The organism is Arcticibacter svalbardensis MN12-7 (assembly GCF_000403135.1).
GTDB lineage: Bacteria > Bacteroidota > Bacteroidia > Sphingobacteriales > Sphingobacteriaceae > Arcticibacter > Arcticibacter svalbardensis.
The window spans coordinates 1-46,500 of sequence record NZ_AQPN01000127.1 but is presented as its reverse complement, the minus strand read 5'-3'; the positions used below and the strand labels follow the sequence as shown (position 1 = coordinate 46,500).

The 46,500-nt window shown below is 39.0% G+C and carries 45 protein-coding genes and 1 pseudogene; 37 read left to right on the top strand and 9 right to left on the bottom strand.

Annotated elements, in window-relative coordinates; all coding sequences use genetic code 11:
- Positions 1-298 (top strand): annotated as a pseudogene (locus ADIARSV_RS21960) (sensor histidine kinase); the annotation flags it as partial.
- Between the two features lies 1 nt (position 299).
- Positions 300-1,019, top strand: a complete 720-nt coding sequence (locus tag ADIARSV_RS17350) for a LytR/AlgR family response regulator transcription factor (RefSeq protein ID WP_016196947.1) — start codon at positions 300-302, stop codon at positions 1,017-1,019.
- On the opposite strand, the gene ADIARSV_RS17345 is transcribed toward ADIARSV_RS17350, so the two are convergent.
- From ADIARSV_RS17345 to metK, 3 genes are all read right to left on the bottom strand, one after another.
- A complete protein-coding gene (locus ADIARSV_RS17345; RefSeq protein WP_016196946.1) occupies positions 1,016-1,753 on the bottom strand; it encodes a lysophospholipid acyltransferase family protein in 738 nt (245 codons plus the stop codon). The genes ADIARSV_RS17350 and ADIARSV_RS17345 overlap by 4 nt on opposite strands.
- Positions 1,750-2,313, bottom strand: coding sequence for an NUDIX domain-containing protein (locus ADIARSV_RS17340; RefSeq protein ID WP_016196945.1), 564 nt, complete (start codon positions 2,311-2,313; stop codon positions 1,750-1,752). Before ADIARSV_RS17340 ends, ADIARSV_RS17345 begins: the two co-directional genes overlap by 4 nt.
- Positions 2,314-2,382: 69 nt before the next feature.
- Complete coding sequence (gene metK, locus ADIARSV_RS17335; RefSeq protein WP_016196944.1) at positions 2,383-3,636, bottom strand: methionine adenosyltransferase; 1,254 nt, start codon at positions 3,634-3,636, stop codon at positions 2,383-2,385.
- A 225-nt stretch (positions 3,637-3,861) separates the two neighbouring features.
- On the opposite strand from metK, the gene ADIARSV_RS17330 reads away from it, so the two are divergent.
- The 27 genes from ADIARSV_RS17330 (at position 3,862) to ADIARSV_RS17195 (ending at position 28,129) form a co-directional block, all read left to right on the top strand.
- On the top strand, positions 3,862-4,734 hold the full coding sequence (locus ADIARSV_RS17330; protein ID WP_016196943.1) for a diacylglycerol/lipid kinase family protein: 873 nt from the start codon (positions 3,862-3,864) through the stop codon (positions 4,732-4,734).
- Positions 4,735-4,739: 5 nt separating this feature from the next.
- Complete coding sequence (locus ADIARSV_RS17325) at positions 4,740-5,081, top strand: translation initiation factor (RefSeq protein ID WP_016196942.1); 342 nt, start codon at positions 4,740-4,742, stop codon at positions 5,079-5,081.
- A gap of 280 nt (positions 5,082-5,361) precedes the next feature.
- Positions 5,362-6,189, top strand: a complete 828-nt coding sequence (locus ADIARSV_RS17320; protein ID WP_040300508.1) for a MotA/TolQ/ExbB proton channel family protein — start codon at positions 5,362-5,364, stop codon at positions 6,187-6,189.
- A gap of 92 nt (positions 6,190-6,281) precedes the next feature.
- Positions 6,282-6,902 (top strand): ExbD/TolR family protein, encoded by a 621-nt coding sequence (locus ADIARSV_RS17315; RefSeq protein WP_016196940.1) that lies wholly within the window; start codon positions 6,282-6,284, stop codon positions 6,900-6,902.
- A gap of 21 nt (positions 6,903-6,923) precedes the next feature.
- On the top strand, positions 6,924-7,466 hold the full coding sequence (locus ADIARSV_RS17310) for an ExbD/TolR family protein (RefSeq protein WP_016196939.1): 543 nt from the start codon (positions 6,924-6,926) through the stop codon (positions 7,464-7,466).
- A gap of 49 nt (positions 7,467-7,515) precedes the next feature.
- Positions 7,516-8,346 (top strand): energy transducer TonB, encoded by an 831-nt coding sequence (locus ADIARSV_RS17305; protein ID WP_016196938.1) that lies wholly within the window; start codon positions 7,516-7,518, stop codon positions 8,344-8,346.
- Positions 8,347-8,585: 239 nt separating this feature from the next.
- On the top strand, positions 8,586-9,482 hold the full coding sequence (locus ADIARSV_RS17295) for a PstS family phosphate ABC transporter substrate-binding protein (RefSeq protein WP_016196937.1): 897 nt from the start codon (positions 8,586-8,588) through the stop codon (positions 9,480-9,482).
- Positions 9,483-9,489: 7 nt separating this feature from the next.
- Positions 9,490-11,151 (top strand): tetratricopeptide repeat protein, encoded by a 1,662-nt coding sequence (locus ADIARSV_RS17290; protein WP_016196936.1) that lies wholly within the window; start codon positions 9,490-9,492, stop codon positions 11,149-11,151.
- A gap of 54 nt (positions 11,152-11,205) precedes the next feature.
- Complete coding sequence (locus ADIARSV_RS17285; RefSeq protein WP_016196935.1) at positions 11,206-11,580, top strand: NADH-quinone oxidoreductase subunit A; 375 nt, start codon at positions 11,206-11,208, stop codon at positions 11,578-11,580.
- A 106-nt stretch (positions 11,581-11,686) separates the two neighbouring features.
- A complete protein-coding gene (locus tag ADIARSV_RS17280; RefSeq protein WP_016196934.1) occupies positions 11,687-12,229 on the top strand; it encodes an NADH-quinone oxidoreductase subunit B in 543 nt (180 codons plus the stop codon).
- Positions 12,229-12,726 carry an NADH-quinone oxidoreductase subunit C gene (locus ADIARSV_RS17275; protein ID WP_016196933.1) on the top strand — a complete coding sequence of 166 codons (498 nt, stop codon included), beginning with the start codon at positions 12,229-12,231 and terminating at the stop codon, positions 12,724-12,726. The genes ADIARSV_RS17280 and ADIARSV_RS17275 overlap by 1 nt, the downstream gene beginning before the upstream one ends.
- A gap of 2 nt (positions 12,727-12,728) precedes the next feature.
- Positions 12,729-13,937: an NADH-quinone oxidoreductase subunit D gene (locus ADIARSV_RS17270; protein ID WP_040300504.1), complete on the top strand. Its 1,209-nt coding sequence runs from the start codon at positions 12,729-12,731 to the stop codon at positions 13,935-13,937.
- The gene (locus ADIARSV_RS17265; RefSeq protein ID WP_016196931.1) at positions 13,930-14,469 is read left to right on the top strand and encodes an NADH-quinone oxidoreductase subunit NuoE family protein; all 540 of its coding nucleotides are present in this window, start codon (positions 13,930-13,932) and stop codon (positions 14,467-14,469) included. The genes ADIARSV_RS17270 and ADIARSV_RS17265 overlap by 8 nt, the downstream gene beginning before the upstream one ends.
- Positions 14,469-15,836 carry an NADH-quinone oxidoreductase subunit NuoF gene (gene nuoF / locus ADIARSV_RS17260; RefSeq protein WP_016196930.1) on the top strand — a complete coding sequence of 456 codons (1,368 nt, stop codon included), beginning with the start codon at positions 14,469-14,471 and terminating at the stop codon, positions 15,834-15,836. The genes ADIARSV_RS17265 and nuoF overlap by 1 nt, the downstream gene beginning before the upstream one ends.
- Positions 15,837-15,854: 18 nt before the next feature.
- Positions 15,855-16,859, top strand: a complete 1,005-nt coding sequence (locus ADIARSV_RS17255) for a 2Fe-2S iron-sulfur cluster-binding protein (protein WP_016196929.1) — start codon at positions 15,855-15,857, stop codon at positions 16,857-16,859.
- A complete protein-coding gene (gene nuoH, locus ADIARSV_RS17250; RefSeq protein WP_016196928.1) occupies positions 16,859-17,908 on the top strand; it encodes an NADH-quinone oxidoreductase subunit NuoH in 1,050 nt (349 codons plus the stop codon). The genes ADIARSV_RS17255 and nuoH overlap by 1 nt, the downstream gene beginning before the upstream one ends.
- Before the next feature lie 5 nt (positions 17,909-17,913).
- On the top strand, positions 17,914-18,411 hold the full coding sequence (locus tag ADIARSV_RS17245) for a NuoI/complex I 23 kDa subunit family protein (protein WP_016196927.1): 498 nt from the start codon (positions 17,914-17,916) through the stop codon (positions 18,409-18,411).
- Between the two features lie 54 nt (positions 18,412-18,465).
- A complete protein-coding gene (locus ADIARSV_RS17240) occupies positions 18,466-18,963 on the top strand; it encodes an NADH-quinone oxidoreductase subunit J family protein (RefSeq protein WP_016196926.1) in 498 nt (165 codons plus the stop codon).
- On the top strand, positions 18,963-19,292 hold the full coding sequence (nuoK, locus tag ADIARSV_RS17235; RefSeq protein WP_016196925.1) for an NADH-quinone oxidoreductase subunit NuoK: 330 nt from the start codon (positions 18,963-18,965) through the stop codon (positions 19,290-19,292). Before ADIARSV_RS17240 ends, nuoK begins: the two co-directional genes overlap by 1 nt.
- Positions 19,293-19,348: 56 nt before the next feature.
- The gene (gene nuoL / locus ADIARSV_RS17230) at positions 19,349-21,265 is read left to right on the top strand and encodes an NADH-quinone oxidoreductase subunit L (RefSeq protein WP_016196924.1); all 1,917 of its coding nucleotides are present in this window, start codon (positions 19,349-19,351) and stop codon (positions 21,263-21,265) included.
- Between the two features lie 23 nt (positions 21,266-21,288).
- Positions 21,289-22,767, top strand: coding sequence for a complex I subunit 4 family protein (locus tag ADIARSV_RS17225; RefSeq protein ID WP_016196923.1), 1,479 nt, complete (start codon positions 21,289-21,291; stop codon positions 22,765-22,767).
- A 30-nt stretch (positions 22,768-22,797) separates the two neighbouring features.
- Positions 22,798-24,177 (top strand): NADH-quinone oxidoreductase subunit N, encoded by a 1,380-nt coding sequence (locus ADIARSV_RS17220; protein ID WP_040300503.1) that lies wholly within the window; start codon positions 22,798-22,800, stop codon positions 24,175-24,177.
- A 32-nt stretch (positions 24,178-24,209) separates the two neighbouring features.
- Positions 24,210-24,875 (top strand): DedA family protein, encoded by a 666-nt coding sequence (locus tag ADIARSV_RS17215; RefSeq protein WP_016196921.1) that lies wholly within the window; start codon positions 24,210-24,212, stop codon positions 24,873-24,875.
- Complete coding sequence (locus ADIARSV_RS17210) at positions 24,868-25,413, top strand: inorganic diphosphatase (RefSeq protein ID WP_016196920.1); 546 nt, start codon at positions 24,868-24,870, stop codon at positions 25,411-25,413. Before ADIARSV_RS17215 ends, ADIARSV_RS17210 begins: the two co-directional genes overlap by 8 nt.
- Positions 25,414-25,419: 6 nt before the next feature.
- Entirely contained in the window at positions 25,420-26,745 is a 1,326-nt protein-coding gene (locus ADIARSV_RS17205) for a hemolysin family protein (protein WP_016196919.1), read from the top strand.
- Between the two features lie 8 nt (positions 26,746-26,753).
- Positions 26,754-27,452, top strand: a complete 699-nt coding sequence (locus ADIARSV_RS17200) for a 16S rRNA (uracil(1498)-N(3))-methyltransferase (protein WP_016196918.1) — start codon at positions 26,754-26,756, stop codon at positions 27,450-27,452.
- A 14-nt stretch (positions 27,453-27,466) separates the two neighbouring features.
- The gene (locus ADIARSV_RS17195; protein ID WP_016196917.1) at positions 27,467-28,129 is read left to right on the top strand and encodes a DUF4159 domain-containing protein; all 663 of its coding nucleotides are present in this window, start codon (positions 27,467-27,469) and stop codon (positions 28,127-28,129) included.
- Positions 28,130-28,191: 62 nt separating this feature from the next.
- Here ADIARSV_RS17195 and ADIARSV_RS17190 read toward each other — a convergent pair whose 3' ends face one another.
- The gene (locus tag ADIARSV_RS17190) at positions 28,192-29,754 is read right to left on the bottom strand and encodes an SUMF1/EgtB/PvdO family nonheme iron enzyme (RefSeq protein ID WP_016196916.1); all 1,563 of its coding nucleotides are present in this window, start codon (positions 29,752-29,754) and stop codon (positions 28,192-28,194) included.
- Between the two features lie 147 nt (positions 29,755-29,901).
- On the opposite strand from ADIARSV_RS17190, the gene porV reads away from it, so the two are divergent.
- Positions 29,902-31,062 (top strand): type IX secretion system outer membrane channel protein PorV, encoded by a 1,161-nt coding sequence (gene porV / locus ADIARSV_RS17185; protein WP_152439933.1) that lies wholly within the window; start codon positions 29,902-29,904, stop codon positions 31,060-31,062.
- Between the two features lie 51 nt (positions 31,063-31,113).
- Positions 31,114-31,611: a 2-C-methyl-D-erythritol 2,4-cyclodiphosphate synthase gene (gene ispF / locus ADIARSV_RS17180; protein ID WP_016196914.1), complete on the top strand. Its 498-nt coding sequence runs from the start codon at positions 31,114-31,116 to the stop codon at positions 31,609-31,611.
- On the opposite strand, the gene ADIARSV_RS21305 is transcribed toward ispF, so the two are convergent.
- Positions 31,600-31,755: a FeoB-associated Cys-rich membrane protein gene (locus ADIARSV_RS21305; protein ID WP_016196913.1), complete on the bottom strand. Its 156-nt coding sequence runs from the start codon at positions 31,753-31,755 to the stop codon at positions 31,600-31,602. The two genes, ispF and ADIARSV_RS21305, sit on opposite strands and share 12 nt — an antisense overlap.
- Positions 31,756-31,864: 109 nt before the next feature.
- Between ADIARSV_RS21305 and typA the strand changes: the two genes are divergently transcribed.
- Both typA and ADIARSV_RS17170 read left to right on the top strand, forming a co-directional pair.
- The gene (gene typA / locus ADIARSV_RS17175; RefSeq protein WP_016196912.1) at positions 31,865-33,670 is read left to right on the top strand and encodes a translational GTPase TypA; all 1,806 of its coding nucleotides are present in this window, start codon (positions 31,865-31,867) and stop codon (positions 33,668-33,670) included.
- A gap of 511 nt (positions 33,671-34,181) precedes the next feature.
- Positions 34,182-35,066 carry an FkbM family methyltransferase gene (locus ADIARSV_RS17170; protein WP_016196910.1) on the top strand — a complete coding sequence of 295 codons (885 nt, stop codon included), beginning with the start codon at positions 34,182-34,184 and terminating at the stop codon, positions 35,064-35,066.
- A gap of 61 nt (positions 35,067-35,127) precedes the next feature.
- Here the strand turns inward: ADIARSV_RS17170 and ADIARSV_RS17165 are convergent, their stop codons facing one another.
- Positions 35,128-36,621, bottom strand: coding sequence for a polysaccharide biosynthesis C-terminal domain-containing protein (locus ADIARSV_RS17165; protein ID WP_016196909.1), 1,494 nt, complete (start codon positions 36,619-36,621; stop codon positions 35,128-35,130).
- A 64-nt stretch (positions 36,622-36,685) separates the two neighbouring features.
- Between ADIARSV_RS17165 and ADIARSV_RS17160 the strand changes: the two genes are divergently transcribed.
- Genes ADIARSV_RS17160 through ADIARSV_RS17145 form a run of 4 tightly spaced genes read left to right on the top strand, consistent with a single transcriptional unit; the run spans position 36,686 to position 40,656 of the window.
- Positions 36,686-37,702: a glycosyltransferase gene (locus ADIARSV_RS17160; RefSeq protein WP_016196908.1), complete on the top strand. Its 1,017-nt coding sequence runs from the start codon at positions 36,686-36,688 to the stop codon at positions 37,700-37,702.
- Positions 37,703-37,717: 15 nt separating this feature from the next.
- Complete coding sequence (locus ADIARSV_RS17155; RefSeq protein ID WP_016196907.1) at positions 37,718-38,641, top strand: glycosyltransferase; 924 nt, start codon at positions 37,718-37,720, stop codon at positions 38,639-38,641.
- Positions 38,642-38,648: 7 nt separating this feature from the next.
- Complete coding sequence (locus tag ADIARSV_RS17150) at positions 38,649-39,899, top strand: glycosyltransferase (protein WP_016196906.1); 1,251 nt, start codon at positions 38,649-38,651, stop codon at positions 39,897-39,899.
- Positions 39,892-40,656, top strand: coding sequence for a glycosyltransferase family 2 protein (locus tag ADIARSV_RS17145; protein ID WP_040300501.1), 765 nt, complete (start codon positions 39,892-39,894; stop codon positions 40,654-40,656). The genes ADIARSV_RS17150 and ADIARSV_RS17145 overlap by 8 nt, the downstream gene beginning before the upstream one ends.
- Before the next feature lie 23 nt (positions 40,657-40,679).
- Here the strand turns inward: ADIARSV_RS17145 and ADIARSV_RS17140 are convergent, their stop codons facing one another.
- The 3 genes from ADIARSV_RS17140 to ADIARSV_RS17130 all read right to left on the bottom strand — a co-directional run.
- Positions 40,680-42,485, bottom strand: coding sequence for a serine hydrolase domain-containing protein (locus ADIARSV_RS17140; RefSeq protein ID WP_016196904.1), 1,806 nt, complete (start codon positions 42,483-42,485; stop codon positions 40,680-40,682).
- A 31-nt stretch (positions 42,486-42,516) separates the two neighbouring features.
- Positions 42,517-43,830 carry a RagB/SusD family nutrient uptake outer membrane protein gene (locus tag ADIARSV_RS17135; RefSeq protein ID WP_016196903.1) on the bottom strand — a complete coding sequence of 438 codons (1,314 nt, stop codon included), beginning with the start codon at positions 43,828-43,830 and terminating at the stop codon, positions 42,517-42,519.
- Between the two features lie 20 nt (positions 43,831-43,850).
- Positions 43,851-46,500 (bottom strand): SusC/RagA family TonB-linked outer membrane protein (locus tag ADIARSV_RS17130; RefSeq protein ID WP_040300499.1); only part of this gene is annotated, 2,650 nt, incomplete at its 5' end.

Below are 46,500 nucleotides of genomic sequence, written 5' to 3'. Positions count from 1 at the left end.
GGTGGAGGATCAAATGCAGATTATTCCATTGATATTGATCGCTTTTGTTGAAAATGCTTTTAAACATGGAATTGTATCAGATGCAGATCATCCGGTTAAAATTGATCTGCAGGTGCAGCATGATCTGATGATTTTCGAGGTATGGAATTTGAAAAGTGCTCAGAATAAAGATAATACAGGAGGTATTGGATTGAGTAACGTGAAGAGACGATTGGAATTGTTGTACGAAGGCCGTTATGAACTGCTGATAGATGAGACGATTTCTACCTACTATTGCAAATTAGCCTTACATTTATAATATGATACGCTGCCTCGTAGTTGACGATGAACCTTTGGCTCTTGATATATTGGTTGATTATATCGCGAAGGTTCCTGGTTTAAAATTAATTAAAGCGACGACCAGCGCATTTGAAGCACTGGCTCTGGCTCAGGAAGAGGAGATAGACCTCATTTTTCTGGATGTGCAAATGCCTGAGCTTACCGGAATCCAGTTTTTAAATATCATAAAGGGAAAGTGTAAGGTGATCCTGACGACGGCTTACTCGCAATATGCGCTTGATGGTTATGAATTAGATATAGCCGATTATCTATTAAAACCTATTGCCTTTGATCGTTTTTATAAGGCGGTATTAAAGGTGCAGCAGCAACAGAGTTTGCTGGCCCCAGTTGCAGCCGTCCCTGAAAAGCAGAGTAATGGAGTTCCTGATTTCATATTTGTGAAAACTGAACACCGGATTCAGAAAATCTACATCAATGAGATTCTTTATATTGAAGGGTTAAAGGATTATATCTCCATTTTTACGGCTTCCGAGCGGATTATTACGCTGCAGTATATGAAGAAAATGGAAGAAGTGCTGCCTTGTGCGGTTTTTGCCAGGGTGCATAAGTCCTATATTGTCGCTATCGATAAAATTGAAAGTATCGAAAGGGGTAGAATTCAGATCGGGGATAAGATCATTCCAATAGGGGATACCTATAGGGAGGCGTTTTTTAATAAGATTCAGGATCGGAATATTTAAGCTATAAATTCCCTGATCTGTTTTTCAGCTTGCTGGATCACTTCATCAGGAGAGAGTCCGGTGGCATCAACGGGTTTAAGTACGGTAAGTTTCATGTGTTCACCAAAACTCAGCGGGTACTTCCCGTAGCGGGTTAATTTCCAGGAGTTCTGAATGGCAATGGGCACTACTATTGCGTTTGGTACCCTTTTAAGGATCGTGGTAACCCCTCCAAGTATAAAAGGTTTCATAATACCATCTTTAGATCGTGTCCCTTCAGGGAAGATGGCTGCGGACCAATTGTTTTCCTTCATGCGCTTAGCCAGTTTCAATATTTCGGAAATAGATTGTTTGGGATCTTTGCGGTCGATATTTGCGGCACCACCATATTTTAGATTGAAGGAAATACTTGGAATGCCTTTGGTGAGTTCAATTTTGGAAACAAATTTGACGTGATATTTGCGTAAAAACCAGATCATGGGCGATACATCGTACATACTTTGATGATTGGCCACAAAAATTAGTGATCTGCCCAGGGGTAGATCGTATTCGTTTTTGAACTGAACCCGGCATCCTATTATGTAATAGGTACCTACTAGAAAGAAGTTCATGATATCTACGCAAAGTTTATGTCCGGCGTATCCTCCAATTTTAAGACTTAACCACTGGATGGGATGAAAGATGACGAGGAATAACCCAAACATCAGGTAATGCAAGGGGGATAAGATGTAGCCGAGGAGCTTTTTTACTATCATGCTAGTTTGTTTTCTAACATTAAGATCTTCACTTTAAGAATAGCGGCTATGCTCATTGAATCGGTAATTTCATTATCAAGCACCATTTGATAGGCTTGTTCAAAGGGGATTCGTTTGAGTTGAAGTTCTTCAGTTTCTTCAGGTTCTGCCTGGCCTGGTTGAAGTCCGCGGGCAAGATAGATGATTCCGAATTCATCAGATACAGAATTAGAAAGATGGATATGCTGCAATTCGGACCAGTTTGACGCCGTTAATCCGGTTTCTTCCAGTAATTCTCTTTTGGCAGATTCAAGCGGGTTGATGCCTAAGGGGCCACCACCTTCCGGGATTTCCCAGCTGTACTGATTCAGTGCAAAGCGAAACTGACCAACAAGCCAAATGTGAAGGTCTTCATCGAGGGCAATAATGCCTAGCGCGAAGTTTTTAAAATGTACTTTTCCATAAATACCATTCCCACCGGAGGGGTTGAGTACCTTATATTCGGTTACATTTATCCATGGGTTGGTGTAAATATCGTCTTGTGATAAGATTTTCCATGGATTCGTGTCTTCATTTATCATGCTGCAAAGTACTGAAAAAGGGGCTGTAATTGCAGCCCCTTTTTTTAAACATAGTTATTTGAGTTCTTCTTAAAGGCCGAAAGCTGCTTTCACCTGATCCTGGTAATCTAATTTTTCCCAGGTGAAGAGTTCTACCTCTACCGTTTTCTTTTCGCCATTGGCACCTTCAAAAACCTTGGTTACGATTTCATTCTCACGTCCCATGTGTCCATAAGCAGCAGTTTCAGAATAAATCGGGTTGCGAAGTTTGAGGCGTGTTTCAATTCCATAGGGAGTCATATCGAAAAGCGCAGTGATTTTATCGGCAATTTCACCATCTGTCAGGTTTACTTTAGCGGTATTATAGGTGTTTACGTAGATTCCCATTGGATCTTTAACCCCTATAGCATAGGAAACCTGTACAAGAATTTCATTACAAACACCTGCAGCTACCAGGTTTTTGGCAATATGACGCGTGGCATAGGCTGCTGAACGGTCAACTTTAGAAGGATCTTTTCCTGAGAAAGCACCACCACCATGGGCACCTTTTCCACCATAAGTATCCACAATGATCTTACGACCAGTTAGACCAGTGTCTCCATGCGGACCACCGATTACAAACTTGCCGGTAGGGTTAACGTGGTATTTTATTTCCCCGTTAAACAGTTGTTGCAGATTTGCAGGAAGCTGAGCCTTTATTCTTGGAATAAGGATAGCGATCACATCTTCTTTGATCTTGTCCTGCATTTCCTTTTCGGGAGCAAAATCATCATGTTGAGTGGAAATTACAATCGCTTCAATGCGGATAGGAACATGGTCATCACTGTATTCGATGGTAACCTGTGATTTTGCATCGGGACGCAAATAGGTAATATCTTTGTTTTCGCGACGTAAAACAGCGAGTTCAAGCAGCAGTTTATGAGCCAGATCAAGCGCTAAAGGCATGTAATTAGTGGTCTCACTGGTGGCGTAACCAAACATCATTCCCTGATCTCCGGCTCCTTGCTGTTGTTTTTCCTGTCGGTCTACTCCTTGATTGATATCGGCAGATTGTTCATGGATGGCAGATAATATGCCACATGAATTTGCTTCAAACATATATTCAGACTTGGTATAGCCGATTTTCCGGATTACATCACGGGTGATCTTTTGGACGTCAAGGTAAACTGTTGATTTTACTTCCCCGGCAAGTATAACCTGACCGGTTGTTACCAATGTTTCGCAGGCAACTTTAGATTCGGCATCCCAGGCTAGAAAGTTATCAATTAATGCGTCAGATATCTGATCGGCCACTTTATCAGGATGACCTTCAGAAACTGATTCGGACGTAAATAAATAGGGCATATTAAATAGTTTTAGAAATAAGAAATGCTAAAACGGAAAGGATGCAGCTAAGATTGCGCGAAGAAGTAAATAAACAGGTATTAGCGATTTTTTTACGTGGTTGCAATCTCATTCCTTTTCGGAACAAAGCAAATCAGTCCACTTAGCGTTGCAAATTTATAAGATTTTTTATATTATGAGAAATTAAAACCTAATTTAGCCCAAGAATATAAGAGGCATAACTGGTTGAAAAAGAATATACTATTTATCATAAATCCGATATCAGGAGGCAAAAACAAGCTTGACTTTCCTTTTTTAGTAAAGAAATACCTTGATAACCGTCTATATATAGCTGAGTTCGCTTATACAAACCGGCCAAAACATGCCTTTGAAATGACGATTGAAGCAGTTAAAAAAGGTGTTGAGGTGGTTGTGGCGGTAGGGGGAGATGGGACTATAAATGAGGTTGCTTCTGCAATTTTAGGAAGTAAAACTATTATGGGAATCATTCCTAGTGGCTCGGGCAATGGCCTTGCCCGATCTTTAGGTATTCCATTGAATAAAAAAATGGCTGTGCTGCAATTAAATAAATGGAATACCCGTTTAATAGATACGGCTTGTTTAAATGAATTTAAATTCTTCAATATGGCGGGTTTGGGTTTTGATGCCTATATTAGTCATAAGTTTGCTTCATTAAAGGGTAGGGGCTTTTCGGGATATGTAAAAACTGCTTTTTCCGAAGTGATCAATTATAAGCCAGACCGGTATAGAATAGACATAGATGGGAAAGAATATGTACGGGATGCCTTTATGATTAGTATTGCTAATTCAAGTCAGTATGGAAATAATGCGCATATTGCGCCAAAGGCATTGCTTGATGACGGACTTCTTGATATTTGTGTTATAAAACCTTTTCCTCTATATCTCTTTGTTTCAATGGGTTTGCGTATGTTTGCAAAAACTTCTGAAAAATCGAGGTATGTTGAAATAATAAAAGGGAAAACTATACGTATAAAGTCTGATAATAATGCAATGGCTCATATTGATGGGGAAGCAATAAATCTGGGAAAGGAAATCTTGATCACTGTGAACCCTTCATCTCTTTGTGTTTTATATTAGCAATAATGTCAAAAAAAAATAATATTAACGGAGTAGTTTATTCGACAGATCCAAGTTTTGAGTATGACTATGAAGTTACACCTGAAGCAGTAACTTTAGGTGCCGGGCATCAGGATTTACGGATTCAACTTGACAAAAAACAAAGAAATGGGAAAGCTGTTACATTAATAACCGGTTTTAAAGGGACGGTTAATGATCTTGAAACGTTAGGAAAGAAGTTAAAAACCAAATGTGGTGCCGGTGGGGCTGCAAAAAACGGAGAAATTATTGTACAGGGTGATTTTCGCGATAAAATCTTAGATTATTTAAAATCTGAGGGTTATGGAGTGAAAAAATCAGGAGGATAACGCATATTTGGTGTTAAGTGTGAATTTTTTAGTTCATTTAGCATCACTAATTTGTAATTTTAGAAAAAAATCGTTTTTATTGTATAATATTGTTAAAAATAAAGACGGATTAATTAAACAATGTCAGTTCAGTCAAAATAATGCTTTAGGGAGGATTTAACTTAAATGTAACTAGAATCACATTTTATTCGTTTTAAAACTTCTATTTTTGTTATCATAATTTTTAATAAATCGTAACTATTATATTTTAATTAACACTAAAAACTAAATTTCAAGAAGAATGGCAACCGCACCAAAACCAACAACTGCGAAGAAAGAAAGCTCTGGTTCAAGCATTTTTGCAAGTCTAACAATCGTTATCTGTATCGTTATTGGAATCCTAATTTGGAAGTTCGTTATGGGACATCCATCCAATTTTGACGGAGGAGATCCTGAATTAGGTCACCCACTACCCGGAAACTTTTTCGGTATGATTTACAAAGGAGGAGTTATTGTACCAATGCTTTTTGGTATGTTTTTAATGGTAATCGTATTTTCAATTGAGCGGTTCATCGTAATTTCAAAGGCTGCCGGATCAGGCAGTGTTGAACATTTTGTTAGAAAGATCCAATCTTTACTATCAGCTGGAAGCATTGACACAGCAATTGCTGAGTGTGACAAGCAAAAGGGTTCTGTAGCAAACGTGATTAAATCAGGTTTGAAAAAGTACAAAGAAGTAGAAACAGACCAGACAATGGATATTGAGCAAGCTTCATTAGCCATCCAAAAGGATATTGAAGAAGCAACTTCTCTTGAAATGCCAATGTTGGAACAAAACTTAACCATCATTGCTACCCTGGTATCTACAGGTACATTGGTAGGTTTGTTAGGAACAGTAACAGGTATGATCAAGTCTTTTGCTGCCCTAGCTACAGCAGGTGCTCCGGATCAGGCTGCATTAGCAAATGGTATTTCAGAAGCGCTTATCAATACTGCAACAGGTATTTCTGTATCCACAGTAGCGATCATTATGTACAACATCTTCACATCGAAGATCGATAAGTTAACTTATTCAATTGATGAAGCAGGTTTCTCAATTGTTCAGACTTACGCTAGTACACATAAATAATAATTGAAGAAATATTTCGGGTGGACTTATGGAATATCCGAAATATTTCATCAATAGGTAAAGAGATAAAGGAATCAATTTAAAGTAGAACGATGCCTAGAGTAAAAGTACCAAGAAAGAGTACCGCAATTGATATGACGGCAATGTGTGATATGGCTTCCCTGTTGTTAACATTTTTTATTTTAACAGCAACAGCTCGTCAACCAGAAGCCCTTATCGTTGATACTCCTTCGTCAACAGTAAAAATTAAAGTTCCAGAAGTGGACATTGCTACGATCACAATTGGAGATGGCAAAGTATTCTTTGGAGTTAAAGGAACTATGATCCGTGAGCGGGTGTTACAGAAAATGTCAGAACGTTATAAGGTTCCATTTACTCCAGCACAAATAAAAAGATTTTCCTTAATGGAAGGGTTCGGAGTTCCGATTAGTCAGTTAGCTCAGGTCATTGATTTGAAGAGTGAGGAAAGGAATAAACCAGGGCTTCAATCGGGAATTCCAATTGATTCTGTAAATGGAGCAGCTTCACAGTTACATGAATGGATATATCAATCCCGTGTTGCTACAAAAGAATTAAACGACAAGCAAATGCGTGTTTCCCTAAAAGGCGATTCCAAAGAGGCATATCCTACAATTAAGAAGGTGATTAATATTTTACAAAAACAGAAAGTGAACAAGTTTAGCTTGATTACTTCAATGGAAGCTCAAGACTAATAATTACAAACGTAGAATAATATGGCAGAATTAGATAGCGGCGGCGGGGGTAATCATAAAGGTGGTAAAGTAAGAAGTAAGAAACAGTCAACCCGGGTAGATATGACACCCATGGTGGATTTAATGTTCTTGTTGATTACCTTCTTTATGTTAACAACTACTCTTGCAAAGCCACAGGCAATGGACCTGGCAATGCCAGACAAGGACGATCTGAATAAGGAAGAGCAGTTAGACGTTGCGGATACCCGTACCATGACTGTTTTATTAGGAAGTGCAAATCGAATAGAGTGGTTTATTGGTATAGCTGGAAATTCATTGACTCCTCCAACAGTAGAGAATTTTGGCAAGAATGGTATTCGTAAAACGATTATCGATAAAGCTAAGGATATCAAAGCTGCTACAGGAAAGGATATGATTATCATTATAAAACCTAGTGATAAATCCAATTATAAAAATCTTGTAGATATTTTGGATGAAATGAAAATCACGAATACAAAGCAGTATGCTATTGTAGACATCAGTAATCCGGAGATAGATCTCTTAAAACGTGATAGCATTTATTAAAGTAAAACAAAATGGATAGGTTCCATTTTGGGAAGAAACAAATTTTAAAATGGCAAAATTAGATATTTTTAACCGTGAGTGGATTGATGTTATCTTTACTGATAGAAACCAGGCTTATGGTGCTTATCAGCTAAGAAAAAATAACAACAAGACCACAAACAAGGCGATGGTTATAGGAGCAGTGCTTTTTATACTGGTTATGTCAGCGCCTCTTATTGCCAAATTCATTAAAGGGATGGTTCCTGAAGAGGAAACCGACAGGATCATCCAGACGGAGGTTGTGTTAACACCGCCGCCCCCAGTAGATGAGCAAGCACCACCTCCCCCTCCCGCAGCGGAGCCGCCTAAGCCTAGGGTAGATCAGGTTCGTTTCCCGCCACCAGTAGTAGTTCCTGCAGATAAGGTAAGAGATGAAGAACCACCTACCGTAGATGAATTGAAAGTGGCTGATCCAGGTCAAAAAACTTTAGCAGGAGATCCAAATGCAGAAATCAGAATTGATGAGCCAGTTGGTACTGCTCCTCCAACAAAAGCAGCTGTTGTAGAAGATAATGCGGTATACGATTTTGCTAGTATTGAGCAAATGCCGGAATTCCCGGGTGGTATGCCTAAGTTTTATGGTTATGTAGGAAAAAATTACGTTTATCCTGCTGCTGCCAGAGAGCAAGGTGTTTCAGGCCGTATTACTATGAGCTTCGTTGTGGAGAAAGATGGTAGTTTAACTGATATTAAAGTTCTGAGAGATCTTGGAATGGGTACAGGTGAAGAAGCGGTAAGGCTATTGAAAAAGGCCCCCAAATGGAAACCAGGTATTCAAAATGGACGTCCGGTTCGTGTTCAGTATACATTACCGATCATGTTGAATCTGGAGGGACAATAAATGTTTAATAATGAAAATCAGCAAAAATCGCCCAAAAAGCGATTTTTGTTCATTTCAGGGTCAGTCATATTTGGTATGTTCATATTTGCATTCTATATGCTGTTTGGACTGGCTTTGATTTTTTGGAATGATATTCCATTGACATTGAATAAAACATATCGCGTTGCTTTAGGTTGTTTTTTAATACTTTACGCTATTTTTCGATTAATTAGAGTGATACAAACAAAGCGGGATAGGGTATGAGATATTGGTTTAGTGTATGTTTTCTGATTGCAATTTTTTTTAATTCATGTATTAATAAAGAGAAGGAAACTGAAACTTCAGGTACAGCTAAAATGCTTGTAGATGAAAGTTTGACTCCAATTATTGAGGATGAACTTGTTGTATTTGAAAATATATACAAGAATGCTAAAATAGATGCAAGCTACCAGACAGAAGGTAACCTGATAAAAAACCTTTTGGCGGACAGTGCACGTATTGCGATTATGGCCAGAACTTTAAGGCCTGATGAAGCAAAAATAATTCAAAACAGAAAATTACTTATTCATGTTAATCGTTTTGCTATTGATGCAATAGCCTTGGTTGCAAATAAGGCGTCCGTAGATACTTTAATTACAGTTCAAGAACTAATTGACATTTTGAATGGGAAATTTTCAAAGCGTCAGCTCGTATTTGATAACGCGAATTCAAGTACAGTTAGGTATTTAATGGAATTGGCTGGAATTAAACAATTACCTGAAAAAGGGGTTTATGCTTTAAATTCAAATCAGGAAGTAATTAAATATGTGCACAATAATTTAGGTTCAATTGGTGTTATAGGTTTTAACTGGATTAAGCAACCTCCGGTAGAGCTTGAAGGTACCGTAGCAGAATTAAAAATGATGAGGGTGAAGAATCTGCCTGGAAAACCAGGTTCGGATAAATACTACATACCGAATCAGGACAATCTTGCTCAGGAACAGTACCCACTAAGTAGAAATGTTTATATCATAAATTGCCAGGCTGGAGGAGGTCTTGGCCTGGGATTTGCTTCGTTTTTAGCTGGGGAAGTTGGGCAACGGGTTGTATTGAAATCTGGACTTATGCCAGATAGTATTCCAACGAGAGAAATATTAATCAGAAAAAATAAAGAATAAATAAACTATGAATATAATAAGAAGAGCAATTCAAGCGAGCCTGTTATTAGGAGTTGTGGGGACAACGGCTTTTGCGCAAAGTTTAGGCGATGCGAAAAAGGCGATTGATGCGGAACAGTATCAACAAGCTAAAACTATTCTTAAAAAGCTAATAGCATCTCAACCCACTAGTGGAGAGAATTATTTTTATTTAGGAAACGTGTATCTGAAAGATGATTATACTGATTCAGCAAAGGCCACTTTCAATAAGGGAGTAAGTTCAGATGCTGAATATGCATTGAATTATGTAGGATTAGGAACATTAGATCTTGGTGCGAAAAATCCTACTGCTGCCAAAGCTAAATTTGATAAGGCAATATCATTGGTTAAACGTAAGGATAACAGTCCTTATTTGTATATCGGAAAAGCCTATACTAATGCGGTACCAGCTGATTATGCAAGTGCATTGGCTAATTTAACCAAGGCTAAAGAAATCAATGAAAAAGATGCTGAAGTTTATTTAGCGATGGGCGATGCTTATCGTGGTGATAAGAAAAATAGTGAGGCTTTTGGAGCTTACCGTACCGCATATGATATGGATAAAACTCTTTTAAGAGCAGAAATTGAACAAGGAAAGCTGATCAAACAATCTAAAGCATTTCAGGAATCTGCTGATAAGTTTAAAAGTATCCTTGCTATTAACGCAAAATATGCACCAGCATATCGCGAATTAGCAGAAACTTATTATTTGTGGGCGAAATCTGAACCTCAGCAATACGATGCTCGAATTAAAGAAGCATTACAGTATTATACTAAATATTTGGATTTAACTGACCGTTCCTTAGAATCCAGAATGAGATATGCTGACTTTTTGGTTTTAGCAGGTGAGTATAAGTCGCTTGAAGCAGAAGCTCAGCAAATGATCCAAATGGATAAGGCTAATCCAAGGATCTATCGTTATTTGGGTTACTCCTTGTATGAGAACGGTAATTATGCCGGTAGCGTTCAGGCAATGAAGGATTTTATGAGCAAGGTTGATCCTGAGCGTATCATTGCAAATGATTATTTATACTTGGGTAAGGCACAATTAAAAGCAGGTGATTCTACAGGTGTTGTAAATTTAACAAAAGCTGTAGACATTGATTCTGCTTATGCTGAGCCAATTAGTGAATTGGCTAAAACTGAGTTTTCTGCAAGAAAATATGGTTTATCTGCTGAATTGTATGAGTTAGCTGTTAAAAATGCAGCTTCTAAAACTTATTTGTTTGACTATTTCTATTTAGGAATGGCAAACTATTTCGACTATGCAAGTAAAACACCTGCAGTGCAAAAGACAAGTAAGGAAGCTTTGGTAAGAGCAGATTCAGCATTTAGTTTAGTATCTCAAAAGTCTCCTAGTACTGCTGATGCTTATTTGTACCGTGCAAGAACGAACAGATTATTAGATGATGATCAGAATTCAAAAGGGTTAATGGTTCCTCATTTTGAAAAATACATTGAAATTATATTAGCTAAACCGGATGGACTTACTGATGTAAGAAACAAGAAAAACCTGGTAGAATCATATAATAACTTAGGTGCATATTTTTTAAAGACAGACCAGGCGAAATCTAAAGAGCTTTTTAATAAAGCTATCGCACTTGATCCAACTAATGAATATGCATTAAGCGTATTGAATACCTTAAAATAAAATAAAGAGCCTAATACAGGCTCTTTATTTATATTTGTCAAAACATTTAATTCTATGGAAGTTCAAAGTTTACCGGTAGATTACTTACCTATATTGTTTCAAATGCTAGTTGCATTAGGGTTTGTGGTCTTAACAATGACTATAACGCATTTGATTGGACCTAAGCGGAAGACCGCAGATAAATTAAGTCCTTTTGAAGCAGGTATAGAGGTTGTTGGAAATGCACGAACTCCGGTATCCATTAAGTATTTTCTAGTAGCAATTTTGTTTGTTTTATTTGATATCGAAGTGATTTTTATGTATCCATGGGCGGTTAACTTCCGTGAATTTGGTGTAGAGGGATTAATCGAGATGTTTATATTTATGGCAACATTGCTGTTGGGATATATCTATGTAATTAAGAAGAAAGCAATAGAATGGGGCGATTAGAATGTTTCTAAATAACCAAGCTGTTGCAACATGCAATTCTAAATTTGTAAATTTGGACTCATTTCAAACATATTGGAATGAGTTTTTTTAATTCAAAAGAAATAAGATGAGTGATATAAAATTAGCCGAAGCACCTGCGGGTATTGAAGGCTCCGGTTTTTTTGCAACTTCTTTTGATAAAGTGGTCGGCTTAGCTCGTGCAAATTCGTTATGGCCATTGCCTTTTGCAACATCTTGTTGTGGAATTGAATTTATGGCCACCATGGGAGCACATTATGATTTAGCAAGATTTGGATCAGAAAGGCCTTCTTTTTCTCCACGTCAGGCAGACATGTTGCTTGTTATGGGAACGATTGCGAAGAAAATGGCACCTGTTTTAAGACAGGTATATATACAGATGGCCGAACCCCGTTGGGTTATTGCTGTTGGTGCTTGTGCGACAAGTGGAGGAATCTTTGATAGTTATTCTGTACTTCAGGGAATAGATGAAGTGATTCCGGTAGATGTATATGTACCGGGATGTCCACCCCGACCGGAAGCTATATTAAGTGGTGTGCTTAAGCTTCAGGAGTTGGTACGTGATGAGCCAATGCGTCGCAGAAATTCAGCTGAATATAAGGAGTTACTTAATAAATACGGTATTCAGTAATGGAAAAGATAAGCAATACAGCTTTAATAGAACAGATATCGGCTAGGTTTGGTGAACAAACTTTTGAATTTAGCGAGCCAATAGGGTTGCTGACTTTTGAGACGAGTAAAGAGACGATTATTGATGTGCTGACTTTCCTAAAAACGGAACTTGGCTTCAATTTTCTTACTGATATAACAGGAATACATTTTCCGGAAGCAAAATTGCCTATAGGAGTGATTTATCATTTGCATAATTTCAGGAAAAATGTGCGTATCCGAATTAAGGTTTTCCTGGAAGATGAACATCCATCTATACCAACTGCGTTTGTTTTATGGAGAGGTGCGGATTGGATGGAGCGTGAGACGTATGATTTTTATGGGGTAAACTTTGAAGGGCATCCCGATCTGCGCCGTATATTAAATATGGATGACATGGTAGCTTTTCCAATGAGAAAGGAATTTCCGTTGGAAGATCCGAATCGTGTTGATAAAAAAGACTTTTTCTTCGGAAGATAAACATGAATGAACCCACTATAACACATGCATTAGATCGTAAAGAGACGACTACGCTAAATCTTGGTCCAACTCATCCGTCTACGCATGGGGTGTTCCAGAACGTTCTGGAAATGGACGGTGAGCGTATTATAAGTGGCGTTTCTACTATTGGCTATATTCACAGAGCATTTGAAAAAATTGCAGAGCACAGGCCTTATTATCAGATTACACCATTAACAGATCGAATGAATTACTGCTCTTCCCCTATAAATAATATGGGATGGCATATGACTGTAGAGAAGTTGTTGGGCATTCAGACCCCTAAAAGGGTTGATTACATGCGTGTAATTGTGATGGAGCTAGCCCGAATATCGGATCATTTGGTTTGTAATGGAATATTAGGAGTAGATACAGGAGCTTATTCAGGATTCTTGTACTTAATGGAACAGCGTGAGCATATCTATGAGATTTACGAGGAAATTTGTGGGGCACGCTTAACTACAAATATTGGCCGAATAGGTGGATTTGAACGCGACTTTAATGATATAGCTTTTGCTAAAATTAAGAAATTTATCAAAAATTATGTTCCGGTTCTAAAAGAGTTTGAGGTTCTTTTTACAAGGAGCCGCATTTTTATGGATCGTACGGTTGGTGTTGCTGCTGTCGATGCGCAAACTGCATTAGATTATAGCTGGACGGGACCAATTTTACGGGCATGTGGTGTTGATTATGATGTTCGTGCAAATGAGCCATATTCTTCTTATGAAGACTTTGACTTTGATGTTCCTGTTGGGGAAACAGGTGATGTGTACGATCGGTACATGGTTCGTAATGAAGAAATGTACCAGAGTATACGCATTATTGAACAAGCTTTAGAAAAGATTGAAAAGGAACCTAAAGGTATATTTCATGCCGATGTTCCTGATATTTACCTTCCTCCAAAAGAAGAAGTATATAACAACATGGAAGCCCTTATTTATCATTTTAAGATAGTAATGGGTGAGATTGATAGTCCAAAAACGGAAGTTTATCATTGTGTTGAAGGAGGTAATGGCGAACTTGGTTTTTATCTGGTAAATGATGGGGGACGAACTCCATATAGATTGCATTTCAGAAGACCTAGTTTTATAAATTACCAGATGTATGCTCCGATGAGCAGTGGAATGTTGCTTTCGGATGCTATAATTAATTTAAGTAGTTTAAATGTAATTGCGGGAGAACTAGATGCTTAAAATATCTGAAACAGATGAAATTATTTTTACTCCTGAGCTATTAGTAAAGTTCAACGAGATTTTGTTACGCTATCCGGAAGATAGACAAAAGTCAGCCTTATTGCCCATACTTCATCTTGTACAGGCAGAATATGGTTGGGTGAGTAGTCCGTTGATGGATAAAGTGGCAGACTTTTTACAGCTTAAACCTATCGAGGTGTATGAAGTGGCTACCTTTTATAGTATGTTTTTTCTTAAACCTCCCGGCAAGTATATGCTGGAAGTTTGCCGTACGGGACCTTGTTGTCTGGTTGGTGCAGAAAAAATCATGAAACATATAGAGGAAAAGCTGAATGTAAAAGAGGGGGAAGTGACGGCGGATGGTTTATTTAGTTGGCGTGGTGTAGAGTGTCTTGCCGCATGTGGTATGGGACCTGTGCTTCAAATTGCTCCTGAATATACGTTTTATGAGAATTTGACAGCTGCATCGGTTGATGAGCTGATTGATCGGTTACGTCTGACAACTGCTGAAAAGGCACAAATTATATTATAATGGGACGGAAATTATTACTTGAAAATATAAACGTTCCTGGAATTAACTCTTTTGAAGTTTATCGCAAACATGGTGGTTACCGTGCTGTAGAAAAAGCTTTAAAAACAATGTCTACTGAGGATGTTGTGGAAGAAGTGAAAAAGTCTGGACTTAGAGGACGAGGAGGAGCGGGATTTCCTACAGGAATGAAATGGAGTTTCCTTGCCAAACCGGAAGGAAAGCCACGATACCTGGTGTGTAATGCTGATGAGTCGGAACCTGGTACATTCAAGGACCGTTATCTGATGACGCATATTCCTCATCTGTTAATTGAGGGGATGATAGTCGCCAGTTATGCATTAGGTGCAAAGACATCATATATCTATGTAAGGGGCGAAATGATGCCTCAGATCAGGATCCTTGAACGCGCAATTGCTGAAGCAAAGGCTGAAGGTTTCCTTGGAAAGAATATATTGGGAACGGGTTATGATCTGGAACTATATGTACAACCTGGTGGTGGTGCCTATATTTGTGGTGAAGAAACTGCGCTTATTGAATCCCTTGAAGGGAAGAGAGGCAATCCAAGGATTAAACCTCCATTTCCTGCTATTTCGGGATTGTATAATTGCCCCACTGTAGTAAATAATGTGGAATCTATAGCTGCAGTAGTTCCGATAATTAATGATGGAGCTGAAGAGTATGCTAAGTTAGGAATTGGAAGAAGTACAGGAACGAAGCTAATATCTGCTTCTGGAAATATTAAAAATCCGGGAGTTTATGAAATTGAACTCGGTGTTCCTGTAGAGGAGTTTATTTATTCGGATGAATATTGTGGTGGAATGGCAAATGGGAAGCGACTAAAAGCGGTTGTAGCTGGAGGTTCTTCTGTTCCTATTCTTCCTGCTAACCTGATTCTGAAATTAACTACTGGTGAAAATAGACTGATGTCTTATGAATCCTTAGCTGAAGGGGCATTTGCTTCCGGTACCATGATGGGATCGGGTGGTTTTGTCGTTTTTGATGAAGATCAATGTATCGTAAGAAATACCTGGAACTTTTCCCGGTTTTATCATCATGAAAGCTGTGGTCAGTGTTCTCCTTGTCGTGAGGGAACGGGATGGATGGAAAAGGTACTTCACCGTCTTGAATATGGTCATGGTAAATTAAGTGATCTTGATTTGCTGGTAGATGTAGCGAAAAAAATAGAAGGAAATACAATTTGCCCATTGGGTGATGCTGCTGCCTGGCCTGTTGCCAGTGCAATTCGTCATTTCAGAGATGAGTTCGAATGGCATGTATCACATGCAGAAGAAGCGATGGGAAGAAATTACGGCTTGGCACATTACGCAGATCCTTTGCCAAAGGCTGAAACAATTGCTGCTAATTAATATAAATGGTCCTTTAACATGGCTGAAAGAGTTAAAGTAACAATAGATGGTATAAGTATTGAAGTGGATGCAGGAACAACTATCCTGAATGCTGCAAGACTTATTGGCGGAGATATTGTTCCTCCGGCAATGTGCTATTATTCGAAATTAGAAGGTAGTGGTGGTAAATGCCGTACCTGTTTGGTTAAAGTGAGTAAAGGTTCGGATAAAGATCCGCGCCCTATGCCTAAACTTATTGCTTCATGCCGTACGGGTGTGATGGATGGTATGGAGGTGCAAAATATCACCTCTCCTGAAGTTGTGGAAGCGAGAAAGGGTATTGTAGAAATGCTGCTGCTTAATCATCCGCTGGACTGCCCGATATGTGATCAGGCTGGAGAATGTAAACTTCAGGATTTGGGCTATGAACATGGTAGTGAGGGTACCCGCTATGAGTTTGAGCGTAGAACTTTTGAAAAAATAGATATAGGTGATAAGATTCAGCTTCATATGACACGCTGTATTTTATGTTACCGTTGTGTTTATGTGGCTGATCAGATTACTGATCATCGTGAGCATGGAATTCTCGGTAGAGGAGACGCATCTGAAATATCAACTTATATTGAAAAAGCGATTGATAATGACTTTTCAGGGAATGTGATTGACGTCTGCCCTGTTGGAGCACTTACTGATAAAACATTCCGCTTTAAAAATAGGGTTTGGTTTACAAAACCTGTGGATGCGCATTGCGACTGCGATAAATGTTCAGGAAAAGTGACTTTATGGTATAAGGGTGAAGAGGTTCTTCGTGTTACAGCGCGTAAGGACGTAAATGGTGAAGTGGAATCTTTTATTTGTAATACCTGCCGTTTTGAAAGGAAAAATACAAGTGAATGGACAATTGAAGGACCTAGAAAGATTTCGCATCATTCGGTGATTTCTTCTAATCACTATGAATTAGCGAATCCGCCTGCAGTAATCAGAAAGAATCCTGCTTTGAAAGAGGCGAATATTGAAGAATTTGAAAGAGTAACAAGACATTAATGGAATTAACATTTGTTATAGAAAAGGTAGTTTTAGTATCAGTAATATTTCTGATTACTTTAGGTATTGCAGCGTATTCTACGTTGGCCGAAAGAAAAATTGCCGGTTATATTCAAGGTCGAGTGGGTCCGCATAGGGCCGGTCCTTTTGGTGTATTCCAGCCTTTGGCTGATGGAGGTAAGATGTTCTTTAAGGAAGAAATTATCCCTTCGCAGTCAAATCCATTTCTTTTTATTGCAGCACCTTGCCTGGCCCTTCTTACTGCCAGTATTGGGAGTGCGGTTATTCCATGGGGACAAGATGTTACGATAGGTGATCGTGTGATACAGCTTCAGGTTGCCAATATAAATGTTGGCATATTATATATATTCGGTGTGGTATCTCTGGGTGTTTATGGAATTATGATTGCCGGTTGGTCTTCTAATAATAAATATTCTCTGATGGGATCTGTCCGTGCAGCTTCTCAGAATATAAGTTATGAAATTGCAATGGGATTATCATTGATCGCGCTTCTAATGGTAACCCAGACTTTATCCTTGAGGGAGATTGCGGAGCAACAAAACGGATTTTGGCAAAACGGATGGTTTTCATGGAACTTCTTTTGTCAGCCTATCGGATTTCTGATATTTTTGGTTTGCTCTTTTGCTGAGTGTAACAGAACACCATTTGATTTACCTGAAAGTGAAAATGAACTAGTTGCCGGATACCATACAGAGTATTCTGGATTTAAGCTGGGAGCATTCCTGTTTTCTGAATATATCAACATGTTTGTATCTTCTGCTGTGATGTCTACTTTATATTTTGGCGGCTATAATTTCCCATTTATGAATGATCTGGGGCTGTCAGCCAATATCATTGCTGTATTAGGTGTTCTTTTCCTTTTTGCTAAAATATTCTTTTTCATCTTCTTTTTTATGTGGATTCGCTGGACGGTTCCACGGTTTAGATATGACCAGCTGATGAATCTGGGATGGAAGGTTTTGATTCCACTTTCCATAGCAAACATTGTTGTAACTGGAATTTGGATTACGGTTAAAGATTTATTATAAAATTTATGGAGTCCTTAAGTAATAGAAAAAAAGTACTAGAACAGAAGCCAATGAGCTTTGGGGAGAAGATTTATCTGCCATCCATAGCAAAAGGTCTGGCTATTACATTCAAGCATATTTTCAAGAAGAGGGAAACTATTTTTTATCCTGAGGAGCTTAGACCGATGTCAGAAAACTGGCGTGGTTTGCATTCTCTTAAAAGAGATGAGAATGGTAAGGAAAGGTGTACTGCTTGTGGATTGTGTGCTTTGGCATGTCCGGCTGAAGCAATTACCATGGAAGCTGCTGAACGTAAGAAGGGTGAAGAGAATCTTTATAGAGAAGAAAAGTATGCCGCTGTTTATGAAATAAACATGTTGCGTTGTATTTTTTGTGGATTATGTGAGGAAGCTTGTCCTAAAGAAGCGATCTATCTGGATGGTCCATTTTTGGAGGCCGATTATCTGAGAAAGGATTTTATCTTCGGGAAAGATAAGCTCGTTGAGGAACCATTGAAACCATAAAATATTATAACTTTGATTCTATAACTGTAAATTAAAGTAAAATCCACTGAGTTAATGAACTTATTCTATTTCGTTGCTTTTCTATCTATCTTTTTTTCACTACTGGTTATTTTTTCTAAAAACCCAGTGTATAGTGTGCTGTATCTGATTGTGACTTTTTTCACCTTTTCCATACATTATATCTTACTTAATGCACAATTTCTGGCTATTGTAAATTTCATTGTCTATATGGGAGCTATATTAGTCTTATTCCTATATGTGCTTATGCTTTTAAATTTAAACAAGGAATCTGAACCGATGAAATCTAACCTGTTAAAGGTGGTAGGTGTAATCGCAGGTCTGTGTTTGCTTTTAACTGTAGCAGGTTCGTTAAAATTATTACATGCATCAGATCCTGTTTTGTTGAAAAACCCTGATATAGGATTAGTGCGAAATCTTGGAAAAGTGTTATTTAAAGAATTTTTACTTCCTTTTGAAGTATCATCTATTTTGCTGCTTTCAGCGATGGTAGGTGCTGTATTATTAGCTAAAAAGGATATAACTAAAGTATAATGGAAACAGTTAGTCAATCAATTCAAGGTATACCATTGAATCACTATATCTTATTAAGTGCCATAATTTTCACAATTGGAGTTATTGGTGTACTGATCAGAAGAAATGCGATTATTATTTTCATGTCTGTCGAACTGATGTTAAATGCAGTGAACCTTTTGCTAACCGCTTTTTCCGTTTATTGGGGAGATGCGTCGGGACAGGTATTCGTGTTCTTTATTATGGCTCTCGCTGCTGCAGAGGTAGCAATAGGGTTGGCTATTTTGACTATGATCTACAGGAATACAAATTCTACAGATATTAATATATTGAACAGATTAAAGTGGTAATTGCTTTTAAAGCATATATTTCTCATTAATTATTTAAACAAATACGGACAAGATTCATGTTATTAATAAATTTAGTTTGGTTAGTTCCATTGTTTCCACTGGTTGGATTCCTGATCAATGGGTTAGGCAGGAATGTTTTGCCAAAAGGAGTTATAGGGTTTATTGGAAGTCTAAGTATACTGCTATCTTTTATTGTTAGCATTGGCATCTTCACTGAACTAAATGCTTCAGATATTAAGTCTTTTTATATTCCATTGTTTGATTGGATTCACACAGCTGCAGTAAAAGTGCCTTTTGCTTTTCAGATTGACCCTTTGAGCTCAATCATGCTGTTGATCGTAACGGGAATAGGATTTTTGATCCATGTTTATTCTATTGGATACATGAAACTGGATAATGGATTTGGAAAGTACTTTTCTTACCTGAATCTATTTATTTTCTTTATGCTGCTTCTGATCCTTGGATCAAACTATGTAGTGATGTTTATTGGTTGGGAAGGAGTTGGTTTATGCTCTTATCTGCTAATTGGTTTTTGGTTTACTAATCCCTCATTTGCAACGGCTGCTAAAAAGGCGTTTGTAATGAATAGAATAGGTGATCTGGGCTTTTTAATCGCCATATTTATCATATTTGCCACTTTTGGAAGTGTGGAATTTGGTGATGTATTTATGCAGGCGGCTAAAATGGAATCTGGTAATACGACTTTGTTATGGATCACTATGCTATTGTTTGTTGGGGCAATTGGAAAGTCAGCTCAGATTCCATTGTTTACCTGGCTGCCTGATGCAATGGCTGGGCCGACACCAGTATCCGCACTGATTCATGCAGCAACAATGGTTACCGGTGGTGTATATATGATCATCCGTTCGAATATATTATTCACACTATCACCGGTCACACTTCATCTCGTTGCTGTTATAGGAATTATTACGGCAATACTAGCGGCTGCAATTGCTGTATCTCAAACCGACATTAAAAAAGTTCTTGCTTACTCTACTGTTTCACAGTTGGGTTATATGTTCCTGGGTTTAGGCGTTGGAGCTTACACAGGAGCTTTATTTCATGTTATCACCCATGCGTTTTTTAAAGCTTTATTATTCCTTTGTGCAGGTTCAGTAATTCATGCGATGAGTAATGAACAGGATATGCGTAAAATGGGTGGGTTAAAGAAAAAGCTACCGATTACGTTTGTAACCATGATGGCAGGTACGCTGGCAATCTCTGGAATTCCTCCATTCTCAGGTTTCTTTTCTAAAGATGAGATATTAGCTCATGCTTATGAGCAGAGTCCTTTATTATGGGTAATAGGAGTGATCACTGCATTACTTACCTCTTTTTATATGTTCAGAATGTTATACCTTACCTTTTATAAAGGGTTTCGGGGAACGCAAGAGCAGGAGCATCATCTTCATGAATCACCTGCAACGATGACTATACCTTTGGTAATTCTTGCCATTCTTGCTGTATTCGGTGGGCTGATTGGAATACCGGAAGTTTTTGGTGGACATCATTGGCTGGCAGGTTTTCTTGCTCCAATATTCGAACATCCGGGACTGGTAATAGTTGCAGAAACTCCTATGAATCATAGTACAGAGTTAATTCTGATGGCTGTATCAGTTGGAGGAGCAATTATTGCTGCGTTGTATGCCTACTCCCGTTATGTAAAGGGCAGTCATATTCCTGCAGTAGATGGTTCGTCAAGAGATCTGCTCTCTAAGCTATCTTATAACAAATTTTACGTCGATGAAGTATATGAATTTATCATTGGTAGACCTTTGAATGCCTTGTCCTCCTTTTTCTACAAGATCATTGATAAAGGTGCAATAGATGGATTTGTCAATGGACTAGGGAAAGCGACATCGGAGGGAAGTAAGGTATTGCGCCTGTTACAATCGGGGAATGTAGGTTTCTATATTTTCATGATGATTACAGGAATTGTGGCATTACTTGTTTATGGATTTTATAATATATAACAGAGAAGGATAAGAAACGATAAATGGAAATTTTACTGCTCATATTTTTGCCCTTAGCTGGTGCCCTGATTTCATCTTTGTTTGGTGAAAGGCAACAGGTAAAGACTTTAGCTTTTATCTGGTCGCTACTTTCATTAGGACTGACAGCTTACCTTCTTTCGGTTTTCAATCCAGAGAGTTCTGCCCCGCAATTCGTTGTTGACCATTCCTGGTTAAGTTATTATGGAATTCGGTTTAAAGCAGGAATAGATGGTATCAGCATGATCGTGGTACTGCTAACCAATGGCTTAATACCTTTGATTATTTTATCAAGCTTTAAGCATACCTATAAAAGACCTGGTTCTTTTTATGCATTGATCCTTCTGATGCAAAGTGCTTTGCTATTGGTATTTACTGCACTGGACGCATTTCTTTTTTATATAGGATGGGAAGCATCTTTAATCCCAATTTATTTTATCTGTGCCATATGGGGCGGAGAAAATAGAATTAAGGTTAACATGAAATTTTTCATATATACTTTTGCTGGTAGTTTAATTATGTTGCTGGGGATCATTTACCTGCATCTTCAAACTCCGGATAAAAGCTATGATATCCAAGCCTTTTACAACTTATCATTAAGTACAGCTGAACAGGGATGGATTTTCTGGGCTTTCTTTCTAGCCTTTGCTATTAAAATGCCAGTATTCCCTTTCCATACCTGGCAACCTGATACCTACACAGAAGCTCCTACTACGGGAACCATGTTACTTGCAGGTATTATGCTTAAAATGGGAATTTATGGAGCAATAAGGTGGCTGATTCCAGTCGCTCCACTTGGTTTTGAGGAATGGGGCCAATTCGCATTAATACTCGCTATTATAGGCATAGTTTATGCTTCCATTATCGCTTTTACTCAAAAAGATGTCAAACGATTGGTTGCCTATTCTTCCATTGCCCATGTTGGCCTAATAGCAGCAGGTATTTTTGCATGGAATACCAATGGGTTACAAGGAGCAATGATCCAGATGATAAATCATGGTATCAATGTATTCGGAATGTTCTTTGTTTTGGACATTATCATCAGAAGACTTCATACACGTGACAGCTTTGAAATGGGCGGTATAGCGAAAGTTGCACCACAACTTGCCATTGCATTCCTGATTATAATTTTGGGAAGTATTGCACTTCCGTTAACAAATGGATTTATAGGAGAGTTCCTTCTTTTATTTGGGATCTATCAATATAATATCTGGGCAGCATTAATAGCTGGATTAACCATAATATTGGGTGCGGTGTATATGTTAAGACTGTACCAAAGGGTTATGTTGGGAACTACAAATGCTTTGACAGTAGGTTTCAAAGACATTGATGGAACGGAAAAACTAGTGCTCGGAGTGGTTTGTGCCCTGATTATTATTATTGGTGTATATCCAAATCCGATTTTACATATATCGGAAGCCACAGTTAAATCATTGGTGGAAATGGTAGACGGGAAAGTCCATGGTATTAGTACCACATTCTAAATTAAGAACGAGGGATACAGAATAAATAAAATGAGCGCATTAATTACGATAACAATTTTAGCATTACTTCTCTTATACCTGGGACTTTTCAAGGCGAAAAAGGCTCTTTTGCCTGTTGCATTAATAGGTCTTATGGTGGCATTGGTTTTATCCTTAATGGAGTGGGACAGTAATGCCGCGCCAATTTTTAGCAACATGATGCTGTACGACCGCTTTGCGGTAGCGTTCTCCGGTATAACTATTTTTTTAACTATATTAATTATAGCTTTATCAAAAGATTATTTTGAGAGGATAAGCTCTAATGTAGCCGAATATTATGCATTGATCTTGTTTTCGCTAGCAGGTATAATCTTAATGGTTTCCTATCATAACCTTTCCATGTTATTTATAGGAATTGAAATCATGTCAGTAAGTTTATACATCCTTGCAGGTATAAAGAAAAGGGATTTTGCTTCTAATGAAGCCGCTTTAAAGTATTTTCTAATGGGTGCTTTTTCTACAGGTATCCTTTTATTTGGTGTGACTTTAATTTATGGTGCCTCAGGATCATTTGATCTGGAAGGGATCAAACAATATATCTTGAAAGATCCAACAGCTGTATCTCCGCTCTTGTATACCGGAATAACACTTCTGATTGTAGGCCTTTCTTTTAAAGTAGGAGCAGCTCCTTTTCATTTCTGGGTGCCAGATGTATATGAAGGATCTCCCTCGCTTATTTCGGCGTACATGAGTACTGTAGTTAAAGTAGCAGGATTTGCCGCTTTTCTTCGTTTAATCATGTTTAGTTTTGCTCCATTACAGGATTTCTGGATTCCAATGATTATTGGAATGTCTGTTCTTTCCTTATTGATAGGAAATGTAACTGCAGTTTATCAGCAACATTTTAAAAGGATGCTGGCATACTCCAGTATTTCTCATGTAGGATATATGTTATTTGCCATCATTGCGCTTAATGGCTCGTCTGATAATGCTGTATTTGTATATGCAGCTGCTTATTCAGTGGCTACTATTATTGCCTTTGGCGTGTTGATTCTGCTGCAGGGACAGGTTGGCAACGATAGCTTCGACAGTTTTAATGGTCTCGCCAGAAAAAATCCTTTTCTTGCCTTAACGCTTACCATTGCCATGTTATCATTAGCAGGTATTCCACTTACTGCAGGTTTCATCGGTAAGTTTATGATGTTCTCAAAAGCATTGTCTTCTTATCATATTTTCCTTGTTGTATTTGCCGCACTTAATGCAATGATCGGGATCTTCTACTATTTTAAAGTTATTGTAGCCATGTATTTTAAAGAGGAGGATCGTAAAGAATTAATTGTTCCTGTTTATTTCAAACTTGTTCTTGGGTTTTCTGCCTTGGTAACGATTGCCTTAGGTGTTTATCCTGATTTTATAGCAAGCCTTATTTAATATAAATATTCGTAGCTTTACGAATATCCATTATGTACGAATTCTGGAATTATCTTCAACATCTAATAAATCCTGAACTCCTACTAAGAGAAGGAGGATTTTATGTCTTGTTATTTGTGGTCTTCGCAGAAACAGGATTGTTCTTTGGATTTTTTCTTCCAGGCGATTATCTCTTATTTTTGTCTGGTATGTTTGTCGCTACCAACAAGTTAGACGTTTCTATCTACACCCTCATTACAGGCCTTATTATTGTTGCTATACTAGGAAACTTTGTTGGCTATTGGTTTGGCAGACGAACGGGACCTGTATTGTATTTACGCAAAGATTCCCTGTTTTTTAAGAAAAAATACCTCTTAGCCGCTGAAGAATATTATCGGAAACAAGGAGCATTTGCATTAATTATGGGAAGATTTATTCCTATTGTACGTACTTTTGCACCAATTGTAGCTGGATTAATCAAAATAGATAGTCGAAAATTCGCTTTATATAATATGGTAGGCGCGTTTCTTTGGGTAAGTTCTTTAACCCTAATAGGCTATTTTCTCGGTAGAAGGTTCGAGAAACAAATAGATCAATATTTGTTATACATAATCATAGGTTTTATACTAATTACAGCAATTCCATTAGTGTTTACTTATTTAAACAGAAATAGAAAAAATAATAATAGTCTGACCACAAATAAAAACGAAAATGAGTAATTTCAATGCCTGGCACAATGTCTCTCCAGGAAAAAATCAACCTGAATTTGTTAACGCTATAATTGAAATCCCAAAAGGTTCAAAAGCGAAGTATGAACTTGATAAAGAAACAGGCCTTCTTCGTCTAGACCGTATTCTTTTTTCATCGGTTATGTACCCTGCAAATTATGGGTTTATTCCACAGACCTATTGTGATGATGAAGATCCACTAGACATTCTCGTGCTTTGTTCAGCAGATGTAGTTCCATTGGCGCTTATCGAAGCTAAAGTTATTGGAGTGATGCATATGGTTGACAATGGTGAGCAGGATGATAAAATTATCGCCGTGGCTAAAAATGATATGTCAGTTAATTACATTGACGATTTATCAGCCTTACCTCCTCATACCATGAAAGAGATTGTTCGTTTCTTTCAGGACTACAAAGTACTCGAACATAAAAATGTAACCATAGAACAGCTTATGGGTAAAGAACAAGCATATAAAGTTATTCAAGATGGAATAGATTTATACAATAAAACTTATTTAAATAATCTATAAAAATAAATGGGAATCCAAATATTTTGGACTTTTTTCCTTGTTGTATTAAATGGCTTTTTTGTAGCCGCAGAGTTTGCAATAGTAAAGGTCAGGGCTTCACAGATTGAAATTCAAGCAAAGTCTGGTAGTCGAATTGCTAATACGGCCAAACATATTACCCAGCACTTAGATGGTTACCTGGCTGCAACACAGTTAGGTATTACACTTGCATCTTTAGGACTGGGATGGGTCGGTGAGGAAGTAATGGAACACGTCATACGGAACATTCTGGTAAGCGTTGGAGCAAACCCAGAGGTTATGGCATCTTTCACTAAAACTGCTGCTCCTATTATTGCCTTCACCTTTATCACCATATTACATATTGTTTTTGGGGAACTTGCTCCAAAATCTATAGCGATCCAAAAGCCTATTGGTGTAACCATGGCTATATCCCTGCCTCTTCATTATTTTTACATGGTATTCCGCCCCTTTATATGGTTGCTGAATGGCTTTGCAAATTTGATTTTGAAAATTATAGGCGTAAGTGCCATAGGTGGTCATGAGGCTGCTCATAGTTCCGAAGAACTTCAATATTTACTCGAACAAAGTAAAGAAAGTGGTGCTCTGGATAGTAATGAGCATGAATTGATTAAAAATGTATTTGACTTTAATGAGCGTGTCGTTAAAAATATTATGGTTCCCCGGACCAAAATGTCAGCAATAGAACTTACTATTGCTCCCGAAGAAGTAATAGCAACAGTCGTTAGAGAGGGATATTCGCGTATTCCTGTTTATGACGAAACTATAGATAAAATCGTAGGTATTATTCACGCCAAGGATATCCTCCCTATCATTGCTGATAAGAAGGAAATGCTGGTTAGCAATATTATCAGAAAACCCTATTTCATCCCTGAATCAAAGAAAATTAATGATCTGATGGCTGAGTTTCAGCTTAGGCGCATTCAAATTGCCATTGTATTAGATGAATTTGGTGGTACTGCAGGTATGGTTACTCTGGAAGATATCGTTGAAGAGCTTGTCGGTGAAATCCAGGATGAGTTTGATGAAGAGAAACCTATTGTAGAAAAGGTATCTGAACATGAGTTTATTGTCAATGCCTCTGCCTCTATTTATGACGTAAATGAACATCTTCCACATGATTTGCCTGAGGATGAAGATTATGATACTGTTGGAGGACTTGTTGGCGATCTGTTTGGTAAAATTCCAGAAGTAGGCGAGCGGAAAGAGTTTTATGGATATGTCATTACAATAATGAAAAAGACAGAACAGAATATCGAATCTGTAAAATTAGACCTGGTTATTACCCAGGAAGATATGGTAGATGAACGTTAATACTGATTATGCATTTGTTCTATACTCCGGATATAACAGGAGATCAATACGACTTAAATACAGAGGAAAGTAAACACTGTATCCGCGTATTGCGCCTCCAGCAAAATGATATCATCCAGCTGATTGATGGTAAGGGAGGTCTTTACGACGCTAAAATCGTTCAGGCTGATCCTAAAAAAACGTCCCTGACCATCGTTAATTGCGTCAGGGAATATGGTAAAAGAAATCACTATCTACACATTGCAATCGCTCCAACCAAAAATATGGAACGATTGGAATGGTTTGTAGAAAAAGCCACAGAGATTGGGATTGACGAAATCACCCCTCTTATTTGCGACCGCTCTGAGCGAAAGGAAGTGAAATTTGAAAGGCTTAACAAAATCATTACTTCAGCCGTAAAACAGTCTATTAAAGCCTATCATCCACAATTAAATGAACAGGTACGGTTCAAAGACTTTATAAAAAACAGCCCTGGACAACGTTATATTGCTCATTGTATGGATGGAAACAAGCTGCAATTTTCAACTGATTTAATAAAACATGATCGGTATACTGTGCTAATTGGACCTGAGGGCGATTTTACACCTCAAGAACTTGAATCTGCCCTGTCTAATGGCTATCAATCACTCACTTTAGGTACTAGTCGTTTACGCACAGAAACAGCTGCTCTGGAAGCCTGTTTTGAGCTTAACTTTCTCAACCGATAAAAAAGATACAGAAGATGAAAAAGACAGGATCTTTGGCCATGCTCATTGTATTACCAATCCTCTTTCTTTGTGCATCTGCTCCGTCATTTAAAATAGCCAGACTTAAGTATAACGGAGGAGGAGACTGGTACGCAAACAGAACAGCGCTTCAAAATCTGGTTAATTTTTGTAATCTAAACCTATCTACAAATATGGATCCCGAGGAAGGTATTGCAGATGTAGGCAGTGCTACGCTTTTCCAATATCCCTTTGTATATGTAACCGGACATGGAAATATCCTGTTTTCAGCAGCAGAAGCCGAAAATCTAAGAAAATATCTAATAGGAGGAGGGTTTCTTCATATTGACGACAACTACGGCCTTGACCAGTATGTAAGGCCACAAATGAAGAAGGTTTTTCCGGAGTTGAGTTTTGTTGAGCTCCCTGCATCACATCCTATTTATCATCAGAAATATGATTTTCAAGGAGGTCTACCTAAAGTACATGAGCATGATGGTAAACGAGCCCAAGGCTTTGCTTTGATCTATAAAGGAAGGATAGTTTGTTTTTATACATATGAATGCGATTTAGGCAACGGTTGGGAAGACTATGGAACGTATGAAGGGGATTCTGAGGCAACCCGTCAAAAGGCCCTTAAAATGGGCGCAAATTTAATTCAATTTGCATTGAGTCAGTAAGCTGTCCTAATGCAATTTGCATTAAGACAGTAAGCCGCCTTAATGCAAATTGAAAAATATAACTATTTTGATTTTCTCTTTTTAGGAATTGTAAAATTTTTCTGCCCACTGGTATTGATCACCGGAGAACCAACCATACTCATTGCACAACGGAATCCTACCTCAGCACTCGTCTCATCTTCAGGCATAAATCTACGTGTGGCAGGATTTAACCAATAAGCTCGATCATTCCATGACCCACCCTTATAAACCTTCGAACGATCATTTACTAAAGTCGTTACCCCATATAAATCCTCGTTAACAGAATCCTTAAACCCGCGCATGTCATTATTGAATTTGGCCTCAGATAAAACAGTTGTACTATCTGTTTGTCCGTTCAATTCTGCCCAGGTTTGTTTCCTTCTTGATGTAGCAGCATCTTTAATTGGCCTACCATACTTATCCTTGGCAAAGGTTCCTTTTTTAGTATCAGCCATCCGTTTATTCACGTATTCATTCCCACGGAAAGGATTGAAGTCATTGAAATCTTCAAACGACATTTTTCTGTACGTATCAGCAACCCATTCATTTACATTTCCAGCCATGTTATACAAGCCAAAATCGTTGGGCATATAGCTTCTTACCGCAGCAGTAATATCAGCCTTATCATTTAGTCCACGAGCAACACCCATGTTATCACCTTCGCCTCTTTTAAAATTGGCCATAATAAGACCCTGAGTTTTCTTCGAAGCAGAACGCACCCCTAAGCCTGTCCATGGATAAATTTTCCCATCCTCTATGTTTTCATTTGAGGAATTACCTGACAGAGCAAGAGCAGCATATTCCCACTCTGCTTCAGATGGAAGACGGTAGTGTTCTTGTAATACGCCATCTTCCTTTCTAACCGGACGACGAGCGCTATTGCTTCCTTTATTTCCCGTAGCATTGGCGGCAGGATTTAAATTTGCAGGCATTCTCTTTCCATCAATACCCTCACCCTGGTATTGACCATTCAAATAAATATCTGTATTAAAAGGATCAGCAGTAGCTTTACCTCCCTTACCAGCAAGTGTTGCGAAATCAACCATTATACCTCTGGAACGTAAAATCTGCTCGTTAACCCTGTCTGTACGCCATTCAGCATACTCTCTGGCTTGATCCCAGCTGATTCCAATTACAGGATAATCCTGATAAGCCGGGTGTCTAAGGTAATTTTCTACATAAGGTTCATTATAGGAAAGGGGACGACGCCATACCAGAGTATCCGGAAGCGCATTATAATAATACTCGCGGTCATTCGGGAAATTCCGTTGAATCCAGTACAGATATTCACCCCAATTTACATTCGATACTTCAGTTTCATCCATATAAAAAGAGGGTACAGTTACTCTTCTTTTTATATTATCATATTCATAAGCAAGATCTTCCTGTAAGCTTCCGCCCATTACAAATGTTCCGCCTTCTATTGCAATTAAACCAGGACCAGGTGCCGGTTTAACATTTTTTGCAACAGTAAAACCGCCATTTTTGCTGTCATTATAAGCCCATCCCGTGTTTGAGGATGCGCTCTTGGTCTTACATGATGTAACTAAACCAACTGTTCCAATGAGAATTCCTGAGACAAAAAATATAGATAATCTTTTCATTTAATGTTTAAAACATTGAATTGTAAAAATAGCAAATTATCGAGTACTTAACAAAAATAGCTATGTAAAAGCCTTTTTTATATCTAATAAAAGCATGTATTAATATTAAAATTCATTAGACGTTGTTTAATATACCTACTTTTATACATGATATTTTGTTCCAGCCGAACTGTATTTATGTTTTCCTTTCTATTATTGGTTTGCTTAATTGAAAGCAAAGCACAGGTTGCAGGGTATACAGGAACGGTGCTAACGGAAAAAATTCAGACCGCAGTACCCTTTTTATTGATCAGTCCTGATGCCCGTTCCGGAGCTATGGGCGATGCAGGTGTTGCAACTTCACCAGATGTGAATTCTATCCACTGGAATCCCTCTAAAATAGCGTTTGCAGACCATAAATCGGCTATTTCTTTGTCTTATACCCCCTGGTTGCAGCAACTAGCTCCCGATATTTATATGGCTTATTTAAGCGGATATTATAAAACGGACAGTAGAAACACAATTGGCCTTTCCTTCAAATACTTTTCAATGGGTGAGATAGAATTGCGCGATGCCTCATCTGTCGCAACGGGGACCTACAACCCAAGCGATTTCTCCATTGATGGAACCTTTGCCAGATCCTTTGGTAACTCACTTTCTCTGGCTACCACTTTCCGGTTTATTTACTCAAAAATAGCCAGCGATGTTCTGGTGAATAGTCAGCAATCCAGTGCCGGAACTGCTTTTGCGGCCGATTTATCAGCCTATTATAAAAAGGAAATTCAACTTTCAGGGAAACCATCGGACCTCGCCTTTGGTATCAACCTTTCCAATATAGGGAATAAAATAAGTTATCTCAATGACGATAATAAGCAGTTTTTGCCCACTAATTTAAAAATTGGAAGCGCATTAACACTGCATCCTGATAAGCAAAATCAACTTACTGTGGCGCTGGACTTCAACAAACTTCTTGTCCCTACTCCTCCTCAAACGGATGCAGATGGAAATATCAGTACAGGAAGATCAACCGATAGATCGGTTCCATCAGGTATATTCGGATCTTTCTCTGATGCACCAGGTGGGTTTTCAGAGGAATTAAAGGAAATAAGTATAGGTGCTGGACTCGAGTATCTTTTCGATCAGAAGTTTGCATTGCGTACCGGTTATTATTACGAAAACCCCGATAAAGGGGAGAGGCGTTTTCTAACTATGGGAGCTGGTTTCAAATACAGTCAGTTAAATCTTGATTTCTCCTACCTGCTGGCAAGTATTCAACGAAGTCCGCTTGCCAATTCTTTACGTTTCTCCCTAATGTATGCCATTAAATAAAAAAAGCCTGTTTAAATAGAGCCCTCCATAATTTAAAAAAAGAATAACAACATGAAAATAAAAGTAGGATTTGGCTTTGATGTCCATGAATTAAAAGAAAATCATCCATTTATTGTTGGCGGAGTTCAGTTAGAACATCATTCCGGAGCATACGGACACTCTGATGCGGATGTATTGCTTCATGCTATTTGCGACGCATTATTAGGTGCAGCGAATCTTGGAGATATTGGTCAGCATTTTTCTAATCAGGATGACCGATGGAAAGGAATCAGCAGCATGTTACTGTTTAAAGAATGCGTTCGTCTTATTACAGAAAAGGGATGGCGAATTGGAAATATAGATGCCATGATCTGTCTGGAAGCCCCTAAAATCAACCCACTCGTGCCAGCAATGAAAAAAAACATAGCCGAAGCTGTTGGTATAAGCGAAGAGGATATCTCCATAAAAGCAACTACCAATGAAAAAATGGGATTTATTGGTCGGGAGGAAGGCGTAGTGGCCTATGCCGTTTGCCTTATCGAGAAAGTGGTAACCAGTTTAGTCCTTTAGTTTCACCTCAGAAAAGTCCGCTCCACACTTCCCACAGCCTGATGCACAGCCACTTTTAGCATGCAAACTTCTGTAAATAAGGCGGCCTATATAGGCTGCCGCTAATATAAATAACACCAAAACAAGTACTTCCTGGATGCCCATGTACAAAGGTATAATTTTATTACGTGCTGATTGTCATGTTATTTTAAAGTTCAAACACACTTTCTTACGATAAATATTGTACCTTTGCAAAAAATTTTTAGGGCATTTCATGCAGAATATCAGAAACATTGCAATCATTGCACACGTTGACCACGGTAAAACTACCCTTGTTGACAAAATTTTACACTCTTGTCAGTTATTCAGGGATAATGAAGAAACTGGTGAATTAATTCTGGACAGCAACGATCTTGAACGTGAGCGAGGAATTACTATTGTAGCTAAAAACGTATCCGTTAATTATAAGGGAGTTAAGATCAACATCATTGACACTCCTGGTCACGCCGATTTCGGTGGTGAAGTAGAACGGGTTCTTAAAATGGCTGATGGTGTAATCTTGCTTGTTGATGCATTTGAAGGAGCGATGCCTCAAACTCGTTTTGTTACTCAAAAAGCATTGGCATTAGGATTAAAACCTATTGTTGTTGTCAACAAAGTGGATAAAGAGAACTGTCGCCCGGAAGAAGTTTACGAATCTATTTTCGAACTTTTCTATAACCTGGATGCAACAGAAGATCAGTTAGACTTCCCTGTTATCTACGGTTCATCCAAACAAGGATGGATGAGTCATGACTGGAAAGAAAAAACAGAAGACATTTTTCCATTATTAGACTCTATCCTGGAGAACATTCCACCGGCACCCGTATCCGAAGGAACGCTACAAATGCAGATCACATCATTGGATTACTCCTCTTTTGTTGGTCGTATTGCAATTGGACGTGTTGCCAGAGGTGTGATTAAAGAAAATATGGCAGTTTCGTTGGTAAAACGTGACGGTACGATTCAAAAAACACGTATCAAGGAGCTTTATACATTCGAAGGATTAGGTAAAATCAAAGCGAAAGAAGTTAGCGCAGGTGATATCTGTGCAGTAGTTGGTATTGATGGTTTTGATATTGGTGATACAATCGCTGATATTGACAATCCGGAACAACTTGCTGTAATTCATATTGATGAGCCAACAATGAACATGTTGTTCACCATCAATAACTCACCATTCTTCGGTAAAGAAGGAAAGTTTGTTACTTCCCGTCACTTACGTGAACGCCTTTTCAAAGAAATGGAGAAAAATCTTGCCCTTAAGGTATTAGAAACAGAATCTCCTGATTCTTATCTGGTATACGGTAGAGGTATATTACATTTATCTGTATTGATCGAAACTATGCGTCGCGAAGGCTATGAGCTTCAGGTTGGTCAGCCACAGGTAATCCTGAAAGAAATTGATGGTAAAAAATGCGAACCGGTAGAAGTACTGATCGTTGACGTTCCCGGAGATGTTTCTGGAAAGGTAATTGAATTAGTAACTCAGCGTAAAGGTGAATTATTGATCATGGAACCTAAGGGAGATTTACAACATCTTGAATTTGATATTCCCGCTCGTGGTATTATTGGATTAAGAAACAACGTTTTAACTGCAACAGCAGGTGAGGCAACTATGGCACACCGATTAAAAGGCTATGAGCCTTGGAAAGGTACCATTCCTGGTCGCTCAAACGGAGTTTTAGTATCTATGGACAAGGGTATGACTACTGCTTATGCAATTGATAAATTGCAGGACAGAGGTCGTTTCTTTATCGATCCGGGAGTTGATGTTTATGAAGGTCAGATCTTAGGCGAGCATATCCGAGATAATGATTTGGTTATTAACCTGACTAAAGGAAAACAATTAACAAATATGCGTGCATCTGGTACAGATGATAACGCTCGTATTTCTCCTGCTATCAAGTTCTCTCTAGAAGAAGCAATGGAATATATTCAAAGTGATGAGTATATTGAAATTACTCCTAAGAGCATGCGTCTTCGTAAGATCTATTTGAACGAAGCCGAACGTAAGGTGAATGCAAAGAAATTTGTTTAAATAATAGGGTTAAACACAGCAGCCCTTTACGTATAAGGGTTCTGGATTTTAATCCATATCAAAAGGCTGAAGAATTGGATATAATCCTTTTTCTTCAGCCTTTTTTGTTTGTAGAATTTTTCGAATAAACCTTTCCTTATTATCTTTTGTATCGGACGAACATGCTTATCCATGCGTTATACCTTTTACTATTCATCTGCAACGATGCAGATCTAATTTTGTAACATAAGTCCTTTTATTTTTAACCGAAAAATTTAAAGTATAGGTATAATTTGAAAGGGAACTACTTCCGTTCTCATTCTCAAGTTGTCCACTAGCCGAGCGGAGAATGTGCGGAGAAGGTGCGGTTCAGGTGGGTATAATCTGCGCAATATTCAATACCCTGGTAGTACCAATTAAAGGGTTGAAATAACGAATAGTAAGGATTTAATAAAAATCCGACTTATAGATTAGAATAAAATGGATTTAAAATTGCTTTTTACTGAAAAGGTTCTACTTTTATTTCATGAACATGCTGGATAAACTAATATACAAGGTAACGTGCCGTTTAACTAGTTATAAAGGAAAAAAGGAGGCTTCAAACGTGCGCAATAATATTTTGACCTATTTTAGTGCCAATCCCCCCACCGATCCTGAATATCAGCAGGCAGTAGCTTATCTGAAGAATCATCAGCTAGGTGTGTTTTTAGGAACTTTCAGCGATAAATATAATTTTCATGATATTGAGGTTTTTAAAGACCCGTCAAACCATCTTTCTTTTGTCAATCATCAGGGTCATCGTTTGTACTTTAAAAGGTCATACAATATCACCACGATCAAAATGCTTTATAACGGATTGCTTAAAGAACAGGATCCCGATTCCCCTCACCGTTATACCAATGCGCAGTTTTTCCTTAAACAGGGAGACATTCTTTTCGATGTAGGATCAGCCGAAGGGATCTTCCCACTTTCTAATATTGATCTCCTTGGAAAGGTCATCCTCTTTGAACGCGATTCCGAATGGTCAGAAGCACTCCAGGCAACTTTTGCGCCATGGAAAGGCAAAGTGCAGATCATTTCCAGATTCGTTTCCGATAAAAACGATTCGGATAATATCAGCATTGATACCTTTATTGCAGAAAAATCAATAGTCCCCAATTTTGTTAAAATTGATGTAGAGGGGGTTGAAGATCAGGTATTGAAGGGAATGGAGCAGACCATACAACAATATCATCCTAAAATAGCGCTCTGTACGTATCATCAACAAGGGGATTTTAAACGATTCAGTGCCGAGCTTGCTGAAAAAGGATATAAAATTGAATCTACTAAAGGGTTAATGTATTTCTTGAGCAAGGATAAAGGCGAAACACCTCAACCTCCATTTTTTAGAAAAGGATTAATAAGAGCAACCCATTAAGTTTCTTAGTCGATCATGGTGTGACATTTTTAGTGCTGGTTACGGAAGTAAACCAGAGATATTAGTTATCCATTCCGATCACTTTTTTAACCTTTACAAGGGAACTATCGATCAAATTGTTAATATCCTGTGAAAACTTCGAATAATATACAGTGCCTCCAAATAATACAGTCACCAGTCCTGTTCGCATAATTCCATCAGCAATGAAGTTCGGTAAGGACGGAATGAAATGAACCAGATAATAAGTGACTACACCGGTAAGAAGTACCAAAGGTGTATTGTAATTGAAGGGCTGAAACTTAAATACAAAAAGGATAAACAGGTACCGGGCAAGGTTAAAAATGAAAAAGGTAAGCGCTGAAGCAATAGCTGCACCGGTTATTCCATAAAGAGGAATGAAGATCAGGTTTGCTCCTATGATAATTGCGATCAGCGCAAAGTTAAAAAAGGAATCATATTTGTAATACTTTGACGTAGAGAGAATCACACCGTTAACCCCTGTTGAAGCATCAATCAGGTATCCCAGACCTACAAAAAATATTACATACCTACCCGAAGCATATGCAGGTGGCAGTACATGGTAAATATTATCAATGTTCACCCAAATCAGCGTAAACAGAAATAGGGTGCTGATAATCTGACTAATACAGCTTTTACGATATACCGAAGCAATGCTTTCCATATTATTATCTTTCCATGCCTGGGCAATAACCGTATAGGCTATGCTATACAGCGAACGTGCCGGTAAATTGATAATAGTGGCGAAAGCAATAGCTAACGTGTAAATCCCAGTATCGGCCAAACCAAACGCCTTGTTGATCATGTATTTATCGACATTAATTATAATAAATGGAGAAGCACCTGTTAGTATTCCAAAAATAGACAACTGAATCAATTGCTTTCGGATGGCTGGAGTAAGGAACTTAATATGAATCTGAAAGGAAAGCTGATTTCGCTTATGTAAACGGTACATCAGGATCCCTGTAGGGATAATATTGGCAAGTAGCCATGCCCACATGAAGTCTTCAAAATCCAAAACCGAAAAGAGAAGCAATAACAATGCAATCAGCACAAATACGCGTTGTGTAAATTCCCTTAAGATTCGGCCTGTTGTGGTATCATACAACATCCTTATATACAACTCAAACACATTGAAAAATACAGTGAAAAAAGTTAAAGGGATCAAATACCAAAAATACTGGTCAAACAGGGCGTTTCCCGAAGTCTCCGGCTGTACAATCTGGTCTTTAAATAAAATCGCCAGCACCACGAAAAGGGCAAACCCAATTATAGAGATTAAACAGGCGAGTCCCAGATACCCATGATCATGTGTTTTCTCATCTCTAAAATAAGGAAAAATCCTTGCGGTAGCATTAAATCCAAGCACCGAAAACTGGGCGAAAAGTATAGGAAATGAACTTAGAAGGCCAATTAAGCCTACTTGTTCGGGAGTCAGTACATTCGGTTGTAATAAGTAAACGGAAAGAAATCCAATAAATACGCCCAGATAAGAGTAGAAGGTTCCTTTTATAGTTTGCTGCTGAATAATTCCCATCAGAAATTAAGGTGGTTTTTAGCTTGTAAAATCTTCTTATCTATCGTAAACTTGCAAGGATAAGATGTCAAAGATAACATATAATATTTGTGTGTTAATTGTTACCTATGGTGATAGGTGGTTATTATTAAAGCAAATTCTAAACCGTGTAATTAGCCTTGAGGAGGTTACTAGTATCATTGTTGTAGACAATGCTTCCGCTTATAGCGTTGATGCTCACTGTAGGGAATTGCAGGACCATCGGATTCATGTAATTACCAATGCAGATAATAAAGGCTCTGCAGGAGGTTATAAAGTCGGAATGGAATGCTTCATCAACCAAACTGACGCTGATTTTCTCTGGCTTCTGGACGATGATAACCTTCCCCATACAGAGGCGCTACAGCAACTCCTTAGTGCCTGGGAAAATAACAGCAATATCTTAAAGCAAGATCAGCAAGCCTTATTTTCTTTACGGCTTGACCGCAAACAGCATCTCAATATTGCCCGGGGTGAGAATGCAAATCGTTATTACAGGGTTCCCAATAGTTTTATGGGCTTCAATGTTTTTCAAATTCCCGTTAACCAATACTATAAGTTCCGCGATAAGTTTCGCAAAAACAGACCCTTAAAAGCACTTGCCGTAATGCCCTATGTTCCCTATGGTGGTTTGTTTTTACACCGGCAGCTGATGCAAAAGATCGGGTACCCCGATGAACGCTTTTTCTTATATGCCGATGATTCTGAATATACTTACCGGATTACACAGGCTGGAGGAGCTATATGGCTTGTTTCCAGTAGCCAGATCGAGGATATTGACCGCTCTTACGGTGTGACGTACGTAACAAAGCCATGGCGCTCCATCTTTTTGGATCAATGGAGCTTCCGCAGTTATTACCAGGTACGCAACAGTATTTTCTTTAATTCCAACACTGCTGTTACAAACCCCCTTATATATCAACTGAATAAATCTTTATACTTGTTTGGCCAACGGATCATCAGTATCTTAACTGCCAAACAGAAAAATTACACTAAATTTTTAAAAGCGGTCCATGACGGATTAGCAGGTAATTTAGGACTCGTCAATACAGAAGAGTTATAATTTAAAATCAGATCTATGCAAAATTTTGCTCCTATCGCACTTTTCGTTTATAACCGTCCTGACCATGCTCGCCGGACCATTAACTTTCTGCAGAAGAATTTTCTGGCTGATGAATCCCGTTTATTTATATTTTCCGATGGAGCCAGAGCTGGTGACGAAGAAAATGTAAAAGCTGTTAGAGACCTCATTAAAAGTGTAGATGGTTTTAAATCTGTTGAAGTGATCAACAGGGATAAGAATTTTGGATTAGCAAATTCCGTTATTGATGGTGTGACCCGATTAACCCACCAATATGGGAAGGTAATCGTTTTTGAAGATGATGTCATCACTTCTCCGTTTACGCTTCAGTATTTCAATGAAGGATTAACAAAATACCAGGGCGTAGAGCAGGTGATGCATATCACCGCTTTCATGTATCCCCTGAAAGCGAATAATCTTCCCGAAACCTTTTTACTACGCATAGCGAGTAGTCAGGCATGGGCAACATGGGATAGAGCATGGAAGAAATTTGAACCCAATATAGACACCATTATCTCTAAGTTCGATACCAGTTCAAAATACCAGTTTCAATTAGAAGGATCAATGAACTTCTGGAAACACGTGATGGAGTTCAAACATGGAAGGAATAATTCATGGGCCATCAGATGGTACTCTTCCGTATTCCTCAACAAGGGACTTTCTTTAAATCCGGCCATATCGCTTATAGAAAATATAGGGCATGACGGTACAGGAGTACATTCCGGCGTAAGCACCATTTATGCAGGAGAGATGAATAATTTCAGGATTTCTAAATTTCCTGATGTAATTAAGGAAAATGAAACCGCCTACAGGGCAGTGAAAGATTTCCTGAAGCATCGCAAAGGAACCTATCTTCAACGCGGAATCCGGTATTTAAATCATGTAATCACCAAGTGGAAAATTAATGCCCATAATAAATAAAAAGCGATTGAAAGTTATACATCTCAATACCTATGATGGCAACGGAGGGGCAGGAAGGGCGGTATTACGCCTCAATCAGGGGTTAAAGCTACTTGGTATCGATTCGCAGGTTATCTGTCTTTACCAGTTTAATCCGCAATCCGGTGTAACGGCCATTTCGAATACATTAGTAGGCCGCATCCAGGCAGTGTGTAATATTCTTGCAGAGCGCTTTTTGATTAAGCCCTTTTTAAAGGGAAAGCAAATTCCCTACTCCCTGCAGCGTTTCGGTATTTCACCCTTAACGATAAAGGTCCTTCAGGATGCTGATGTCATTCATATCCATTGGATCAATCATGGCTTTTTATCCCCATCGAAGATGGCTGAGCTGGCTCAACTGAATAAGAAGATTTTCTGGACCCTTCACGATAGTAATCCCATAACCGGTGGTTGTCACGTGCGTTACGGATGTACTAATTTTAAGCAGGAATGTGGAGAATGTCCCGCATTAAAATCCCCATCGGCAAACGATCTTTCGCACCGTACCTGGCTTGCGAAAAGTAAAGCTTATCGGAAATTCGATTTTACATTTATTGCCCCTAGTGTTTGGATGGGACAATGTGCTCTTGATGCCTCACTTTCTGCGAATAAGCAGGTACGGGTCATCTCCAATGCATTGGAAACCGATATTTTCAGGCCTTTAAATAAAGCGGAATGTCGCGCTGAATTTGATATAGATCCACAGGCACAAGTGATTCTTGCAGGATATATGCCATCCGAATCGGATCGTCATAAAGGACTTCCGGAGCTTAAAGAAGCAATTACTCATTTATTGGCGCATCCAGGGGTGGACAAAGGCAGGATGATCCTTTTATTTTATGGCAGTAATGCCGAAGGTGATTCTCTTGATATCCCTATTGCCCATCGTTTTATGGGTAAAATAAGTAGCGATTTAGTATTAGTCAAGTTGTATAGTCTTGCCGATGTATTCGTTTTCCCTTCATTGGAAGAAAGTATGGGTTATACCGCCCTGGAGAGTTTAGCTTGTGGAACCCCTGTTGTCGCATTCCGCACATCGGGTGTAACCGATATTGTGCAACATGGCATTAACGGCTACCTTGCCTCGCTAAAGGATACAAAAGATTTAGCGAATGGAATTTATACGATCCTGAATAATCCTGATTATGCCGGTCTTTCTGCAGCTGCAAGAAAGTGTGCATCAGAAAATTTCAATCTGGAAACTATAGCGCAAAAACATTTAGATCTTTACCATGAATAATCAGGATCATCAACCCGTTCTAAGTGTCATTACCGTCGTGTATAACAACGTAAAGGCTATTGAACGCACTATTCTTTCTATCATCAACCAAACGTATCCTGCTATTGAGTACATTATCATAGATGGCAATTCAACGGATGGTACCATGGAGGTCATTGCGAAATACCAGTCTAAAATTACCAAACTCGTTAGTGGAAAAGATGCAGGAATCTACGATGCGATGAATAAAGGACTGGCGCTGGCCACGGGTGATTATGTTTTATTTATGAATTCCGGGGATGAGCTTTATGCTCCTGATACCGTAGAGCAGGTATTTGCCTCTGCAGAGAATGCGGATATCTATTATGGAGAAACGGAAATGTATAATGAGCAATGGGAAAGTCTGGGACGCAGAAGACATGAGGCACCTACTACTTTTACGCACGACAGCTTTCGCTATGGCATGAGCATCTCGCACCAGGCCATTTATATCCGAAGATCTTTAATCTCTCCCTACGACCTGCAATACCAGCTCAGTGCCGATATTGACTGGATCCTCAATGCTGTACAGAAAGCAAAGAAGATCAGTAATACCAATCGTTATGTTGCCAAATATTTGGTAGGAGGGATGTCGAAAGCTAAACACCGCCAAAGTCTGCAGGAACGTTTTAAAATCTTCACTAAACATTATGGTTTAATCCCCAACCTGATTAATCACGTGGTCATTGCCGCAAAGCTGATCAGTTATTACCTGAAACATAGAAAGACAAACGATTAAGGGATTTGTAAACAATCTTAAACTCAATTTTTAGTTAAGATTGCCTTATAGATAATATCCTGAATTCGTCCGCGAATGTTTAAAGTCTGCAACTTATTTCCAATCACTTCCGGATATACCCGGTTAGAAAGAAAGATATAGATCAGGTTATATTTCGGATCAACCCAAATGCAGGTGCCCGTATAGCCAGTATGTCCAAAAGTCTGATCAGAAGCCAATGCAGAAGGATAATGCAGTGTAGTATCCGGATCCCAGCGGTCAAAACCCAACCCCCTTCTGCTTACAGTGGATTGTCGCGAAGTAAACAGATTGATAGTAGCGGGTTCAAAATAGCTGCGGCCACCGTAAGTTCCCTTGTTCAATACCATCTGAAATAAAATGGCCAGATCATTTGCGTTGGCAAATAAACCGGCATGTCCACTTACCCCACCTGCCATTGCTGCTCCCGGATCATGAACAAAGCCTTGCAAAAGCATATTCCTGAACCAGCTGTCTTTCTCCGTAGTAGGAACGATACGGTTTTTAGGGAAACGGTTCCTTGGTAAAAAGCCTGTAGCCTGTAAGCCCAGAGGATTGTAAAACTCCTTTAAGGTATACGCATTTAGCTTTTCATGGGTAGCTTTTTCAATAATTTCACGCATGAAATACATGCTCAGGTCGCTGTATACATATTTGCCCCTTGTTACTACTTTAGAGTTTAGCATCTCCGGCCACATCACCTCATCAAAGTAATTCCCCCTGATGAAATAGCCATCAGCCACTTTAATACTATAGAATGACGATGAATCCTTGCTCGTGTCTGAAGGTTTTAAATGCTCATAAAAGGGAATAAAAGGAGTAAATCCAGCCTGATGCAGCATTACTTCTCTAACCGCAATATTTTTTTTATCAGGAATGCTACGGGTTAAGGCAATGTACTTGCTGATAGGGGAGTCTAATTGAATGCGCTTTTGCTCATATAGCCGCATCACAGCCATTGTTGTAGCCGATATTTTGGTTACAGAAGCCAGATCGAAGATGTCATTTTGTTTCATGACTTCATTTCCATCATAGGTATGCTTTCCGTATGCCTGGTGAAATACCACTTTACCATCTTTTACGACCAATACCACGGCTCCCGGCATAGCACGCGCTTTAATGCCTTCTTCAACTACGGCATCAATAGATCTTAGGGCCTGGCTATTGATGCCTGCATCTTCCGGTAATGTATATTGGAGCCTGATTTTACTGATTGAAGTACCAGCACCTTTTTTATAACCGGGACTAAAAGTTTCCTGTAATCTGTTGGATGTGCTCCTGCCGCCAAAAATTAATTGCGCGGCTACAGATGCTCCAGACTGAGTATCCGATTTGTACCAAAGCACAGGTGTGGTCAATGTATTCAGTCTGGCCAGACTCTTTCCGCGGCCGGTAAACACAACCACTGCTTTGCCTGTCTTGCTTTTTTCCTGAATCAAATTAATCAGATCTGCGCTGACTGGTGTTTGATCTGAGAGTGCAAAGATGATGAAGTTATAGAGTTTTAGTCTGTCATTCAGCGCATTGTATCCATTGGTGCCTTTAATCGTATCGGTATTAAAAGCATCAGCGGCATAGTATTTATTAACCATACTATCCAGCAAAGCAGCGTTTTTAAAATGGATATGAACGGTTGCAATTTTAAGATCCTGTAAGGATACTAACGGCAGGAGCTGACTGCCGTTAGTTAAAACTACAATCTCTCTGGCTGCTGTCTGCTCTTCCTGAAGCAATTTTAAAGGAGCATTTTGCGCCCAGATTACAGATACAGCGGACAATAATATTAAAACCAAAACGATAGCCTTCTTCATCAATAAATTTATAAATTTAAACCCTTCAGTTTTAGATAGCAGGGTCAGCAGGTGTATTTGAATTATTCAGGCGTTCCTGATCCGGATAAGGATAAAAGACGCGGTTACTTTCTGTATTATTTGTCGGAGGAGTCGGGCGTCCAAATCTGCGTGTATCTTCCCACTTTAACCCGCTTAAATACAATTCAGCACACCGTTGTTTATATACTTCTAATAATAGGGCATCTTTCGAAATGGCACCACTATATGCAGGTAACCCAGCGTTTACTCCAAATGGATCGCCAGCAGTTTGTGTCCTTACTTCATTAATCAGCGTTAAAGCATCAGCAAGTAAACCATTGTTTCTTAAGATTGCCTCTGCTTTGATCAGCTTAATTTCGTCAGTTAAATACACGGGGATAGGGGATGTTTGTGCCGAAAAACCAGACAGAGTAGCTACCACATCTGTGTTTACAGTAGCTGTTGGTGTAGTCAGATAGAATCCTAGACGCTGATCGGCAGCTTCAAATAGATCAGCACTTAAACCGAAATTAGCACGGGGTCGGTATGATTTAGTTACCCCAAAAACGGTGTATAGCGGATTGATCGTTAGTGTATTATAAACAAACTGCGATTTTTTAGTCAGATCAACCAGATTGGCTTGAGTTAATGCATCCTGATAACGACCGGCCATTAGGTTATAACGCGCCAGCATTGCATATAGCGTGTTTTTTAAATCAAAATCAGCACCGGTTACAGTAGATGTAAAAGTAGCTGATGGAGGTGTAGTGTTTACCTCGTTCAGGCCCTGATTAAGCAACCGGAGTACTTCCGTCATTACCTCAGCACGGCCTACAAATGTTACTTTATCCGTAGTGCTGGTATTTAAATTCACCTGCTCAAAAGCACTGGCCAGTTCAGCAAGCGCCATCGCTTTAAAAAGATAAGCCTGTGCCATGATTCCACTTAACATCGTGCTCTCCAGCGTAGTTATTTGTGGGGCATTGTTGATAATGCTTTCGCTCATTTGCATGATGCGCTGCATGTTAGACCAGTAGCTTAACGTAGCCGCGTTGTTTGTGGAGATTGTTGATCCGCCGGCTTCCAGCTCAATAGTGGTGAGGCCCGTAGAAACGCCTTTAATTTCACGGGAAGTAACAGAAGGATAAACCAAATTGGAGGTCAATCCTGATGTGGAATAAAACTGGCGTTCACCAATACTCAGGGCAATGATCCCTTCACGGGTAGTTGTCGCATCTGCATCAGTAGCTGCATTCGGATTCACCTGATCAAGCTCGCAGGAGGAGAGAACCGATAATAAACCTGCAATAAGCAGGGATGAAGTATATCTATAACTGTTTTTCATGATTGTCTTTTGAATAATGTTTAGAAGCTTAGATTAAGAGCCAGAGCTATTGTTCTTGGTATAGGTACCTCAACAAAGTCAAATCCACGTACTGCATTGCTTTGACCTGCAGCATTTGTTTCCGGATCAAAACCACTGTAATTGTCAAAAGAGAACAGGTTTCTGCCAGAAAGGGTTACCCGCATGTTATTGCCTTTCAAAAACTGAGGTTTCATCGCATAGGAAACAGATACTTCGCGTATTTTTAGAAAAGAGCCATCCTCAATCCAGTTTTCAAAAATTGGAAATAGCGCAGCAGATGTGCCTTTCGGGACTTCACCCTTTAACTCAGCCTCGTAACCTTTTAATCCTCCATATAAATCACGGTCACCAACCCTCTTCGTAAAGTTGAAGATATCGCCTCCCACAGAAGCATCAAGTTGTGCCCTGAATGACCAGTTATTGCCAACGGACACTTCATTAATAAACGATCCTGTCCATTTAGGATTAGGATCGCCAATAACCTTTAACAAAGTAGCACCGGTAGGTTGTCCAGCAGAAGTACGTCCTACTCGTTCAACCTGTGGTAATCCTCCTGTCGTTAGTAATAAGGAACCATCTGCATTGCGGGCAAAACTAGCACCATAAAACGTACCCAATGCATAACCATTTACAGCAGCTACCGCTCCAAAACCATTGGAAAATGTGACTAAGCCACCTGGTATATCAAATACTTTGTTTTTGTTGATGGAGAAGTTGACAATAGAGGTCCATTGTAGATTTTTACTTTTAACCGGTACACCTCTTAATAATACTTCCAGACCTTTATTGGTCATGTTGCCAATATTTTGGAACTGGCTTATGAACCCTGAACTTAAAGACAGGTTAGCTTGCAACAACAAGTCTTCCACATCTTTCTGGTAGTAAGAAAACTCAAGACCTAAACGGTCATTCAGGAAACTGGCGTCTATTCCCACCTCTTTTTCGATCTGTCGTTCCGGCTTAATATTTGCGTTACCTAATAAACCAGGAGAGGCGATACCCGGTAAACCACCAACGGATACAGTGGAGTAGCTGGTGATTCGATCATAAGGCCCGATAGCAGTCAGGTTACCCGACTGGCCATAAGAAGCCCTTAACTTTAAACTAGGAATTACGGTAGCTAACGAAGAGTTTTTCCAAAAACCTTCTTCAGAAAGAATATAGGCTACACTGGCCTTAGGATAGTATTGCCATCGCTCATTAGATCCAAAAACAGAAGCTGCGTCATTTCTAATGGCACCGGTAAGGAACAATTTATCTTTAAAACCTAAGGTCTCCTGCAAATAAAAACCTAAGATGTTCAATACGGAACGGTTTTCAACGGAGAGAATAGTTGCGCCGTTGGAGGCTACCTGACTCACAGGACCTAATTGAGTAGCCGTTATGGAAGAACTATTTACATGTTCAGTTTGTGCGGTAGCGCCGAAACCTGTTGACGACTCAATAGAAGAACCTATTTTTGTTTTATAGGCTACGTTTAAATCATTGTTCAACAGCAGTGCGATCCGATCCGCACGGCGTGAATAACCCTGGTTATAGGATGGTGTTGTATTTCCAACCGGAATAAAACCTGTACCCAGCTGAGTGGAGTTGTCATAGCCTAAAATGTAGTTTACAGACAAACCTTTAGCAGGAGTTGTCGTTAATTGCAGATTGCCAATCACCCTGCTTGTTTTTTGAGAAAAGTCAAAACGATTAACTGCCTCAAGTGGATTAGTACGACTTAATATAGCGATAGGCGCCGTAGAAGGATAGATTCCAGTAACCGGATCAGGCTGCGGATTAATAAAGTTATTGCTAAAAATGAAGCCGGTCAGTGCACCATAAGCCTCATTAATTCCACCATTGGGAATTTCCTTACTGCCGCTAAGCGAGTAATTGAAATTAAATGTTGCTTTTAACCATTTATTTAATGTTTGATCTACCCTGATTCTCCCACCCCCTCTCTTAAAATCAGAGCCGTTTACAATACCCTGATTTCCTAAAAAAGAACCGCTCATAAAATATTGGGTGTTCTCTGTGCCTCCGGATACCGAGATATTGTTTTCTGTTCCAATGGCTCCTCTGAAAATATCAGACTGGTAATCATACCGTTCTACTGCAGTTTGCGATAAATCAGTAACCGTCGTATTCGTAAAGCGGAAAGGGTATTCATTGTATTCTAACTTTTTACGAAGCGAATTCGATCTGAACTGTGTAGAAAAGTTAACAACCGGTTTTCCAGCCTTACCTCTTTTAGTAAACAGTTGTACTACACCATTGCTCGCTCTGGAGCCGTAGATTGCTGCCGCTGCTGCACCTTTAATAATTTCAATATGGTCAATATCTGCCGGATTAATGTCCACCATACGATTCTGACTATATCCTCCAAGGTCAAGCAGCTGATCCGAGCTATTGTTGACAATTACACCATCTACAATGTACAATGGATCACTGGAACCAACTACTGTGCTGATTCCGCGCAAGCGAACACTGATTCCGCCGGCAGGGTTCCCTGAGTTCTGACTGATTTGTGCACCAGCAATTTTACCCGACATGGCCTGATCTACCGATGTTGCCGTACTATTCTGGATGTCTCTGGCTGACACCGTGGAAATTGCATTACCCAGTTGCCTTTTGCTCGTTGCAACGGCTGTACCTGTTACCACT

Coding starts and splice junctions, on each gene's coding strand:
- ADIARSV_RS17205 (WP_016196919.1), top strand. CDS start 25,420: ATGGGAATCCAAATATTTTGGACTTTTTTCCTTGTTGTATTAAATGGC.
- ADIARSV_RS17140 (WP_016196904.1), bottom strand. CDS start 42,485: ATGAAGAAGGCTATCGTTTTGGTTTTAATATTATTGTCCGCTGTATCT.
- ADIARSV_RS17290 (WP_016196936.1), top strand. CDS start 9,490: ATGAATATAATAAGAAGAGCAATTCAAGCGAGCCTGTTATTAGGAGTT.
- ADIARSV_RS17240 (WP_016196926.1), top strand. CDS start 18,466: ATGAACTTATTCTATTTCGTTGCTTTTCTATCTATCTTTTTTTCACTA.
- ADIARSV_RS17305 (WP_016196938.1), top strand. CDS start 7,516: ATGGCAAAATTAGATATTTTTAACCGTGAGTGGATTGATGTTATCTTT.
- ADIARSV_RS17145 (WP_040300501.1), top strand. CDS start 39,892: ATGAATAATCAGGATCATCAACCCGTTCTAAGTGTCATTACCGTCGTG.
- porV (WP_152439933.1), top strand. CDS start 29,902: ATGATATTTTGTTCCAGCCGAACTGTATTTATGTTTTCCTTTCTATTA.
- ADIARSV_RS17325 (WP_016196942.1), top strand. CDS start 4,740: ATGTCAAAAAAAAATAATATTAACGGAGTAGTTTATTCGACAGATCCA.
- ADIARSV_RS17285 (WP_016196935.1), top strand. CDS start 11,206: ATGGAAGTTCAAAGTTTACCGGTAGATTACTTACCTATATTGTTTCAA.
- ADIARSV_RS17200 (WP_016196918.1), top strand. CDS start 26,754: ATGCATTTGTTCTATACTCCGGATATAACAGGAGATCAATACGACTTA.
- ADIARSV_RS17220 (WP_040300503.1), top strand. CDS start 22,798: ATGAGCGCATTAATTACGATAACAATTTTAGCATTACTTCTCTTATAC.
- ADIARSV_RS17270 (WP_040300504.1), top strand. CDS start 12,729: ATGAATGAACCCACTATAACACATGCATTAGATCGTAAAGAGACGACT.
- ADIARSV_RS17215 (WP_016196921.1), top strand. CDS start 24,210: ATGTACGAATTCTGGAATTATCTTCAACATCTAATAAATCCTGAACTC.
- nuoK (WP_016196925.1), top strand. CDS start 18,963: ATGGAAACAGTTAGTCAATCAATTCAAGGTATACCATTGAATCACTAT.
- nuoL (WP_016196924.1), top strand. CDS start 19,349: ATGTTATTAATAAATTTAGTTTGGTTAGTTCCATTGTTTCCACTGGTT.
- ADIARSV_RS17155 (WP_016196907.1), top strand. CDS start 37,718: ATGCAAAATTTTGCTCCTATCGCACTTTTCGTTTATAACCGTCCTGAC.
- ADIARSV_RS17135 (WP_016196903.1), bottom strand. CDS start 43,830: ATGAAAAACAGTTATAGATATACTTCATCCCTGCTTATTGCAGGTTTA.
- ADIARSV_RS17160 (WP_016196908.1), top strand. CDS start 36,686: ATGTCAAAGATAACATATAATATTTGTGTGTTAATTGTTACCTATGGT.
- ADIARSV_RS17195 (WP_016196917.1), top strand. CDS start 27,467: ATGAAAAAGACAGGATCTTTGGCCATGCTCATTGTATTACCAATCCTC.
- ADIARSV_RS17345 (WP_016196946.1), bottom strand. CDS start 1,753: ATGATAGTAAAAAAGCTCCTCGGCTACATCTTATCCCCCTTGCATTAC.
- ADIARSV_RS17265 (WP_016196931.1), top strand. CDS start 13,930: ATGCTTAAAATATCTGAAACAGATGAAATTATTTTTACTCCTGAGCTA.
- typA (WP_016196912.1), top strand. CDS start 31,865: ATGCAGAATATCAGAAACATTGCAATCATTGCACACGTTGACCACGGT.
- ADIARSV_RS17280 (WP_016196934.1), top strand. CDS start 11,687: ATGAGTGATATAAAATTAGCCGAAGCACCTGCGGGTATTGAAGGCTCC.
- ADIARSV_RS17245 (WP_016196927.1), top strand. CDS start 17,914: ATGGAGTCCTTAAGTAATAGAAAAAAAGTACTAGAACAGAAGCCAATG.
- ADIARSV_RS17255 (WP_016196929.1), top strand. CDS start 15,855: ATGGCTGAAAGAGTTAAAGTAACAATAGATGGTATAAGTATTGAAGTG.
- ADIARSV_RS17190 (WP_016196916.1), bottom strand. CDS start 29,754: ATGAAAAGATTATCTATATTTTTTGTCTCAGGAATTCTCATTGGAACA.
- nuoF (WP_016196930.1), top strand. CDS start 14,469: ATGGGACGGAAATTATTACTTGAAAATATAAACGTTCCTGGAATTAAC.
- ADIARSV_RS17320 (WP_040300508.1), top strand. CDS start 5,362: ATGGCAACCGCACCAAAACCAACAACTGCGAAGAAAGAAAGCTCTGGT.
- ADIARSV_RS17170 (WP_016196910.1), top strand. CDS start 34,182: ATGCTGGATAAACTAATATACAAGGTAACGTGCCGTTTAACTAGTTAT.
- ADIARSV_RS17350 (WP_016196947.1), top strand. CDS start 300: ATGATACGCTGCCTCGTAGTTGACGATGAACCTTTGGCTCTTGATATA.
- metK (WP_016196944.1), bottom strand. CDS start 3,636: ATGCCCTATTTATTTACGTCCGAATCAGTTTCTGAAGGTCATCCTGAT.
- ADIARSV_RS17165 (WP_016196909.1), bottom strand. CDS start 36,621: ATGGGAATTATTCAGCAGCAAACTATAAAAGGAACCTTCTACTCTTAT.
- ADIARSV_RS17340 (WP_016196945.1), bottom strand. CDS start 2,313: ATGATAAATGAAGACACGAATCCATGGAAAATCTTATCACAAGACGAT.
- ispF (WP_016196914.1), top strand. CDS start 31,114: ATGAAAATAAAAGTAGGATTTGGCTTTGATGTCCATGAATTAAAAGAA.
- ADIARSV_RS17225 (WP_016196923.1), top strand. CDS start 21,289: ATGGAAATTTTACTGCTCATATTTTTGCCCTTAGCTGGTGCCCTGATT.
- ADIARSV_RS17295 (WP_016196937.1), top strand. CDS start 8,586: ATGAGATATTGGTTTAGTGTATGTTTTCTGATTGCAATTTTTTTTAAT.
- ADIARSV_RS17275 (WP_016196933.1), top strand. CDS start 12,229: ATGGAAAAGATAAGCAATACAGCTTTAATAGAACAGATATCGGCTAGG.
- ADIARSV_RS21305 (WP_016196913.1), bottom strand. CDS start 31,755: ATGGGCATCCAGGAAGTACTTGTTTTGGTGTTATTTATATTAGCGGCA.
- nuoH (WP_016196928.1), top strand. CDS start 16,859: ATGGAATTAACATTTGTTATAGAAAAGGTAGTTTTAGTATCAGTAATA.
- ADIARSV_RS17310 (WP_016196939.1), top strand. CDS start 6,924: ATGGCAGAATTAGATAGCGGCGGCGGGGGTAATCATAAAGGTGGTAAA.
- ADIARSV_RS17315 (WP_016196940.1), top strand. CDS start 6,282: ATGCCTAGAGTAAAAGTACCAAGAAAGAGTACCGCAATTGATATGACG.
- ADIARSV_RS17210 (WP_016196920.1), top strand. CDS start 24,868: ATGAGTAATTTCAATGCCTGGCACAATGTCTCTCCAGGAAAAAATCAA.